Consider the following 57,671-nt stretch of genomic DNA (forward strand, 5'->3'; position numbering starts at 1 on the left):
TCTAGAGGGGGTAGGGGGAGGATTGATAATTAATATTCCTGCTAACCAGCTTCCAACCCCTTTTATTCCCCCGCGCGCGGGGGATACTGTACGCCTATCCACCCTTAGTAAATAATGTGTCTTTATCTCTGTTGCAATGCTTATCGTTGAGCATAGCCACTTTTAGAAGGTGCAGGTGATTGAATTAAACCCTAACCACCTTATCCCTCAACAAATGATCTGCTAATACCAAGGCAGCCATCGCTTCTACAATCGCAACGGCACGTGGAACCACACATGGATCATGGCGGCCTTTGCCTTGCACATTGGAGCTATTACCTGCCGAATCAAGGCTTGGCTGACTTTGCATGATGGTTGCAACCGGTTTAAAGGCTACACGGAAACTAATATCCATCCCATTGGAAATACCACCTTGAATACCACCCGAAAAATTTGTTAATGTTTTAAAGTTTTGAGCTTTTTGGCCTTCTGCTGGCGGAATAAAAAGATCGTTATGTTCTGATCCTCGCATTTCTGAACCATCAAAACCAGATCCATAATCAAAACCATGTACGGCATTGATGCTCAACATGGCTTTTCCTAAATCCGCATGAAGCTTATCAAAGACAGGCTCTCCGAGTCCTACGGGACAGTTTTTAACGATGCAAGATATCTTACCTCCAATCGTATCACCCTCCAATCTGATGTTATCAATTAGTTCGATCATTTGATTTGCCGTTGCCGGATCTGCACAACGTACAATATTGCTTTCGCGAATTTCAAGCAGTTCTGAAATTGAAATTTGTGCTAATTGGGGAGCATTGATAGTTCCAACAGCTGAAACATGACCAAATATTTCTATTCCATGATGTGCCAATAATAGCTTTGCAACTGCCCCTGCAGCCACTCTTGCGGCTGTTTCGCGTGCAGATGATCTTCCACCACCTCGATGATCACGGTGACCATATTTTGCATCATATGTGTAATCCGCATGCGAAGGACGGTAGGCATCTTTAATGTGGGCATAGTCCTTTGAACGTTGATCTTCATTCGGAATAAGCATCGCAATAGGGGTTCCTGTAGTTTTCCCTTCAAAAACTCCAGAAAGTATTTGAACAGTATCGCTTTCTTTTCTTTGAGTAGTAATTTTCGACTGACCTGGTTTGCGTTTATCTAATTCTGATTGAATGAAATCTAGGTCAAGCGTTAAATTTGAGGGGCAACCATCAATTATCACACCTATAGCGGTGCCATGTGATTCTCCAAATGTGGTGATGCGGAAAAGTTGTCCAAATGAATTGCCTGCCATTTTTTTATTAGTTGTCAGTTGTCAGTTGTCGGTTGTCAGAAACATAGGACATTGAACTCTCTGATGTTAATTTTATTATCAATTTATTTTCTAATGCTTTTATTAGTTCAATGTTTTATAAGCAAAGATGCATTTATTTATAATTTAATTATTGTGTTTGTCTTTTTCCTTCCTTTTCAGGGATTTATTCGATTATGGTATTAAAATCTAAATTAATAGCCCATCAATGAATATCAATCATCCAATATAAGTTTATTCATTAACTGACAACTCGTTTCAATTATAGATGTCGTTAGCCTGACAACTGACAACTGATAACCGACAACTGACAACTGATAACCAACAACTGATAACTTCCAACCGATAACTGCCAAAGCTAACTGCCAACTCCTATCCCCGCTATCTCCAAATGTTTCCAAAAATCTGGATATGATTTTTCAACTACTAAATGATCTTCAATTTCTAGTTCTGGTAATACCATTGCTAAAGGTGCAAATGCCATTGCCATGCGATGATCATCATAGGTGTTTACATATATTTTCTTGCTTAAATCTAATCCCGAACAATCTAATTTATAGGTCTGATTTTTCTCAATTAATTGTACTCCTATTTTAGAAAGCTCTGTCTGTAAGGCATTTACACGATCAGTCTCCTTTATTTTTAGTGTCTCTAGTCCAGTAAATAAAGCATTATGTCCTAATGCAGCACAACATACAATTACAGTCTGTGCCAAATCTGGACATTCTTTAAAATCGAAAATTTTACGTTCTAACTTTTTAGCCTCCTTAATCAAAAGCACACCACCATCTTTAAATTGAGATGTGATTCCGAAGTTGGCCATAATTTCGGTGATTTTACTATCACCCTGAAGGCTATAGCCATTTAATCCCGGAAGGAATATTTGCGCTTCTTCAGATAGAGCTGCTAGGGCATACCAATAGGATGCGGCACTCCAATCGGGTTCGACACTAATTTCTGCTTCCTTGAATGCTTGACTTTCAATAATTATCTCATTATCAATCCATTGGTGCCTAATTCCCGCTTGCTCCATCATCGCCAAAGTCATTTCAACATAAGGTTTTGATGTAAGTTCCCCCTCAATAATAAGCTTTAATCCCTGCTCTAATTTAGGGGCAATCAGCAATAGCGCCGAAATATATTGACTGCTGATATTTCCTTTAATCTTTACTTGATCGGTTTTTTGTTTTAGCGGACCACTAATCAATAGGGGAGGAAAGCCCTCATTTTCAGTGTATTGAATGTCGGCACCCAAGCTTTTTAATGCATCAACCAAAATCCCAATAGGACGTTGCTTCATACGTGCAGAACCTGTAAGCGTTATTGTCCCAGTTTGCAAAGAATAAAAAGCGGTTAAAAAGCGCATGGCAGTCCCTGCTGGACCAACATCAACAGTATTTGCCTGATTATTAGGTAATTGAAGGATATTTTTTAATGTTACTGTATCGGCAGCTTCAGAAATATTTAATACTTGAACTGCACCTTCGCTCAATGCTTCCATGATCAAAGCTCGGTTACTTTCGCTCTTTGATCCTGTAAGAGGGATGGTGCAATTCAATTGTTTTTGCCTAGTTGAAATAAGTATGCTTTTAGAACTCATGTTAATTAAGCACCTTTTTTATCATTCATAATCTCGGTTTGTTTACGGATAGACTCGCTATGAATTAATTCTAACAATTTACCAGTAAAGTTTAGGTCGAGTTTTAATGCACTAGCAAAGCTGCTACGTTTATTCATGATTTGATCCCAACGGTTAACCTGAAGAATGGTTACTCCATTATCGCGTTTGTACTCACCGATTTTTTGTACAACCTGCATTCTTTCAGCTAGTTTTTGGAGGATCTGATCATCAAGTTTATCAATATTTTCACGAAGATCAGCTAATTTATCAGTAAAATCTTTATCCTTTATTTCTGGCTTACGTAAAGTTAAAATATTCATTAAATCTGATAAAGCAGCAGGTGTAACTTGTTGTTTTGCGTCTGTCCATGCCACAGAAGGATCTAAATGTGATTCAATCATCAATCCTTGCATGTCTAAATCTAGTGCTTTTTGAGCTACATATTGAATCAATTCACGATTCCCACAAATGTGACTTGGGTCATTGATGATAGGAAGTTCAGGAGCTAACGTTTTTAATTGGATAGCTAATTCCCACATTGGTTCATTTCTGAAGGCTGTTTTTTCAAAAGATGAAAAACCTCTGTGTATAGCTCCAAGTTTGGTGATTCCTGCATTATTGATACGCTCCAATGCACCAATCCATAATTGAATATCAGGATTTACCGGATTTTTTACCAATACTGGAACATCAACACCTTTTAATGCATCCGCAATTTCTTGTACGGTAAATGGATTTACTGTAGAGCGTGCACCCACCCAAAGAATGTCAACGCCGGCAGCTAAAGCTTCTTCTACGTGCTTTGCATTGGCAACTTCCACCGCTGTAGGCAATCCAGTTTCCTCTTTTGCTCTTTTTAACCAAGTTAAACCGATGCTTCCAATTCCTTCAAACTCTCCCGGACGAGTACGTGGCTTCCAAATTCCTGCTCTCAGGACGGATACTTTGCCAGTTTTAGCCAATAAATGAGCTGTAGCTAATAATTGATCTTCTGTTTCGGCACTACATGGTCCCGAAATTAATAGAGGTTCATTTTTTGTGTCTAACCAAGTGTTTAATGGTTGTAATTTTAAGTTTAATTTCATCTTGATAATTTAATTTTCCTCGTTCCAATTCCGAGATTCAATTTTTTAATTTATTTGTTTTTTTTAATGGTTAGACTTTGTCATTTTTCAGATACTCTCCCATAATTGTAAAGTTGACCGTATGTTTCAAAACTTTACGGATGGCAAGGTCATAATCTGATTGGTTTTTCCACTCGATATCAACGTAAAAATTGTACTCATTACGTTTGCCTAAAACGGGCATCGACTGGATTTTACTGAGGTTGATTTTGTGTTCAGAGAAAATATTGAGCACTTCGGCCAACGACCCAACCGAGTTTCCTACTTGAAAGCTAAGTGATGCCTTATTTGACTCCGTGCTTCCAATAGGCTTATCTGCAAGGATTAAAAAGCGTGTAAAGTTTTTCTTGTTCGACTCAATTCTGCGCTCCATCACTTGTAAATCATATAATTTTGCAGCTAATTGATTGGCAATTGCTACGGTGTCAGTCAAGTTTTCTTCTCTGATTTTCTTGGCACACGCAGCTGTATCACTACTTTCAATGACTTGTAAATGAGGAAATTCATCAAAGAAATCACTGCATTGGCGAATAGCTATAGGATGTGATTGCACGTATTTAATATCTTTAAATTTTACTCCCGGTAGGGCAAGCAAATGCAGTTGGATGGCTAAATAAACTTCACCTACAATGGTAAAATTGTATTCCCTGAGAAGCGTATAATTGGGTAATAAACTTCCGGCGATAGAGTTTTCAATGGCCATAACCACAAAATCGGCCTTTTTATTTTTTAGTTCTTCGCAGGTTTGTTTGAAAGAATTGCATTCAACGGCTTCGATGTCTGTTCCGAAAAATTTAAATGCTGCCTCCTCATGGAATGAAGCACGTATACCTTGAATTGCTACTCTCTTTTTTTGCATTTTGTTGTTAAATAAAAAAGTCCCTGCGTTTTGGGCAGGGACTCTTTGCTAATTTCTATGTTAAGATTTATTGCATATTCTCCCCGCTCTTACTTTTAAAGTAAAAATACGCGTAGTAATATGTGTTTAATTTTGTCATCCTTGTTTTTTCAAATGTAATACAAAATTTAATTCTGTCAAAATTTAATTTTTAAAATTAGAATAAAAATCTAAACTCTCTATAATCTCCTCTTCGCTACAATAACTATCAAAATTGCAAGCTCCAATTTTACTTAATAATGAAAAGCTAATTTTACCTGCCGTATTCTTTTTATCATTCTTCATGAGCTCAAGCAAATCGCTGTAGCTTGATTTAGCAACCTTGTAGGCAGGAAAAACAGATCTAATGGCTTCAATAATCTCACGTAATTCTTCCTTAGATAATTTATTCTTCTTAGCAGAAAGATAGGCTTCACAGATAAATCCGATAGCAATGGCCTCCCCATGTAAAAGAGGTTTTTTATCATGCTGAAGTGAATAACTCTCTACCGCATGACCAATGGTATGCCCAAAATTTAAAATTTTACGAATTCCCTTTTCAAAAGGATCGGCTTTTACGACTTCGTTTTTAATCTCAACAGAGCGGTAAATAATATCGGAATTAAGTCCGGCGGGTTTGATAAACTTTAATTTTTCAAACAAATCGGCATCATAGATCAATCCGTGTTTAATGACCTCTGCATAGCCAGAACGTAGCTCTCGTGGATCTAGCGTGCTTAAAAAGGCATTGTGGATGAAAACCGCTTGAGGTTGAGTGAAAGTCCCGATGATATTTTTTACATTATCCATATCAATGCCCGTTTTTCCTCCTATAGAAGCATCTACTTGCGAAAGTAGGGTGGTAGGTACCTGCACAAAATCGATTCCGCGCTTAAAAGTAGAAGCTGCAAATCCGCCCATATCGGTAATTACTCCTCCGCCAAGGTTAATTAATATGCTATTTCTATCGGCACCAAAGTCGAGTAACATTTTCCAAACCCCAATGCAGAAATCAATATTTTTATTTTCCTCTCCGGGAGTAACTTCAATCACATCGAATTCAATATCGCCCAAAGCATCCTGTAAAAGGGGTAAACAATGGATTTCAGTATTGCTATCTACCAAAACAAAAACTTTGCTATATTTTTTTTCGAGAAGAAAATGTTTTAATTCTTGGAGACTGTTCTCAAAAAAAACAGAATAATTGATGCTTTCTATCGCTTTCATTTCACTTTTATTATTTGTCCGCGGCACTCCACCGTATCCCCAGATTTTACCTTTAAACGCTTGCGGAAATCTACTTCACCATTGTATTTAACTTCACCATCCGCAACCAGCATTTGCGCTTCGCCACCACTTTGTGCAATGTTTGCTGCTTTGAGCAACTGAATCATGTGGATGAATTCTCCTTCTAATGTAAAATCTAGCATAGGGCAAACTTACAAATTTTAGCTTTCGTATGTAAATGTCTCAATATTTCTAACTTTGCACATGCAAAAAATCGAGTTGAAGACTACAAATCTATCCTTTGATAATACAGAGAACGCTTTTGGCGGAAAAACAGACGCCGAACTTAAGCGTGCTTATTGGCTTTTTAAATTAATAAGCATCAATTTCTTGACTAAAATTGGTCCGCCGATAACCAATTTAGCCCTAAATATTGGCTTACCTATTAAATCTTTAATTAAAGCTACCATTTTCAAACATTTTTGTGGTGGTGAGAATATCAATGAATGTGAAGGTACAGTTAAGCAGCTTCATGAGGGAAGTGTAGGCTCCATTCTTGATTATTCGGTGGAAGGGGAGGAAGATGAGCCCGTTTTTGATGCAACTTGCCAAGAAATTATGAAGACTATCCAACATGCGGATGGTGATAATCGTATTCCTTTGACTGTTTTTAAGGCTACGGGACTCGGTAAATTTGCATTATTGGAGAAAATGGATGCCAAGCAAACTTTAGATGCGGAAGAAAGTGCAGCCTTTGAGCGATTCAAAAATAGAGTAGATCAAATTTGTAAGCTAGCACACGATTTAGATGTAAAAGTGATGATTGATGCCGAGGAAAGCTGGATTCAAGATACAATTGATGCGGTGGCTTTAGAGATGATGCGCAAATACAATCAGAAAAAGGCCATTGTTTATAATACCTACCAATTATATAGACATGATAAATTAGCTTCGCTTAAAGCGGATGCGGAAATTGCCAGCCAAGAAAAATTCTTAATGGGCGCTAAGTTAGTTAGGGGTGCCTACATGGAGAAAGAACGCAAACGTGCTCTGAGCATGAATTACCCATCTCCAATTCAAGCAGATAAAGAATCTAGCGATCGTGATTATAATCTTGCATTACAATTTTGCATTGATAAAATTGACTTGATTTCATTCGTTGCGGGTACGCATAATGAAGATAGCTGCCGTTTATTGGCCGAATTGCTTGATGAAAAGGCTATTCCTCATAACCATGAGCATGTTTATTTTTCACAGCTCTTGGGTATGAGTGATAATTTGAGCTTTAATTTATCTGCATTTGGCTATAATGTGGCTAAATATGTTCCCTACGGACCAGTAAAAGCGGTGATGCCTTATCTTTTCAGAAGGGCAGAAGAAAATACATCTGTTGCCGGACAAATGGGTAGAGAATTGCGTTTAATTGCGGTGGAGCTTAAGCGTAGGGGACTGAATTAGAATCGATTAGCTTAGAATTTTTCTTTCCCACTCAGGAGATCCCAAAACAAAATAAAGTCGGATGCAAGGCTATAAGCAGGGTATTTGAAGGTTGCGGGTTTGTTCTTCTCGAAGAAAAAATGTCCTACCCAAGCAAAACCATATCCCACAAAAGGGATGAGAATTAAAAGTCTTAAATCGTGGAAAAGTAGCGCAGCGGGAATGAGTAGAAGCACTAGCGAAGTGCCAATAAAATGTAAAATCCTACTTATAGAATTGCTATGTTCTTGAAGGTAAAGTGGATAAAATTCTTTTAATGAGCTGATTCTTTTGTTTTCCATGTCTTCTGTTTTAATCTTCATTACTTAGTAGTCCAGAGCCATATAAATAGCTTTCTAAACTCTCTTCAGGTAAAAGTAAATGCGTGTGCATACCGAGTGTGGCAGCAGTTTTTAGGTGCTGCGGACTATCATCAATAAAAAGTGTTTCGGCGGGGTTTAGTTGATGTTCTTTTAAAACAAATTCAAATATTTCTGGATTGGGTTTACGCATTTTCATGAGATGCGAATAGTAATCTTTCTCAAAAAAATGTTCGTTAGATTCCAAATTATGTTCCCTTTTTAGATAATCTATGATCCATTTATAATGTATTTCATTGTTATTGCTGAGGAGGAAAGTCCTGTATTTTTTCTTTGCTTTTAGCAGAAGATCGTGATTAGGCTCAGGCACGCCAATGAGGAGCGAGTTCCAGGCATGGTCAATTTCTGCATCAGTTAGGCTTGGGATACCAGCTACGGCGCGAATACCATCTCTAAATTCGGCAGGGGAGATAAAACCCTGTTCAAATTGATCGAAAATGGGACTGTGACCTTTATGTGCAAAGAAAGATTCTACGTTTTTGATGCCTAATTCGGAGAAACTTTGCTGTGCGCGATTAAAATCTATGGTGAAGATAACGTTACCGTAGTCGAAAATGATGTTTTTTATAGTATCCATAAACGATGCAATATATTCAATTTCTTTTTTTTGGGGATTGATTTGATGATTTTTTCTTGAATTCTGTATCAGAAAATAAGGCTTAATTTTTGTGGGATGCTTGTTTAGTCGAGAACAGGATATTTTTTACAAGTTTAAACCTTCTGTAAATCAAGCGCTTAATTTTATATTTTTTCATTTGATTTAATTCTGGAGTGATAAAAAATATCAGATGAAATAATATCCAAATTCAATTTCACATTTTGATTGAATTTGCCTAAATTTGCATTCTCAAATCTAAAACAAGATTTGAAGAGCGCCCATAGCTCAGTTGGTTAGAGTAGAAGACTCATAATCTTTTGGTCCCTGGTTCGAGCCCAGGTGGGCGCACAAAAAGCAAACTCAAAGAGTTTGCTTTTTTGCTTTTAGTCCATTTGGGCGAGATTTCATCGCCAAAAAAGTGGAGAAGCCAAGGAGGGCTCACGAAAAAAAGCAAAATGCTTTATTGATGAGAATTTAATTTGGATTTGGAGGAGTCTGGAGACTCCTGTTATTGATGAATCCGTAGAGGCGCGAAGGGCTAACTCTACAGTGGGGGCAAGCAGAATGTTTGGAATGCTCTCATAGTTATTAAATGCATTAACCACCTGTGTAAATCAATATTGCATCATAAAATCTAAAATAATCCACATTAGATTTTTTTATATTATTTAACAGAATGATAGGCATATTTGTTTCGTCAGATATACTCTTTAAATAGGAACCCACTACGATCTTGGTAGCTTTATTCTTTATGGAAAGTCCATCATTCTCGATTGGATTAGGAGTTTCATTTTTATACCTTGAAAGACAATTCACGTATTGTACCCCAATTAGTGAGGTATTGTTTTTAAAGTACTCTGACTTCTGCACTAAGGAGCTAAAGGAATTACCATCCTCTGGAAAAATATGTGCCTTTCCAAAACTTCCCATAAATATTGGCTCTTTTACCGTTCCTGTTTCTTGTAAAATTTGTACGGCATAGTTTAATGTACTTATCATATCCCCATCTCTTCTTCCAAATGGAATTTTATTTGGTGCATTAATAATTAGCATATAATCTAAGAATATATCCCCAAGTGCTTTTGCTATCTCACTTTTATATTTTTGGGTCTCCGTCAAAAGTTTTTCATTCTGCATAATTAGATATTTTACGTTACCAATATCGGATTGCTTTATCTCTTTAAGTATCTCTATAATAGACAATGGAAGTTTATCTTTTCCAAGCCTCATGAAATATTCCATTGCTACAACATACTCCCTGGTTCTATTCTTGTCTATTTCGAAATCAATACCTATGTAACGAATTCTATTATTTCTATCCTGTTTTATATTATATTGATATAAATTTTTAATTCTTTCATAAAATTTTGCCGTATCTACCATATTTGTCTGATCATATCCATCAAAATCTGCCAATATTTTAGTATCCCCGTATTTAAGAAATAGGTTCATTCCGAATGCAAATGAATGATTTAGTTCTATCAGAAAGCAGTTAACCTTCTTTTTTTGATGTAATGATCTAACTAAATCATTCCTGATAAGGTTGTTCATTTTTACCCAGTGAAGTTCATTCATTAGGTAGATTCTTTTTTGAGGCAAAAGATTGGCCAAAGAATTTATTAAGTCTGGTATCTCCTCTATTTTAGCGGAATTAACAATTACTGAATCTTCTTGTTTAATTAATTTACCTTGCGAATTTGCATTAGAAACAAAACTAAATATCGTTAAAAACACAACTGTAAGTATAGTAAAGTTAAATTTTAAAATACGAGCCATTTACTAAAGATTATGAATAAAGAATAAACAGGTCGGTTTCCTCCCCAGTTTTTAATTGCTAAAAAATTTCTTGATTTTCAGTATTGAAAATATGAACATTTAGAAACGGAAATCTATATTAACAAGAGCATACTAATATTAAATAAAGATATACAAAAAAAATGTATCTTAAAAGTTAAGAAACCTAAAATTGAAAGTTTCTTGACAATGATCTAAAATTCTAATTTGCAAAAAAATTAATTAGTTCGATTCTTGAAGGATCTTCATTAAATGAATCGATCAGATTCTTCAGCCCAGCCATGTTCATATAAACACTGGGCTACTCCGTCAGAATCACCTTGCCTTATAAGTCGTCAACAAGTATTAGCCAAACTACATTCGTGACCAATTGACAAAAAACCGGCATTAATCGATTGTTGTTTCTTTGGACTTAATTCAGAAATCTCAATTTTTTTAAGAGATAGTTTATTTTTTTTTCATACTATAAATTTTTAATTGTGATGAAAATTAAAAAAATATTTAATTCCAGTAGCGTCCGATAAAAAATAAACGTTTAGCCTAGACCACTCCGTTTATTCATACTTTTAAGTTACGACACTTTCAAGCATGAACAAATCTAAGAACTTTAGCGGTCTGGAGACTCCAATTATTTGCAAACCCTTAGTGACGCTGGCGCTGAACAAAAGGATAGTTGAGCCGATTATAATCTTTAATCGGCTCAATATTTTATTATATTTGAGCCGAATAATAAAATAATTGGCTCATGCAATATTTTTGGCAAGACAGTAAGTTTCCAGAATTCAAATTTAAGATAGAGGAATTCATTAGTAAAATACAAGAATTTGCTACCGGTTTAGGTGAGCTAAATGGCTTATTTGTGAATGTATCGGAAACCAATAAAAATGAAATTTTACTTCAAGTTATTTTGTCTGAAGCATTAAAAACTTCTGAAATTGAGGGTGAGTATTTTAGTAGAATAGATGTATTGTTTTCATTGCAAGCCCAATTGGGGCTAGTCAATATTATTAATCCCGCTAAAAATAAAGGAGCCAAGGCTATTTCAGAGTTGATGCTACAGGTTCGTAAGGACTATCAAAATCCTTTAACATTGCAAATGTTGAAAGATTGGCATATTACCCTGATGAAATCAGATAAAACTGTAAGGGAAGGAGAGTGGAGAAGTTCTACTGAGCCGATGCAAATCATTTCGGGTCGTGCAGGGAAAATTGAGGTTCATTTTGAAGCTCCACCATCAAAAGATTTGCCCCATTTATTAACAGATTTTGAAAGCTGGTATCAAAATTTTCCCTACCATGAAATAGGACAAATCGGTCGAGCTATGTTACGCTCAGCTTTAGCACATTTATACTTCGAGACATTACACCCTTTTGAGGATGGAAATGGCAGAATTGGTAGAGCGTTATCAGAAAAAGCCTTGGCAGAAACTTTAGAAAAACCAATAATTATTAGTCTATCGAAAAGAATAGAAGAAACAAAAAAACAATATTACCAAACATTAAAACTTAGTCAAAGAAGTCAAGACGTAACTGATTGGCTACATTATTTTTTCCAAATTATTATTGATGCACAAAAAGAGGTAAAGGAAACAGTATTATTTGTAATAGAAAAAGCGCAATATTTTGATCGTTTTAATAATCAATTAAATGATCGACAGCTCAAAGTCATCCAAAAAATGACAGATAAAGGTAAGGACAGTTTTGTGGGTGGGATGACTGCAAAAAAATACATGCTAATTTGTAAAACTTCAAAAGCAACTGCTACACGAGATTTACAACATCTGTTTGAAATAGGAGCAATTTGCAGAGAAGGCGAAGGGCGTAGTGTGAAATATCTTGTAAATTGGGGATAATTGGGATTTAGAGGAGTTTGGAGAACCTCGTTATTTGTTAATCTTTAGTGACGCTTGTGTTGAACAAGAGGACAATTGGGCTGAAAGTAAGGGGGTGGCTCGATTCTCCCTTTATTTGCTAATCCTGCTTTTTTGCTACTGCTATATTTTTTGTTTTAAGGATCTTTTCAATACGTTCCAATACGTTCCATAACGTAATTCACATACTTTTATTGTTATTTAATTAGTAACACGATTAGATTTGGTTTGAACAAATTCATTTATAGTTCAATCACATCTAATTTTTACACATGAAAACACCATTAACTAAATCCTTTTTTATGAAAGGATTACCTTGCACAGAAAAACTAAAACTTACTTTAGAGAGATCAGAAATTAAAAATGATGAAAATTCATTTTTAAAAGCTTTAGCACAGGGTGGATTTCAAGTAGAAGAATTAGCTAGAATGCATTATCCTGATGGAATTTTTATTGATACTAAACCTGGTCAATATGAAAAGGCAGCAAAATTAACTAAGGAAGCACTAGAAAATGAAAATGTAGTGTTATTTGAGGCTGCATTTTTGGTAGATGGATATTTTATCCGAACAGATATTTTAGAAAAGAGGGGTAATAAAATCAAAATCATTGAAGTTAAGTCTAAGGCTTACTCCCCTGATGATAAATTTTTAACTGCTGCTGGAACGATTAATGCAAAGTGGGAGGATAATTTATGGGATTTGGCTTTTCAAAGTTGGGTGCTTAAAAAGTTTTTATCTAGTGGTGATTATGAGATAGAATCAGTATTTCTATTCGTTGATAAAACTAAAAAGGCAAGTATTGATGGAATGAATCAATTATTCAGAGTCCCTGCTAATGGGAATCCAAGAACAGGAATAATCAGACGAGTGGAACAATTAAAAGATTTAGGTGAATCGATTTTAATTGAAGTAAAAGTTCCAGATGAAATTATTGAAGATATTCATGTAGGTAATCACTATCACAGCGTTGATGGTGCTATGATGTTTGCAAAAGCAAGAGACCTTAGAGACTATGTAAAGGGTAAGGATAAATGGTCTACGCCCGATCCAACTTATAAGAAGTGTAAAAGTTGTGAATTTAGAACTGAACTAGCTGAAGATGGTGAAGAGATTCTTTCAAAATGCTTTGCTACTGCTTTAAGAGTTCCAAAATTATATCCTGAATCTATTTTGAAACTTCCAACTATTTTTGAAATCTGGGATTACAGAAGTGGACCTTCTGGTCGTTTAAAGAGAGATAATTTGTTTTTAGAAGATCTAACTGCAGAGGATTTAAACGTATGCCCAGAACCAGGTAAAATATCACGTACTGATCGTCAATGGCTGCAGGTGCAAAAGTCAGTTAAGAAAGATAATTCGGTTTATTTTGAAGCTGAGGGATTGAAAAATGAGATGAAAAATTGGCAATTTCCTCTTCATTTTATCGATTTTGAAACTAGTGGTGCTGCTTTGCCTTTTATGAAGAATTTAAGTCCTTTTGAACAGGTGGCCTTTCAATTCTCACACCATGTTGTTTTGGAAGATGGTACCATAGAACATCAAACAGAATTCATTAGCAATACTCCTGGCGAATTCCCTAATTTTATTTTTGCTAGAGCGTTATACAGTGCTTTAAAAAATGATAAAGGAACTATTTTTAGGTTTCACAATCATGAAAATACCATTCTTAATGTTATTATTAAACAATTGCAGGATAGTAGTGAGCCCGATGCTGAGGAACTAATCAGTTTTCTCAAGACAATAACTGTATCATCTAAAAATAGCGCATCAGAATGGAATGGCGAAAGAGCAATGGTGGATCTTCATAGAGTGATTAAAGATTATTATTACAATCCTTCTACTAAAGGGTCTAACTCTATAAAAGATTTGTTGCCAGCTTGCTTAACTAGTAGCTCTGCTCTAAAGAATAAGTATAGTCAGACCATTGGTAATCTTAAACTGACTAGTAAAAACTTTGATCCAAATCATGTATGGCTAAAGTTTGATGGAGGAATAATAGAAAGTCCTTATAAAATGCTACCTCCTTTATTCGAAAATTGGGAGTCTATAGATATGGAAGATACAATTTCTGAAATGGATTATCTTGCAGACGGTGGTGCGGCACTAATTGCTTATGCCAAATTACAATATCAGGACATGAGTGACAAAGAACGAGACGAAATTACCAAAGGATTGCTAAAATATTGTGAATTAGATACTTTAGCAATGGTGATGATTTATGAACATTTGAGGGAGTTGGTCAATTAAAATATTGAATTATAAATATTGAATCTATTTTCAACAACATTTTGAATTAATATATAAAAATATGGATCAGCTAATAAAACTCGGTTTTACAGAATCGGCCCAAATAACATTTGAAACTGAATTTAAAATAAATTTTCTCAAAAATGAGGCCGCGACAAATATTCTATATGCTTTTGTCTTAGTAGATTCAGAGAATATTTCAGATTGGAAAGTGTTATATATTGGACATACACGAAAAACTTTCAAAAACCGAATGTATGGATATCAAAGAGGAAATGGGAATGGTGTAAATAACCGCCTGCATAATGTGGTTAAATCTTATTTGAAAATCCAAAACAAACAGGTTAAAATTTATTGTTTAACGGATCAATTAAACTTACTGGTTCAGAGTATAGAATTAGATTTGGCTGCTGGTTTAGAATATTCGTTGATAAGTTATTATGTTGACTATAATTCTGAACAAGGCTATCCTGAATTAATAAATATAGCAGGCAATAAAAATTACAAAAGCAGTAGCGTTAAAGAATTGGAAGAATTGGTTAAGTTAGAGAAGGAAGAGGAAGAAGAAAGTTATACCGCGCAAGATCAACCAGAACATACTTTAAAAAATAAAACTTTTTCTTATTGTTTGAATAAAACATATTGGGAAAGTCCTTTCCTAAATATTCCTTCTAATCTTTCTGAATATTTTGGAGATAATGGTGATACTGCTGTTTTTCATTTTTATAAAAATAAAAATTTGGTAAAATCAATACCTGTAATTATTAATCGGAATGCAGTCAAAAATGGTTCACCACGTTTTTACCTTAATGGGATAGATGGTAAGTGGTTTCAGGATTGGAAGCATCTAAATTTTGAAAAGGGCGAGAATACTAACGTAAGTATTATATCTAAAAATAACTTGGTATTTAATTATTAATATTAGAATTAAAAATAAATAGAGAAGCGGCTAATGAGATAAATTGATTTGCAGAGCGTCTTTTGCCTTGGATGGCAAGGGAATTAATTACAATGACACAGTTTATTTAACATACCAGAACCTTTTTGATTCAGTTTTTAAAAAGTAATAAGCTAATTATCTTTACTATTTCTGTATTCTTGTATCTCATCAAATATAGTTTTAATAATTGAGTAGACTATAGGGGCTAATAACGAGAATAAACAAATATAAGCCAGTATTGAGCTAACATTACTAGTGTCGCCACCATCCCAAATTGTAAACACATAAATAAATACGATAATACAAGCAAAGAAAAATACATGAAAAAAAACTATGATTCCAATTCCAGCTGAAGTTAAAATATTTATTGTTAGCCTCAATGGAACCACTATTAGTAATCTAGTTATAATCCATTTTCTACATATTTTTATTACGATATTTAATATATCCTCAAATATCTTAAAGGTAAATATTATACCTGCAAATAAAATTATTGACCAATAAATTAAAGCATAAATTAACATAAATAAAATTTCAGTTTATGATACCTTTAGATAATATTTTGCCTAATACTTAAAATCAATAAATATAATTGACGGTATTTTTTTAAAAAACTATGTATTTATCATCTTATTTTTCAACCAAATTCTCCAATAAATCATTGGCTTTTTGTCCCTTAAATCTAAATTTCGCAGTGAACTTTCTAGGATATGCCCATAATGGGTCTAAATCAGGGTTTTTGCTTTCACAGAAGACAAATTCAATTTTAAAGTAGTTTTTCAACTGTTTAATAGAGTAAATCTCTTGAATTGTCAAAGTTGGTTTATTGTTATAATTTTTGTCAAGACCAAATTTCCAAGGCGTATTGGATTCAGATTCTTTAAAATCAAATGGGATTTCTAAGTAATATGATTTATTCTCATGAATTAAATAAGTATTTATTGTTTGTTTATCTGTTGAATATGCTTTGAAATTTGAAATAGGATCAGAGTGATATTGAATGATACCAAATCCTTTTAAGCTATTGGGATCTTTCATAAAAACTACTAATAGTTATAATTCTAAGCTTTATTATTCCAGGAATGAATAAAGGTGTTTTTTGGGAATAGTTGATAGTTTCATAGGCTTAGGAGTTTTAATTATTGATAATAAAGTTATTTGGTTGATATTTTTAATTACTTTCAGTATTAATTATTGCGATATTGCCAATTATTTCAATTATCAATAATTATTAATGTTAATTTTTTGTTTAAAGAACACAGCGTCCATAAATACTTATCGATGGGTATATTGCAGCGTTACTACTGCCAATACCAAGCTCTTTCGAAGATGTAAATACGCTATTTAGATATACTTAACTATAACCAGTATGATGGAAATTTCCCGGTATTAGCAATTGGTAGTTAATAACGTAGAGCTCCTCACTCAAGGATGATTTAAGTGTTTAAGTAAACCCACCTGTATAATCTCTACTGATCGAACTAAATTTTTCAGCAATCTGTTTAGCCTCTGTACTTAATCAAAATCTTTAGGGCATGGATTATTTTATTTAATATATTACTTCCATGCCGAAAATTGTTGTCCTGAATTTTACCAAGCCAAGTGCTATCTAATTAACCCTGTGCATAGACTTTATTGAAGCCATCGGTAATTACCCAACTTTTTTTGTGTGGTCTCGCCCACTTGTCTAATTCTGCCATAGCTTCTGCTGGTGTTTTAAAATGTCCTTTGTAAAACCCGTTAATTGTTAATTTGTACATGATTTTGAATTTTAAATTACTCCTACTTATTAGGCTTTTCGGAATTTGCCCCGTTTTTTTAAGTGGTATCTGGACTCCACTTTTTATTGAAAGAATGTTAAAATGGAAAAAGATTTCCCCAGATGAAGACCATAAAAGTTAATTTTTGGATTGTTAATTTTTAGGAGAAAACTCAGGAAACAGATTACTCAATGCAGTAATCACTTCAGGAGCAGCTCCAGTTTTAATTCCATTATTTTCTTTAGTTAAAACTTCTTCAGCCATTTTTTTTGCTGCAGTTAACCCTTCCTCTTGTTTTTGGTTATCGCTGCTTTGAAGTAATTCAATTATGTCATTCAATTTTTGGGATATAATTCTACCTGCTTCTCGTCTTCTCTCCAACATCTGTGTAATTTCATCCAAGGCTTTATCTCCAGTGATTGAGGTGTTATCTTCTCCATATTTGAAATTGTGGTAATCAGATTGATTCCTATTAGCTCTTTTTTTTAAATTTAGAAATAAGAATAGGCCAATAATTATTAGAAGTCCGAAAAAATAAATCATATAATTTTATTTGAATATTGTCTTTAAAAAGTACTTAAACAGAATACAAGTTGTTATTAAATCATTTGTTTAGAATGATTCATAGCTGTGATTCAAATTTCTTGCAATCCCCCTAAACCCCACCAAACAATTACGTGAATTACGTTCCGTAACGCATCGGAACGGGTTTAACTTTTTTCGTTTGTTTTAATTTTATAGATTCATGGTTCTTATTTATATCTATGAATTATTACGGGGGCATATTTTTAATTGCAATTGTTTTTTTTGGGGCTAGTTTTTCATTTGCGCAAGAGCAATATTTTGAATGGGTGAACCCTAAAACCACTTTACGTGAGCGGATTGATATTAGGGATTATACCCATACAAAAGAAGATTCAAGTGGTAATTGGGTTACTGGAGATTTAATTAAAACATCTATTGCATCCCCAATTGGGCAGAAAATTGATTCTGACGAAAATAATTATTTCAATTTGAAAGATGGCAATCAAGTACTTTTTACAAGGAGTGGGACTCAGAATGTATTTATTTACGATACAAAGTTAAAATCACTTAGCCGTCTCGATAAAACAAGCTATGGTGGATATAATTTCTTCGCGACTCAATTTATTAGAAAGGATACTTTGTATAGTGCCGGTGGCTATGGATTTTGGAATTTCCACAATAAATTAACCTATTTTGATAAGTCAATGGGGGAGTGGGAAATGATTAGAACTTCAGGAACAGGCCCCAAAACAATAGTGAAAGGCTACCAAGGTTATGAAGCTGAGGAAGATGTGTTTTATTCTGGAGCTAGTGAAGACGAAGCCAGGGAAGTATCCATAGACAAGTTTTTCTACCCTTCCTTTTTTAAATATGATTTTAAAACGTCCACTTGGGAGGAGTTGGGTGAAATAAATTCAAAACTGCCATACAAAACAAATCGCGATATTTTCTGGACAGGCAAATATTTCCTTCAGGCAGACCAAGATAAATTATTTATTATCGATCCATCTGCCAATTCAGTTTTTTATTATTCAGATATAAAACAAATTCTACTGAGGGGAAATCATATTTTTATAAAAGGCGATTCCGTTTTTGTTTATTGGGATAGCAAAAAAAATATTCAAAAATTCTCAATTTCAGATGTATTGAGTAAGTCAAAAAGGATTGGTGATTTTTATTCTAAACCTAGTTATGTTCTTTATTCAGGTATTTCATTGATTTTATTATTGATTCTTACATCTATTTATTTTAATTGGAAAAAAGTTAGAAGATGGAGAGTGCAAGTAATTTTGGATCAGCAAGAGCTAGTTTTATTTGAAGCTCTTCTTAAGTTGGATGCAGGGTCTTATTTAAATGGAAATGAAGTTAATGATTTATTGGACTTGTATGGTAAAAGTTTAGAGAGTCAGCGGAAGGTGAGAATGAATGTTATTAATCAACTGAACTTAAAAATTAAACAGAAGTTTAACATCAATGATGCAGTCCAAAGAATTGATGATCCGAGCGATAAACGCTATAGACTCTATTTTTTAAACCCACGGTTCTTATCTATGCTAAAAAAATCGAGGTAAAGCTTTATTGATTTTAATATTTAGCTGCATTTGATTGTTCCTAATTTGATTATTGTGTAAGACGGACTTTCTTGCGTCAATTTGAGATGTTTTTTCTGCGTTATTCTGCGTAATTTGTGGGAGAAATTTTTTGAGTGTTTTGCAGGTATCTAGGCTTTGGAGTAAATAAAATTAATTTATCAGATGTTCCAAGCCTAAACGCAGAAATTGTCTGAACTGTGATTTATTTGATTGCGGAGATGCTGGTTTGTAAAAATAAATAACATGACTTCAAGAGCCGGGCTTCGAGAGCCTCAGCCACCGGGCTTCGAGTACCTCAGCCACCGGGCTTCGAGTACCTCAGCCACCGGGCTTCGAGAGCCTCAGCCACCGGTTGTATGATTTTTTGTCTCCCGCAGATGTTGCGGAATATCGCAGATTTGGAAATTTAAATTCTTAGAGATGTTTTTCTGGGAAGAGGAGTCTGGAGAACCTCACTATTTGTTAATCCTTAGTGGGGCTGGTTATGAATACAAAAGACAGTGCCGAGGTTTTTTAAAATCTCGATTTATCTTTTAAGTAAAATCAAATCAAAATACATTAATCTAGTAGGGAGATGAGCATCTAGGCTTATGCCAGTATATTCTTTCTCTTGTTCATCTGAACTAAATAAAGGAATAAATCCGTTTTCTGTATAATATTTTAGAGGTCCTAATTCGTTGTAGGAATCAACTACAATGAAGCGGCAACCTGTTTTATTTGCTCCATCTATGAACCAAGATTTGATGAAATCCATTAACTGTTTTCCAGTTCGCTCTTTTTCGCCCTCAATAATTCGATAGTTTTATTAACGCCCAATCTCCCGATTAATACTGCTGGGTAGGATTTTATCATCTTTTCTCTAGGGATTTCTTTAATTACCTTTTGTTTACGTGCATTGGGTAATAAAAAAGTCTTGATGCTATCATTTGAAATAGTAAAAGCACATACTATTACTTGTGGGTTTTTATCAAGTGTAAAGCAATATGTTTTGCCTAATAACTGCTCATGATAGTTTAAAGCATCATTGCGAAAAAAATCGTTTAAATCTGAGTTATCACAATCAAAGGGTTGGCATGCCTTTAAAAGATTACTATCGTAAACCTTAAAGGTGCACTTATTTAATAGAAAACCCAATTTGAATTATAATTTAGCTTTCGCTAGAATTTTTGATGCCACACTGGCTTGCTTGGAAAAATCAATCGTAGACTTGTTTGCATTATTTACACTTACTTTCTTGGTGAAAGTTTTTGCTACCTTATCTTTTAAAACAGGTATTGATTTAATTGCAATAGCCATAATGGTATTATTTAATTCACAAATATACATATTTTATAAAAATTATTGACCGTGTTATAATAAAGCATTATTCGTCATTTTTATAAATACGATAATCATTACCTTGTTTAGCAGAGAGTGTTTCCTCTATTTTTTTTGCGCCATAAAACTGAATCAACTCTTGTTTTTCTGATTCATTTCCACGGTCAAAAACTCTTCCAATTATTGCTTTATATTGCTTTTCCCAATCAATTAAATTGAAATCGGTATCCCAAAACAATGTCTTTCGGATTTGGGCTAAATTGGGAGATATTTTTTTTCTTTTCTGCTTCTCTTTTTTTATTTCATAATAAGCCTGTAAGATTAACATAGTACCCTCTTCTAGTCCGAGGGCTGAATCAATTTTTAAGGATAAAGAAGGTGTTAAGCCTCTTTTACCTTTTGTGATATCGTTTAATACTTGAGGATATTCTTGTAAAGAAAGCGCAAAAGGACCTTTTTTGAGATTGCGTTTCTTATTTCTCTCTCTAAAATTAATCCTGGATGGATGCCTTTATATTTGATAATCACCTTTTCCATATACAAATAATTGAATTAAAAACAGAAGAGGTTTAGAGGTGCTTGGATGCTCATCATTATTTACAAATCCTTTGTGACGATTAAGAAAAGGAAAGATGAATAATTAGTTATCCTTGTTATTTAAGAATTTGACTAATTAATTTTTTAGGATCTTGACGATTATCCCAAAAGGCCATAATAATTATTTGTTTGGCGTTAAATGTGTAATAATTACTGAAATGACCCATTGCAGATTCATGGATGTTTTTAATTTCAGATTCTTTAAATGCTTTGGGATTATTTAAAATTACGTCAGTATGTTTTTTTGTAATTTCTATTAGCTTTTCTGCGTATGCTGAACTTTTGTTTTTCTTTGTCCAATATTTTAATATTTCACGACGCTGTTTAGCCGCCGTTGAGGTCCAAACTATTTCCCTTTTAGCCATTCAAGATCGGATTTATCAAGATCGATTTGTGAAATTAATCGGCCGTTTTGAATATCATCCTCACTCATTTTAAGCATTAATTTTTGTTCCTCGGTTAATTCAATTTTTTGGTTTTGAGAGGTATTGCTATCCAGTAAATGCAATAATTCCAAAAGATAATCCTTGTCAGATATGGCTAATAACCTGTCAATAATACCATTCCGAATTAAATCAATTTGAGTCATTATTGTATATTTTCACTAAGTTAAAAAATCAGGCTTTCAATTGCAAATATCCCTAATTGCAGAATTAATATAGGTAATTTTTTCGTAATTTCAAAATTTGGCATTTGTGTATCCAAATTGGTGAAATTTAGAGTGGAATAATTTTTTTACAAAGTATTTTTTCTTTGTTGGCTTTTATTTCGATGTTTTGGCTTCGAGAGCCTCAGCCACCGGGCTTCGAGAGCCTGGCTTCGAGTACCTCAGTCACCGCGGGTAATTAATCTCTCTATCCTGACAACTGACAACTGATAACTGACAACTCCCTTGCTTCCCAATCCCAATTTTCTTACTTTCGACAATATTTCAAAATCCCAATATAATACCCAATCTACAATGAAAGTAATTATTGCCGAAAAGCCCTCTGTTGCCAGAGAAATTGCCAAAGTGTTTGGGGCTACAGGCAAAAAAGACGGATATATTGAAGGCAAAGGTTTTACGTTTACCTGGGCTTTCGGACATTTATTGCAACTCGCACCTCCTCAAGAATATGGTTTTTATGGCTGGAATGTGCATAATTTACCCATGCTACCAGCAAAGTTTAAACTTTCTATCCGAAAGGTAAAAACTAAGGACGGACTAGTGGAAGATCCGGGTGTGCGAAAGCAATTGGATATTATTCAGGCATTATTTGATGAGGCTACGGAAATTATCGTAGCAACGGATGCGGGACGTGAAGGGGAGCTGATTTTCCGCTATATTTATTATTATTTGAAATGCAAAAAGCCTTTTAAGCGCTTGTGGATATCATCCCAGACTGATGAGGCCATTAAAGAGGGTTTCCGGAATTTGAAGCCTGGGACTGATTATGACACTCTATTCAATTCGGCTCATTGTCGCTCGCAATCTGATTGGCTCGTAGGTATGAATGCCACACAGGCACTCAGCATCTCTTCAGGAACAAGATCAGTACTTAGTCTCGGTAGGGTGCAAACCCCCACTTTAGCCATGATTTGCTCTCGTTATCTGGAAAACAGAAATTTTGTTCCTCAGTTATTTTATCAGGTTAGTATTCAGGTAGATAAAGAGGGACAGGTTTTCAAAGCAATATCAACTGAAAATTTTAAAACTAAGGAAGAGGCACAGGTTTTACTCGATCAGGTGAAAGATGTAGCGGCTGGTTTTCCATTGGGCGCGCATATTTTATCCGTAGAGGCTAAACCACGCAAGGAGCCACCTCCATTATTACATGATTTGAGTAGTTTGCAGCAGGAGGCTAATAAAAAGCATGGTTTTACTGCCGATCAGACCTTAAACTTACTCCAAAACTTGTATGAAAGTAAGCTCATAACTTATCCCCGTACGGGAAGTAGATACATTGGTGATGATGTTTTTGCCGGAATTCCTGCTTTGCTTGATAAATTTAAAGATCATGAAGTATTTGGCAAGCAAGCCACTTATTTGATGGGTGTAAAATTGAATAAGCGTAGTGTGAATGTTAAAAAAGTGACTGATCACCATGCTGTTTTACCTACAGGTGAGACTCCTTATAATCTCCCAACAGATAAACAAGCCATTTTCGACCTTGTTTTAGGGCGTATGTTAGAGGCTTTTCATCAGGAATGTATCAAAGAAATCACTAAAATTACGGTGGAGTCGGGAGCGAAATATGTAGCTAGCGGGACCGTAATCAGCTCTGCAGGTTGGCGTTCGGTGTTTAATGATCCCGATGAGGAGAAAAAAGACGAAGAAAATGCTTCTTTGCCAAAAGTCAAGGAAGGGGAGGATCTAGCCATTGTTGACAAAGCCCTTTTAGAAAAACAAACCAAGCCGAAACCACTTTATAATGAAGCTAGTCTTTTGAAGGCTTTAGAGACTGCCGGTAAGGAGATTGATGATGAAGAGCTGCGTTATGCCATGAAGGACAGTGGTTTAGGTACTCCAGCCACTCGTGCGGCCATTATTGAGACGCTTTTAAAGCGCGATTATATTTCGAGAGAAAAGAAGAATTTAGTCCCAACCCCCACAGGATTAGCCGTTTACGAAGTTGTTAAAGACCATAAAATTGCTCAAGCAGAGTTAACCGGAAATTGGGAAAAGAGATTGGAAGAAATCCGTTCTGGAGCTTCTATAAGTGATTTTCAAGAAGAAATTAAGACTTATACACGTAGCATTACACAAGAATTATTGAAGGCTGGTGCAGGCATGAAGCTTAAACCTGTGGAGGCTGTTAAGTAAAATATTTGAAGATAAAAAAAGACCGATTGCATGTAAACAATCGGTCTTTTTTGTGTTCTCATAAATCTTATTTCACCACAATTTGATCGCAGTAAATCGAGAGTTTTTGTCCCGCACGAATATGCCAAGCGGGTGTTTTTAGCAGACTTTCGGCATGTACTTTGATGTAACGTGCTTTCGTGCCGACTTTCAACATCGCCTGAAAAGGCATAAGTGAAACTTTAATGATGTCTGGATTTTCATGCGGATTTGGATTATGCGGATTTACAATTGTTTGAACATCCGTATAATTTTCACCATCTGTGGAAATAGAATAACTCACTTCTTTTGGAAGGGCGAATAAATGCCAATCGGGTTGTGCTTGAGGGTTTAGGAAATCCATATTTACTGATTTTATTGGCATTACAGTTCCTAAATCAAGTACAAAATCCATGTGCTCACCGGTATAATAAACCCAATTTTTATCGGTTTCTTGCCAGGATTCATAAGAGCCAAAAATACCATCAGTGAGGCTTTCAACACTTTTAGATTTAGGGTTTGGATTAGTAATTGGAATAATCTTCTTACGGAAGGATTTTACCGTAGGCATAGCTTCCATATTATTGAAAATGCGGAGGTAAGATGCCCTAAAATGCTCTGGCGTGCCCGCTCTTTCTCTGATGAGCTTCACTTGGCTTATCTTGCATCCATCAGCAAATCGATTAACTAGAGCCTTCATTTCAGGTTTCGGTAGGAAATAACCAGTGCTTGCTTTCCTAAACATGGCTCTATTGGTGTCAATTTCGGTCCTTCCAATTTGGATTTCTGCATATTGAATTGGGAGTCGCGCAGTTTTAACACGCTGCAATAGTTTAGGGTTTGTTGCGACTGCTTTTTCGGCCTCATTAAACAATTGCTTGTATTGCAGCATCATTTCTTCCGATAAATAAGCGCTTTTTGCATGGATTGGATCACCAAAAATGCTAAGTACCATTCCGCTTTTTATCAAGGATTCCTGCATTTTTTCGATGTAAGATGCAATAAATGGAGCAGCAGCGCCAAAATATCCGCTAAGGAATTCGTTGATGATAACTTTATCATCCGCATCTGGATTCCACATTAATTTGCTGATGAGGTAGGAACGTAACAAAGCCATTTCGCCAGCTATCTCATTATTTGCCTGCATGAATAGTCCGCGGACCTGATTTTCCGTATAAAACTTAATATTTGGTTTTATGGTGTACAGATTTGGGAATGGTGAGATATAATTGGTGAACTGTACATTATAATCCCAAATTAAAATATCTTTTGATAATGCTCCCCAATCGCGTAAATCATTAGAAAATGCAGGGTCAGTCACAAATACAGGTGCCTGCCTAGAGCTCTCAATATTGCAGAGCATAATATTCACATTCGATTCAATTTCAATGTTTTTAGGGGCTTTGCGTGTGTACCAGTAGGCTAAAGTAGAAATGATTTTATTGGGAAACTCTTTAGCAACTTGATTCACGAAGTAAATAATGGATCCGCTTGGCACATTTCCATATTTCTCATTCAATGCTTTACATCCTTCACATTGGCAGTATCTATCGTTATCATCCTGACTTACAGACCAATAGGTAGCGCTTGGTTTTTCATCAATTTTAATTTTTAGGCTTTCAACAAGTACTTTTAAGACCTCGGGGTTCGACAAACAAAGCTGTGTTCCAGGATGACGTTTCCCATCAATAAAGGAATAATATTCAGGATTTGTTTTGGCGTATTTTTGTTGTGGAACGAGCGTATTGAAGGTATGAACGAATAGTCCCCAATCTGCCCTTGACGATAATTTATGCCAATTTGAATATTCCTGATCGGCCATATCACTATAGGATGTGGTTCGGTATTTTATGAGAGGCTCATAGCTATTTTCACCTTTTGGAATTTCGATTGATTTAGCTGTAGGATTGGCAGCATCCTCAGTAGCATATTTGCGAAAACCAAGTTCCTCTAATAAGTTAGAAACGCCAAAGATTAGTCCTTTTTTTGCTCCTCCAGCAATAATTAAATTGTTTTCAACGCTTTTCTGAATAAATCCAGCTTCTGGAAGTTGGTTGAAATTAATATCATTCGCTTTCGCAAATTCAGTCTCGCCAAGGTAAATACCATATTTAACAGTGCTTTTGCCTTCTTCAGCAATTGGGATGCTTTTAACAGCAAATTTTGATAAATATTTTTGAAGCTGTTGTGCCGCCTGTTTCTCTGTTGAGCTTATTAGGGCAGGAACAATAATCTGATAATCGATGATGTTTCCAGAGGCCAAACCTGTGCTTAATAAGCTGTCTCTAAGCCTAGAACTTACAAGTCCAGGTACAAAAGTTAATCCTGCAGCTACTATCCCAGTTTTTTTTAAGAAGTTGAGTCGAGAAATATTTCTATTTCTATCTGTGCTATTTGCCATTTTTAATATTATCTAAAAAATTAATTTAAGATAATATTTTTTGTTTGTTTAGGCCTTTTTTAAATAGAAAAAATGATTTTAATAGCTATCGATTTCTTGGGCTTTGTTATGAAATTCTGTCCTATAATTTTTCTATACTCGTGATTTTAGCTTCAAATTGAGGATTGTCGAGCACATTTTTAGAAAATTTATACTGGCTATAGCTATCGATATCAATAAAATCTCCTTTTTGTATAAAATTTCCGTTAATTTTAAGGTATTCATCAACTTTTAGCGATTTTAAAGCATCAATTATTTCCTTTTCGGATGATGGAACTATAGTTTTTATAATAATTGATTGATTTATTGCTCTAGATCTTGTGTCGTATGGGTCAAAAGCAATTCCTAATTTCAATTGAACAGAACCCGTATATAAATAATTATCTGTTTTTTCAATAAGCTTGACTTGCCAAGAATTAATTGATAAATCCAATGAATCTTTGATGTAAGATTTTACAGCCGGAATATTTTTTTCGAGTGCTGCATTTCTAAGATCTTTATCCATGTTAGTTGCATTAACAGCATCCCTCAGTAGTTTAACATAAGAAATAAATTTAACCTGATTATCAGATCTTTTATCTTCAAAGTTCTCTTTATTGCATGAAGAGAAAATTATTAAAATCAGGAACAGATAGCGTGTTTTCATAGTTTAAAAATGTAAAAAAAAACAACTAATTGCATAATAATTTCTAAAGTTTTCATGAATAATTATAGACAGAATTGATATAATTTATTCATTCAGATTCATGAAATTTCAATTAAGGAAAAGATGTAAAGCAATTCTGTTATTTTTTTTGCTAAAATGTAATTCAATAGGTTTATTATTCAATAATTTATTAACAGAAAGGTAATTGAATTTCGGTTAACTGGAAATGATTATAATCAATAATTTTATTGATAATAATCATAAATATTGGAGTCTTCACCAATTAGCTTTGTTTTAGTAGGGTTTTTATTGCCTTAATATTTCTGAATTGTTATTCCTGATTTTTGGATAATTAGGCAAAGCTGATCCCCAAAATGGCTTTGTAAATGGATGATTGTTTAATATAAAATTATTGTATTATGGAATTGCGTTATAATAATGAAGTAAGCATAGCAGTCGGTGAAATACGGCTAAAAGGCATTTTAAGTATTCCTGAGCATTGTTTGGGGATAATTGTATTCTCTCACGGAAGTGGAAGCAGTAGATTAAGCAAGCGCAATCAATTTGTAGCTGAGAGTCTGCAGAAAAGGGGCTTTGGAACCCTGCTTTTTGATCTTTTAACTCCCGAAGAAGATTTATACTATTTAAATCGTTTTGAAATTGATATGCTTCATGAGCGATTGATTGCTGCGACTAAATGGTTGCAAAAGCATCCATCTGCGCGAGATTTGGGTATTGCCTATTTTGGAGCAAGTACTGGCGCTGCCTCAGCTTTAATGGCGGCAGCTAAATTGCCCGAAGTATTTGCTGTGGTAAGTAGGGGTGGAAGACCTGATTTGGCAATGGATGCTCTAGCAGATATCAAGGTGCCATGTTTATTTATTGTGGGTAGTTTGGATAGTGAGGTGCTTAGCTTAAATCAGAAGGCTTTTGATAAGCTTTTTTGCGAAAAACATCTTGAAGTAGTGGAAGGCGCGAGTCATTTGTTTGAGGAGGAAGGAAAATTGCAACAAGTAGCTGAATTGGCTTCTAATTGGTTTAAAAACCATATTCCCGCACTAGTGGTTTGATTTTAAAAAATATTGCATCATGTTTAAGGATAGGATAGAGGCGGGAAATTTACTAGCTGCACAGCTCAGTGCGTATAAATCAGACCAAGGTTTGGTGTTTGCTATACCAAAGGGTGGAGTGCCGCTAGCTTATGTTGTGGCCAAGGAGCTGGGTTTTCCGATGGAAATTGTTTTCACAAAAAAAATTGGTCATCCGAACAATAAAGAATATGCCATCGGTGCTGCAAGTCTGAATGATTATTTCGTAATTCCTCATTACGATGTTTCGGAAGAATATATTCAAGAGGAATTAAAGGTGGTTAGAGAAAAGTTGCGGCATATGCAGGATAAATTTATAGATGATCATAAGCCTGAAAGCCTTAATGGAAAGACGGTGATTATTGTGGATGATGGTATGGCTACGGGAAATACAGTTATAAGCACTATCAACTTAATAAAAAAGAAAAATCCTGCTAAAATTATTATAGCCGTACCAGTGGCTTCACAAAGTGCGGTACAAATGGTATCTAAAGAAGCTGATGAAGTGATTGTACTGAAAACGCCACCAGATTTTAGTGGTGTAGGCGTTTACTATGAAAATTTTAATGATGTGACTGAGCAAGAAGTGCTTCTCTATTTGGAAAAATTGCGGGAGCTTAAAATGCTACATTAAAATAGATCAGGAGCAGTGTTATTTTGCTCCTGATCTAAATCGAGATTTATTTAAAGCTATCTACTTCTCTATAGGCTTTAATGAGTGCAAGCTCGCCTTCTTTACCCGGAAGGGAATTGCCATGCTCCATGCCCAAAATGCCTTTATATCCTTTGCTATCGATATATTTAAATACATTTCGATAATTGATTTCGCCGGTTGTAGGTTCTCTTCTTCCAGGATTATCACCAATTTGAATATAGGCTATTTCATCCCAGCATTTTTCCATGGTAGGAATAAGATTACCCTCATTTTTCTGCATGTGATAAATATCATAGAGAATTTTGCATGAAGGGCTGTTTACTCCTTTGCAAATTAGATGAGTTTGATCTGTATTGCGCAGGAATAGGTTTGGCGTGTCGCTCAGCGGTTCGAGAACCATAATTAATCCATGAGGCTCCAAGATTTCTGCGCCTCGTCTGAGGGCTTCAATTACATTGCCTGTTTGAATTCCGATAGGAAGATTTCTTTCAAAATCACCTGGGACTACGGTAACCCATTTAGCATTGACGCGTTTTGCCACATCAACAGCTTGGCGGCACCCTTTCAGGAAAATATCGATGTATTCTTGCTTGCCTGCTGCCAAGGTATTTGCTCCATTTCCGCCTTTATCCACCACAAAAACGCCCATGGTCATTCCCAATTTAGCTAGGGTATTTCCAATTTCTTCTTGCATGGCTATCGGGCGACCCATCATGCCATTGTCTTCAATACTTCTAAAGCCCTGATCATGCATAAATTTGATCTGGTCGATAAAATTATTTCCAGCATGAGCTGCAAACATTCCAGCATGCGGGGCATAATCTAAATTGAATGTCTTTTCAGCTTTTCCAGGACCTTTGTTGTTAGAGGCCTGTGCCGAAAATCCCGCAGCAAGTGAAAGTCCTAAAAGTCCGGAGCTTTTAATGAATTCGCTTCTATTCATGGTTCCTATTTTTATGCTTTACAGCAGATTAAATAACTTTTGTTACTCCCGGAATAGCATAAGGATAGTTTCCTGATGCATCTGGTAGTACTTTTGGCAATGCATCCCATGCTAAACGCTCCGGCATAAGGTCGATTTGTGAATTTAGTGCATCATCCCATTTAATTACATCGCCTGAATACGTTGCATAGCGTCCCATAATTGCTGTCATAGTACTTTTGGCTGCATTTTCGGCATCAGCAAACTTATATTCATTGGCAGAAATTGCAGCAAATAGCTCATCATGCTCTGTTTGATATGGGTTTGCATCATTTTTGCCATAGTAATCAACAAGTACATTGCCCTTGTGATCCCAAATTTTACCTCTGTTGTTAGAATCGAAATAAACTTTTCCTTTAGTACCCTGGAAAGTCTCGTCAACTCTATTGCCACCACCGGTAAAGTGGCGACACTGACTTGAAATTACCGATCCATCGTCATAAACGAATTCAACTGAGTGATTATCATAGATTTCGCCATAGTCTTTTCCGGTGCGTAAAAAGCGGCCACCAGCACCGTATGCCGATACTGGGTATTTATTTTTTGCCCAGTTAGCTACATCAATATTATGAACATGCTGCTCTACGATATGATCTCCACAAAGCCAGTTAAAATAATACCAATTTCTCATTTGGTATTCCATTTCAGTCTCATTTGGCTTCCGCGGATTTACCCAAACACCTCCAGAATTCCAATATACTTGACCGGCAATTACATCACCAATTTCACCTTGGTGTACGCGATCCATTAATTCTCTATAATTTTTCTGATAGTGACGTTGAAGTCCCACAACAACATTCAATTTCTTGCGCTTAGCTTCTTCGGCAGTGGCAAGCACACTACGTATGCCTGGGGAGTCTGTAGCCACCGGTTTTTCCATGAATATTTGCTTGTTCTGTTTTACAGCTTCTGCAAAATGTGCAGGCCTGAATCCGGGAGGGGTAGCTAATAAAACTACATCAGCAAGAGCAATAGCTTGTTTATAGCCATCAAAACCAACAAACTTTTTATCATTCGGAACATTTACTTTTTCAGCACCATATTTTCCAACTAATGCTTTGTAACAAGTGTCAATTTTATCAGAAAAGGCATCGGCCATAGCCACCAATTGAATATTGTACTTGGTACTCAATGCTTGAAATGCAGCACCGGTACCGCGACCACCACAGCCAATTAAGGCAATTTTAATGGTATCTGATCCGCTTGCATAAGCTCCAGCAAGTGGAATACCGCTTAACAATGCTCCTCCAGTGAGAATGGCTGAAGTTTTTAAAAAATCTCTTCTGTCTTTAGTAACTGAAAATTCGTTTTTCATTTTTATAAAATTTGTTATTAATAATCTGCTATGGGTGCTTGGTTATAGTATGCTTCAATTTCTTCTTTTGATGGTGTTTTTAATGGTCGTACAATTCGGATGCCCACAAATGTGCCACCAGTTAACCACCAATTGCTTTTTGGTATTTGTGGGTCAATTTGTTTCCATGCTGCTTCCGATCCTCTGCGACTTGCAGAACGTAAATCATTGGGAGAGTCTTCATAAGATCCACCTCTAACTGAATGAGGGTAAAGGCTTTCAACAGGAACTACAGGATCTAACGCTGTGCCATTAGTAAATTTGCTGTAAGCATCCTCTTTGTATTGATCTATGGTCCACTCCGCAACATTGCCATGCATATCATGAATTCCCCAAGCATTTGGCTTTTTACTGCCTACAGCTTGTGTTTTGGCATTGCTATTCTTTGCGTACCAAGCATAATCATCGATATTTGAGCCTTCTGGGAAGGAGTAGGGGCCTTTTGTTTGCGCGCGACAAGCATATTCCCATTCGGCTTCTGTGGGCAGTCTGTAGAATAGCCCAGTTCTAGTATACAGCCATTTACAGAATTGAACGGCTGAATAATGGGTCATCCCAATAGCTGGAAAACCTTCTTTACCCATGCCCCAAGTCATGTCGACATATGGACGTGTAGGGCGGGTAAGAGCATCTACTTCCTGACTTAAAGGAACGGTGCTGCGTTTAATTTCCTGATTTTTATAAACGAAGGGTTCGTAAAGATCCCATGTTATTTCATGTTTACCAATCCAAAAGGGACTGATTTTTACTGGGTGTTGCGGACCTTCATCTGGGCGTCGGCCTGGCTCATTTTCTGGACTGCCCATTAGAAATTCACCACCTGGAATTGCGAGCATATCAAATTTTAGATCTGTACCGCTAAGTTCTTGGGTATAGGGACTGAAATTCTTAACCTGTGAAAATAGTACAAAAGGGAATAATAGGAGTGTAAAAAGACTTGATAATTGGGGAAAGTATGTTCTCATTCTATGGTTTCGAAATTGCTTTTAGCTTTTTCGTTTGTTATTTAAGATATATAATTTAATAATTAAATATCATCTTTTTTTGACAAAAGAATATGTGTTTTTTAAAATTATTCAAAAAAAAGCAGGAATTGATATAAAACCAATGCCTGCTAATAATTTTTATTATTTATTAATGGCTTATTTGCCTATTCTATACAATCTACCTTCATCTGTCACGGCATACAAAGCGCCATCTTTTCCTTCAACTACTGCTCTAAAACGCTGGTTTTCAGTAGTTAGTAGTCTTTCTTCACCAATAACCTTATTATTTTTAAGTTCAAGACGAAGTATGTGTTTTCCACTTAGACTTCCAATAAAAAGATTGTTTTTCCATTCGGGAATGATGTTACTGCTATAGAAAGTCATGCCACTTGGCGAAATGGAAGGATCCCAATAATAAACTGGTTGCTCCATTCCTTCTTTTTGCTGAATTGCATCACCAACCTTGGCTCCACTATATTCAATTCCATAAGTGATGGTTGGCCAGCCATAATTTTTGCCTGCTTTGATAAGGTTTAACTCATCGCCACCTCTAGGTCCAAATTCGGCAGTCCAAATATCTCCTGTTTGAGGATGAAATGCCAAACTTTGAACGTTACGGTGACCGTATGAATAGATTTCAGGAAGCGCGTCAGCTTGGTTTAAAAATGGATTTCCAGCACTTGCTTTTCCATCTTTAGTGATGCGCATTACTTTTCCATTGGCAGAATTTAAAAATTGCGCCTGTGGTCTTGTTTCTAAAGTTGAACGTTCGCCAGTAGTAATTATCAAATCGCCTTTTTTATCAAAAAGAAGTCGGCCTCCATAATGCAGAGTGCTTGAATGCGCCGGATTTGCACGATAGATAACTGTTGCATTCTCGATCTTCTTTTCATCATCAGAAAGTTTACCTTTTGCAATAGCAGTTAGGTTTCCTTGCTCTGATTTCTCTGAAAAGGACCAATAAACCATTCTGTTTTTTGTAAATTCAGGATCGATTGTAAGTCCCAATAAACCACCTTGACCAGCAGCATTAACAGCCGGTAATCCTGTTATTGCCTCGCTTACTTCTCCCTTAATACTCGCAATTTTCATAACACCAGCTTTCTCGCTAATTAAAAGTCTACCATCAGGTAAAACTGCAATACCCCATGGTCTTTTTAATCCGCTAGCAATTGCCTTAGCCTGTATTGCTTCTTGCGTTTTTATTCCGGCAATTCTTGTTTGTCCTTTAAATGCAGATGGGTAGGTACTGTTAGGAGCGAGTTTCTCTACAGGATCTGTATTTTGTGCAAATGTATTGTTGCCAAAGCTGCTGATTATTAGCACAATAGCACTTAGGGAAATTGATATTTTTTTTATCATATATTATTATGAATTATAAAAGATTGAATATTAATTTAAAATTAAATTATTTAACTCAAAGTACTCATATCTATCACAAAGCGATAATGAACATCTCCGGCAAGTGTTCTTTCATATGCTTCATTAATTTGGCTCATTTTGATGAGTTCAATATCAGAGCTAATATTATGTTCAGCACAGTAATCGAGCATTTCTTGGGTTTCTTTAATTCCTCCAACTAAGGAGCCAACTAAACTTCTGCGTCCTAAGATGAGTGGGAATGCAGAAACTTCTGATGGCTGAGGTGGAGCACCTAAAATAACCATGACTCCGCTTGTTTTTAATAGCGCAAGATATTGATTATAGTCGTGTTGTGCAGAAACGGTATCAATAATAAAATCAAATGTAGAAGCCAAGCTGTTCATAGTTTCGGCATCACTTGTAATTTTAAAATGTTTTGCACCAAGGCGCTCAGCATCTTTTTCTTTGTCTTTCGAGCGACTTAACACGGTGACTTCGGCGCCCATTGATGAGGCAAGTTTAACGGCCATGTGTCCTAATCCGCCTAAACCTACAACCGCCAATTTATCTCCTTTTTTAACGTTCCAATGTTTTAGAGGAGAGTATGTGGTGATACCTGCGCAAAGTAGAGGTGCTACATTTGCTAGCGGTAATTTATCAGAAACATGGAGTACGAAATGTTCAGTTACAACAATATGACTCGAGTATCCTCCTAGTGTGATGGTTTTTTTATCTTGTGATGGTGAATTATAGGTCTGAGTATGTCCATTTTCACAATATTGCTCTAAATCATCATTGCAGTTATTACAATGCCTACATGAATCAACAAAGCATCCTACTCCAACTGTATCGCCAATTTTGAATTTGCTAACTGCCTCACCTATGCGAGTTACTTTCCCAACAATCTCATGTCCTGGAACGGCTGGGTAAACGGTTCCACCCCATTCATTTCTGGCGGTATGGATATCTGAATGGCATACACCACTAAATAGAATTTCAATTTCTACATCTTCTGGTCCTGGTTCACGGCGATCAATTTGCCATGGTTCAAGTGGTTTTTCGGCGCTAAGAGCGGCATATGCTTTTACTGATTTCATCTTTTTTATTTTATCTATGTTATTCCAAATTTAACCAATTTTAATGAATGTTAATTGTTTAAATGTCAATTAATCGATTTCATGACCGTAAACTAATTTTTTGGAAGAAATGATTTCAAAACTCAATTTTTATCCTAATTTTAGTTTTGAAAAATGAATATAAAAATGAATTTGAAAAAAATAATCGGTTTTTATGTGTTGATGTTCATATCATCAACCTTATTTGCACAGGCTGAGAGGTATCATTTATTGGTTGGGACTTATACATCCCCAGGAAAAAGTGAAGGTATTTACGTGTATGAGTTCAATACCGAAAATGGAGAAATTGCTTATAAATCAAAAGTTATACTTGAAAGTCCCTCATACTTTGCTGTCTCTCCCGATCGGAAATTTGTGTATTCAGTTAGTGAAAGTAAGGAAAGTAAGATTAATGCGCTTTCATTTGATGCGAAAAGTGGTGAATTAAAATTGATTAATAGTCGCCCTTCTGGCAGTGCTGGTCCGACTCATATTTCTGTTGATGCACAAAGAAAATATGTGTTTGCCGCGAATTATGGTGGAGGATCATTAACAGCCTTAGCAATTGAAGAAGATGGGAGTCTGGGGGACGATATTCAAGATATAAAACATGAGGGAAGTAGCATAGTAATGAAAAAGCCTTATGTACATTCGGCGGTAGTTTCGCCAGATAATAAATATGTTTTGGCGGCAGATTTAGGAACAGATAAAATTAACATTTATCGATTTAAGTCCCAAAATAGGCCTTTAGCACTTGTTTCGGCGGTACAGCCTTTTGCTTTGTTGGATCCGGGCGCGGGACCGAGGCACAGCGCCTTTCATCCAAATAAAAAATATTTTTATTCAGTTACAGAATTAAACTCTAAAGTTTATGCTTTTGAGTATAAAAATGGGCGATTAAAACAGATTCAATCTATTTCTATGATTCCTGAAGGTTTTACTGGTCCCGGACACGGTGCTGATATTCAAGTTTCAGCGGATGGTAAATTTCTATATGCTAATACGAGAAGTACCGTTAATGAAATCGCTATTTTCTCAATTAATCAATCGGATGGGAAATTAAGCCTAATTGATAAGCAGCCTTCTTTGGGTAAAAGTTCTCGTACTTTCGCGATTGATCCGAGTGGAAATTGGGTAATTTCAACAAGTCAGGGGACCAATGAATTAATCCTTTTTAAGCGTAATCAGGAAACTGGTAAATTGACAGTTACGGGTCAGAAAATCAGTATTGACAAACCATCTTTGGTGAAATTTGTTAAGATGGATTAAGAGTGATGTTATTATTTTTAATAAATAGGCCAGATTTGATTGCCATTATTGGATTTATTTAACTTCATTATCAATGGATTACGTACATTAATAAATTATTTGTTTAGATTCAGAGAATAATTAGGAAGATTTTGAAGCAGTATTTGGGGATATTTTATGTGATTTTGGGACTGATTTTGGGTCTTTCAAATTATGCTCATGCGCAAGGGACTTCCAATAAGGGGACGGATTTTTGGGTGGCCTATGCAGGTCATATTGATGGTAAAATATCAAAAATGACTCTGTTTTTATCATCAGATGTAAATACAAGCTATAAAGTAGAGGCAAATGGTGGAGTTGTTGAATCGGGTACTATAACAGCGAATACAATAAAAACTGTTTTTATTGATCCCAATGTCGTAGATGTTTATATTGGAAGTTCGAATGTTATTGAAAATAATAAGGGAATTCACATAACTTCAGGCAATCCAATTTCAGTTTATGCTATTATTTCTCATAACGCCAGAACTGGTGGAAGTTTAATATTACCTACAAGAGCACTTGGCAAAGAATATTATGCATTTTCTTTTCGTAACGAAGGTGGATCTCAATCTAACAGAGCACGTTCCGAATTTACTATTGTGGCCGTTGAAGATGAAACTGATGTTGAAATTACGCCAACAGTAACTTCAATTGATGGATCTAGAGTTGCAGGAGTTCCATTTAAACTACCTTTTCAATTAAATAAGGGAGATGTTTATCAGTATCAATCTGCTAATGATGTTTCTGGGACTTTAATAAAGACTTTGGGTAGCTGTAAACCTTTAGCAGTTTTTTCGGGGAGCACTTGGACTGCTTTTTGTGATTTTGGCAATATTAATCCAAATATTCCAAGTGGAGGGGATAATTTATTTCAACAGCTTTTTCCAGTTTCTGCTTGGGGAAAGAATTTTGTCACTGCACCTTTTTATAACACTGAAAATGGGAATATTGATGCGATTAGAATCATAGTCTCTGAGGATAATACCAATATTACAGTCAATGGAAGTGCTACAAACGCGTCTGGAACAACTCTTTCTAATCCTTATAATAAAGGAAGTATAATCACATATTTTACGAACAGTCCGAGTATTGTTAAATCTGATAAACCTATTGGAGTGGCTCAGTATCAATCTGCACAGAATTGTAATCCAGCGAATAGACCTACTGTTACTTTTCCTGGAGATCCTGAAATGACAATCTTGAATCCAATTGAACAAACTTTAAGTGACATCACTGTTTTTTCCAGACTCAATAGTGTTCCTGGAGTAAATACTTATATCACCAAATATTTCCTTAATATTATTATTAAAACTGCTGATGCACCAAGTCTCAGAGTTGATGGCGCCGCTGTATCAGGCTTTAAAACTATTGATTCGGAGTATTCTTATGTAATTATTGATGTAACTAGTTCATCCGATCAACACCGAATTGTTGCTAAAGGAGGTTTCGTTGCTATTGCCTATGGTTATGGTACTTTTGAATCCTACGCTTACCTCGCAGGGGCTGATGTAAAAAACTTATTTCAAAATATTACTGTTAATGATAAAGCCAATAATGTTTTGTCTAGTGGTTGTGTTTCTCAACCCTCTAAATTTGTACTTAAATTACCTTATCAAACAACCAATATTGTTTGGGATTTAGATGATGGTACCGGCCCTTTTACAGATTCAGCACCTACACATACAACAACTTTAATTGATGGTAAAGTTGTTTATATTTATGCTTATCCGAAGGTAGATCCAATTTATACTACTGCTAAAAAATATAAAATTACTGCTGTAGTTGTTAATCCAAGTCCCTCAGGATGTAGTAATTTAGAAACAATAGATTTAGATTTTGAGGTTTTTGATCCCCCAACAGCCTCATTTACAAGTCTAACAGAGGTCTGCACCAATGCTCCAATCTCATTTACTGATGCTAGTATTGGTAATGGAAAGGCTCTTAAGGGTTGGAAATGGGATTTTGGAGATGGTAATATTTCAATCCTTAAAAATCCAAGCCATACTTTTTTGGTAGCTGGCGATTATGAAGTTAAATTAATTGTTGAAGGCGAAACGGGATGTTTTTCGGATGTTTTTTCTCAGACAATACATGTTATTGAATTACCTAAGGTTGATTTTAAATATAGTAATCCTACTTGTGTTGGTCAGGATATCACTTTTACTGATTTATCTACTACAGCTGAAGGTAGCATCAATAAATGGATTTGGAACTTTGGGGATGGCGCACCTGATGAAATACGTTATGATGCAAGTCCATTTGTTCATCAATACACTGCAGTAGGAAGTTATAAGGTTACATTAAAGGTTTTTACGGATAAAACTTGTGAAAGTATGGTATTTGAGAAGGATGTTGAAGTTTATCCATTGCCAGTGGTAGATTTTGAGCTTCCTGAAATTTGTTTAAAGGATAGTTTTGCTCAATTTAATGATTTATCTACAATTTCAGACGGATCTGCTTTAACCTATTTATGGGATTTTGGTAATCCAAGTGCAGGAGCCCTAAATTTCTCGAACCTAAAAAATCCGACACACACTTATACTGTATCAGGAATATATCAAGTAAAATTAACTGTTACAACATCTAATGGATGTTCAGCGATTATGGAAAAGTCTTTTACTGTGAGTGGTGCGGTTCCTGAAGCTAAATTTTCAGTTTTAAATGCTACAGATCTTTGTAGCAATAAAGAAGTAGTTTTTAAGAATTTGTCTTCGGTTGATTTTGGTAATATTGCTAAAGTTGAATGGTTTTTCGATGATGGAGGGGATATGTCTTTTACCTTGATTGATGAAGATCCTGTTTTTGATAAAGAATATAAAATAAACTATCCCGTTTTCAGCTCTCCAGCTACAAAGTTATTTAAAGTCAGGATGTTGGCTTATTCAGGCGGTGTATGTTTTGATGAACAAATTCAATTTATTACGCTTAAAGCTGCACCTGAGGTTGTTTTTACTGCCTTGTCTGATATTTGCGAGGAGGCTACACCATTTTTGTTGACTCAAGCAAGCGAAAAAAGTGCTCAAGCGGGAGTTGGTGTTTATTCTGGAAATGGAGTAAAGGCTAATGGTTTCTTTGATCCAGCACTTGCTGGTCCGGGTAAACATACCATTAGTTACGTATTTACTGCGACTAATGGTTGTTCAGATTCATCATCTCAAGAGATTTTAGTTATGCCCACTCCAACACTTTCTGCTGGCCAAGATACTGTTCTTTTAGAAGGTGGTTCAATTAAACTAGAAGCCATTGCTTCAGGAAGTAATCTAACTTACAAATGGTTGCCTTCCATAGGCTTAAGTAGGGATGATATCCCAGATCCAATTGCAAGTCCTGTAGATGATGTAACTTATATTCTAATGGTAAAATCTGATCAAGGTTGTGTGGAAATAGATGAAATTAAGGTTAAAGTGCTAAAATTTCCTGTCGTTCCAAACGCATTCAGCCCTAATGGGGATGGTGTAAACGATATCTGGAATATAAAGTATTTAGAAAGTTATGCCAATGCTACGGTGACAGTTTTTAGCAGGTATGGTTCAATAGTTTATTATAGTTCGAAAGGGTATTCTCAACCATGGTCGGGGCAGTCGAATGGCTCGGATTTACCAATGGGTACTTATTACTATATCATTGATCCTAAAACAGTAGGTCGGAAGCCTATAGCTGGAAATGTGACTATTATTAGGTAGTTTCTTAGGGCTATAAAAAAAGAGAATCTGTTTAGATTCTCTTTTTTTATAAGCTAAAATCTGGCCCAAAAATCTACATTTTATTTTGATGGGGGAGGTAAAAGCACTCCATCTATCACATGTACAACGCCATTTGATGCGTTTATAGATGTGAGCACAGTTGCTCCATTGATCATTACTTTGCCGTTTTTGACACTCATTTTGACGTCATTGCCATTTATCTGGCCAATAATTTGACCATCAATAAAATCATTTGCCTTTAAAAGTCCCAATGATACATGGTACTTCAGAATATTTGCTAAGTCTCCCTTATTTGCGGGCTTTAATAAATTATCTAAGGTGCCTGTAGGTAATTTATTAAATGCTTCATTTGTTGGTGCAAAAACTGTAAAAGGCCCATCCTTACTTAAAGCATCAACAAGATCTGCAGCTTTTAATGCCGTAACAAGTGTGGTATGATCTTTACTATCGATAGCCACTTGGACGACGTTTCCTTTTGGCATTACATCATTCATGTTCGAATGAATGGTTGAGTCTGTTTTTTCAATTATAGTCGTTTCATCTGTCTTTTTTGTATTGGTTTGACAGCTCATTAATAATGAAAAACAGACCATTGAGGTAGCTAATAACATCTTTCTCATAATTTTATATTTTAGTTAATAATTGTACAAATTATCTCAATTGTTAAAAATCGCCTATGATTTTAATCATAGAGGGATATGTTTTTGCTACCTCCATTTAACTTATTATATCATTTTCAAATTTTGATAGTTACAAAAAAGCCGGACATCAAAAAATGAATGTCCGGCTTTTAATGAATTTTAATTTTCTAGACCCCTTGACTTATTATTGGGCTCAAGTGTTGTAATTGTTCTTCAATTTCTTCGATTTCAAGGAGCATTTTCTTCCTGTAAACTTCGGTTTGGTCGGTAATTTTTGGGACTAACTGTTTATAATAATCAATTCCTATTTGAAGTTGTTCTTTAAATTTGGAAACATATTTCGCTTTTTTATCGCTCATGTCTTGCAAATGTTTGCTGATGTCTTTCTTTAAATAGTCGACATATAGATTTAACTCATTTACAAAGAGATTCGGACGGTCAACATCATTCAATAAGTTGAGTTTTCCATAAATATGGTTTACCATCTCATCAAGAGAGAACTTACCACTGAAATAGGCAATATTTGGTCCCGGGCAAATTGTAACTGCAGTGCTTTCTTTAGGCTTGATAATTCCGTTTTTAAGGTAAGCAGGAGTCGCTAGTCCCTCACAAAGGCATACTTTTTCAGTTATTTCATTAAATTTTGATTGAAATTCTTCTGGATTTAATCCTTCAGCTTCCAATTGTTTAATCTTTAAATTTTGATATTCTCTGGATGCTGTGCAGATAGCTTGTTCAGTAAATTCAGTATTGGTTGATAAGTATTTTTTAACACAAGGACTTCCCGGTCTTCCTTTTTCTATACGTTCCAATCTTTGTTTTTCACCCGTGCTTTTTTTGAAATTATTGAAAGGTATCCCTAATGGTGAAGAAGCACTCACGTAAAAATCATCTTTTTCTGCGGTTGAAAGAAGCTCTAAAGTTTCTTCATCAACATTTGTTGCTTCTGGAACTAATAAAAACGGACTTCCCCATCCAGTTGCATCTAGCTGATAGTGCTTTAATAGAAATTCATTCTCATCTGCTGTACCAATCCCACCCTGAACACTAATTTTCATGATTGGAGCATGGTTTAACTGAATTTCTTTTTCAAGAATTGCCTTGTTATACATCTCAAAAAGCTCATCAATCATTTCTTGCTTTTTCGATTTAAATTCTTCCAAAATCGGACCTAAAAGATAGCCATCTGTTGCAAAAGCATGACCCCCGCAATTTAATCCCGATTCAATTCTAAATTCTGATACCCACAATCCTTTCTTAGCTAAAAATTTAGCCTGGATTAATGCAGATCTGAAATCGCTCACTTTTAGAATAATTGACTTTTTGAAATTGCCATTTTGATCCGGAAAGAAGTCTTTAAAATTTTCGAGATAGCTGTAAAGACGTGGGTTCATCCCTGCAGAAAGAACAAGGGCGGAGTTAACTTGACTTTCAGCAAATCCCTTGAGCGCTGTAAGTGAATCAGATAATTGCTCACCATTGGTGTCTGGATTCATCCGGTCAACCTTTGCCATGATATTTACTTGTATCTCGCCTTTTTGCATTTCATCACGCAATTCTTGCTCCAAGGCAGAAGCTACAATGCTATCTTGCTTGGAAAGCATTTGCTGATACTTGCTTTTTAGGGGAGAAGAATTAGGTAATAACTCAAAATATCTAACAATATCAGAACCCTTCTCGAAGGCTTGTTTTTTAAGTTCTTCAAACTGCTCATCTACAATTTTTTTGATCAGATTAAGATAAGCTGTGATGCGTTTGCTTCTAAAATCAATCTCCTTAAGATCAATTGGAATAAAGGTTTCATTACGTTTTTCAGTATAAAATTGACGCATACGTTCAATCAATATATCGTCAACAATCGAAACCACAGAACTAATCCCATAACGGGCAACTTTAACGGGCGTATCTACTGAGTAGGCTAGCCCTAGGACAGGAATATGAAAGGTATGACTCATGAAAAATTAAAAATGGTTAAATTCACGAATACAAATAAGAGGATTTCGTAGCTCTTAAAATATGACAGAGGTCACATATTTGCGAATTTTCAAAATAATTATTCAATTTCGAGCTTTTTGATTAATTCGGCACTCTGCGCTCGCCCTTGTTCAAGTCGGCCAGCGAAAAATGTTTTTACTTGTTCAAAATGTTCTTTATAACCTTTCATGTCGCCATAGCCAATTATCGACGACCATTCACGTACTGCCGAATGGAATTCCAAATCGTCGCCACGGATGGTTTTATCGAACAAGGCCGTTTCAATAGACTCCTCTAAGAGTTCTTCATTTTTAAAGAGGTATTCAGCAATTCCCAATCTGAGTCGGAAGGGTGGTGTTTGGCAAATTAAATTATCGTATGGATTTATTCCTAAATGGTACCAAGCATCCACCATGCTTAGCAGGCTTAGATGGGAATTAGGCTTCCGATTTTCAGATCCAGCAGAAAGTGAGAATTCCTGCATCACCTTTTCATTTAACATGAGTGGTTTATGATCTTGCCCGAAAATAAAATCTCTAGCCTTATAAAGTCTTTTTCTAAAAATATCAGCCTCTTCCTTAATCATTAGCTTAAATAACTCAGATTCCGACTCAGCATAACGTTTTATTTGATGCCTTGCATAGGGGTTTAGGATGGCTAAACCACCATAAATATGTGCTTTATAACTAAAAATACGAAGGGTAATTAGGATTTTAACATTATCAATTCCACCTAAATATGAAGCATTTTCCCATGGAAAAAATCCGGCTTCCTTCCATGCAGTCCCCATACTTTCAAATCCCATGTGTGTAACAGCTTGTGTATCAGCTACTATCTTATCATGCTCATGGTAATCAGCAATTTCATTCAATACAGAGCCAAGTGATGAAAGAATATCTGTCATGCGTTGATAGGCTTCCTTAGTGGTTCTGTGTGGAATCACAATCATTTTTTGTCCCTTAGGATCAAAACCTGGTCCGTGAAGTGAATGACAGGTAATAATATGTGAATCTTTAGGCAGATATTTTTCAAATGCCTCAATTTCAGGGTGTTTCACAGAAGTCTGGCCTGCAACAATGGCGCCGTATTTGGTATGAGGTCCATATTGACTCAGGACTTCCGCAATGCGTTCGGCTTCAACAGAATAGAAGATTACATCGGAAATACGTGAAACTTCTTTCCCATCTGCTAAAATTTCAATGCCATAGGGATTGAGTTCGGCTTCAAGATGATCTCTGCGATGCGGTAAGTCGCATCCATAAACTCTGTAACCAGCTTTTACCAGCGATTTAGCATAAACGCAGCCCATATCACCAAGGCCAATAATTCCTATGTTCATTATTGAATATTTATTTTGATGCTGATAAGTTAATCTACAATAGTAACGGTTACGCCCATGCTTTGAAGCTGATTTACAGTATGTTCGGAAATGCCACTATCAGTGATGATATGATCAATTTCATCAATATTGCAAATTTTCCCGAAGCCTCTTTTGCCAAATTTTGTAGAATCTGTTAAGACTATGGTTTTTTGGGAGACACTTATCATTTGTCTGTTCAAATGAGCTTCCATCATATTGGTAGTAGTTAAACCAAATTCTAAATCAATACCATCTACGCCTATAAATAATTTGCTGCAGAAAAAATCATTGAGAATTGCCTCAGAATAGGGCCCCATAACAGATGATGAGCTCTTTCTAAGGATTCCGCCTAACTGCATTACTTCTGTATTTGGATGATGAGATAATTCGAGTGCAACATTTAATGCAGAAGTTATGACTGTGAGGGGCAAGTTTAATGGAATACATTTTGCAAAGGCTAATACTGAAGTTCCTGATGCAATAATAATAGAATCGTTTTCAGTTACGAGCTTTGCAGCTGCTTGTCCGATGTTCAACTTTTCGTCAGATTGCAATTGCTCCTTTTCATTCACAGAGCGATCTACAGTATATGGATTAGTTAATGTTGCACCACCATGTATTTTAAAAAGCAAACTTTTATCTTCAAGAAGTTTTAAATCCTTTCGAATTGTTACAGATGAGACTTTTAATTCATTACATAAATCTACTACATTTATGTACTGTTCTTTTTGTAGTTTTTTTATAATAAATTGATGTCTTTCAGCTAAACTGATCATTTTTTGGTACTTTAACGTATTTGCAAAATAATGAAAATATTCCAGAAAAACCTACATTTTAATAAGATATTCATTTTTATTATTTTGATTTATAATTAAAAGCTTTCGAAATGATTTCTTATAATTGCGTATTATTTCGTATTATTACTTTTATGCAATATTCTAAACAAGACCGCAGTGTTTTAGAGGAAAAATTTGAGTGGGATTTAATCGTGATTGGGGGTGGAGCAACCGGCCTTGGAACAGCACTTGATTCTGCTGCACGTGGATTTAAAACACTTTTGGTGGAGCAGTCTGATTTTGCAAAAGGTACATCTAGTAGAAGCACTAAACTTATTCATGGAGGGGTTAGATACCTTGCTCAAGGCGATATTTCATTAGTTTACCAGGCTTTAAAGGAGCGTGGGCGACTTCAAATTAATGCCGCACATCTGGTTTCGAAAGAAGAATTTATTATTCCTTGTTACGATTGGTTCTCTGTTATTAAATATTTAACTGGTTTAAAAATTTACGATTGGTTAGCAGGTAAATATAGTTTTGGGAAATCAAGGTTTTTGTCTCGGGCAGAGGTGCAGGAAAAAATTCCAGGATTAGTTGATAAATCGCTCACTGGAGCAATAAGCTACTTTGATGGTAAATTTGATGATTCCCGTCTCGCGGTTAATATTGCCCAAACTTGTATTGAAAATGGTGGGAATGTATTGAATTATGTTCAGGTAATTAAGCTCCTGAAAAATGTTGAAGGTAAAGTTAATGGTGTTGAGGTCATTGATTTATTGACTAATACTTCTCATTTAGTCTATGCTAAAGTTGTTATTAATGCAACGGGTGTTTTTGTTGATGATATTTTGAAAATGAACACACCGGGTGCTGAAAAAATGGTTCGGCCAAGTCAAGGTGTTCATTTAGTTATTGATAGCAATTTTCTTGGGAGTAATTCTGCATTGATGATTCCAAAAACATCGGATAATCGTGTTCTTTTTGCGGTTCCATGGCATTCTAAATTATTAGTCGGAACCACTGATACTCCAATTCAGGAACATAGTCTTGAGCCGCGCGCGCTCGAAGAAGAGGTTAATTTCATTCTTGATACGGCATCAAAGTATTTTAAAAGAAAAATTGATAAGAAGGATGTTTTAAGTGTTTTCGCAGGTTTGAGGCCCCTTGCAGCACCTAGTAAAAATGATAGTAATGCTACTAAAGAGATTTCTAGAGATCATAAATTATTGGTTGAAAAATCAGGTTTAATTACTATTACAGGGGGTAAATGGACTACTTATAGAAAAATGTCGGAGGAAACTGTTGATACTGCCATTCAAACGAGTAAATTAGAGGATAGAAAATGTGTAACTAAAGATTTGAAAATTCACGCTAGTACTTCATTGCAGTTGTCTGGTCATTTAGCCATTTATGGTACCGACATGGATGAAATTATTAAACTGACATATGAAATCCCCAATGGAGCTGATCAGATACACCCTTTTTATCCCAATATTAATGCCGAGGTGATTTGGGCTGTACGTAATGAAATGGCATATACTGTGGAGGATGTTTTAGCAAGAAGAATGAGAATGCTTTTCATTGATGCAAAGGCTGCAATTGAAATGTGCCCTATGGTAGCTCAATTAATGGCTCAAGAAATGCAAAAGAGTCCGATTTGGATTGAACAACAAATCCTTGAATTTACGCAAATTGCAAGCGAATATTTATTAGAATCTTTCCATAAAAAGGAAGAAGTTATCATAATATAAGAAAAAAATGGGGGATTATATTTTATCACTTGATCAAGGTACAACGAGCTCTAGAGCCATTTTATTTGATCATGAAGGCAGTATTGTTGCAGTATCGCAGAAGGAATTTGAGCAAATTTATCCTGTTCCTGGTTGGGTTGAGCATAATCCATTGGAAATTTGGTCGACTCAAGTATCTGTAGCTACCGAGGTTTTAGCAAAATCGGGTTTGAACTCTATTGATATCCATGCAATAGGTATCACAAACCAAAGGGAAACAACAGTTGTTTGGGATAAAGAGACTGGAGCCCCAATTTATAATGCTATTGTTTGGCAGGATCGTCGTACTTCCGATTATTGCGATTCGATTAGAACGGACTATGGAGATATGATTCGCAAGAAAACCGGACTTATCATCGACTCTTATTTTTCAGCTACAAAGGTTCGTTGGATTCTGGAAAATGTTCCCGGAGCACGCCAAAAAGCCGAGGAGGGAAAATTACTCTTTGGCACAATTGATTCTTGGTTAATTTGGAAACTTTCGGGTGGTGTTACACATGTTACTGATGTGAGTAATGCATCTAGAACGATGCTTTTCGATATAAATACGCTTGAATGGGATAAACAATTGCTTCAATTATTTAATATCCCAGCTTCGATGCTTCCTGAGGTTAAATCTTCAAGTGAAGTTTTTGGGCACACTGCAGGAAATATTCTTGCAACAAAAATTCCAATTGCTGGAATTGCTGGTGATCAACAAGCGGCACTTTTCGGACAAATGTGTATCAAAGTAGGCATGGTAAAAAACACCTATGGAACGGGTTGTTTTATGTTGATGAATATCGGAAGTAAACCGGCTTTGTCGGCAAATAATCTCCTTACAACCATTGCTTGGAAAATTAATGGTGAGGTAACTTATGCACTAGAAGGTGGAATATTTATTGGTGGAGCAATTGTTCAATGGTTGAGAGATGAACTTGGTTTAATTAAGTCATCTGCTGAGGTTGAAGAATTGGCTGCAAAAGTAAATGATAATGGAGGCGTTTATATTGTGCCAGCATTTGCAGGGCTTGGCGCACCTCATTGGGATCAACATGCAAGAGGAACAATCACCGGTATTACACGCGGAACAAATTCAAGTCATTTTGCTCGTGCTGCGCTAGAAAGTATTGCCTACCAAACAATGGATGTTTTAAAATCTATGGAAGCTGACGCGGGAACGCCAATCAGTGAATTAAGGGTTGATGGTGGTGCAACGGCAAATAATATTTTGATGCAGTTTCAGGCAGATATCATGAAATGTAGAGTTATTCGTCCGGAAGTTACCGAAGTTACAGCGCTCGGTGCTGCCTACCTTGCGGGCTTGGCAACAGGTTTTTGGAAAGATGTAGCAGAGATTTCTGCTCAGTGGAAAGTAGAACGCAATTTTGAACCCCAAATTATTGAAAATCATACCGAATTAATTAATGGTTGGGAGCGCGCCGTTAAGGCCGCAAAAGCGAATGTAAGTTTATAAATTATTCATATCTTCAATTATGAATCCATTTTTAGCAGAATTTATAGGAACAGCATTAATGATCCTATTAGGCAACGGCGTAGTTGCTAACGTAGTTTTAACCGGAACAAAAGGGAATGGGGGAGGCTGGATTGTAATTACCACAGCCTGGGCTCTAGCAGTTTTTGTGGCAGTTGTTGTTGCTGCTCCTTATAGTGGGGCGCATCTCAACCCAGCTGTAACCATTGCATTAGCTATTTCAGGTAAATTTGATTGGGTTCAAGTACCCATTTATATGATTGCTCAAATGCTTGGCGCAATGCTTGGCGCATTTTTGGTTTGGATTAAATACAAGGATCACTTTGCTGCCACAGATGATCAAGGACTTAAGTTAGCTGCGTTTTCTACTGGACCTGCCATTAGAAATACAATCTCTAATTTAAGCAGTGAAATAATTGGCGCTTTTGTATTGCTTTTTGTAATATTCTATTTTACAAATGCAGAAATTATAGAAACTAAGGCACCTGTGGGTTTGGGGTCTTTAGGGGCAATTCCGGTTATGTTTTTGGTTTGGGCTATCGGACTTTCACTTGGAGGTACAACAGGATATGCAATTAATCCAGTTCGTGATTTGGGACCTAGGTTGATGCATTCTATACTTCCAGTGGCTGGCAAGGGACCAAGTGATTGGGCTTATTCTTGGATACCTGTGATTGGGCCATTAATTGGGGCTAGTCTTGCAGCATTACTTTATCTTGCCCTGAACCCTTAATATACACATTTTTTTTGGTTTTAACAAAAAAAGGTTGATGATCATTAATCCATCAACCTTTTTTAATAATAAAATTCAGTTTTTTATAAATTTCTTTCGAACTGTGTTTTTCTTAAATCTAAATCAGTGCCATTTAATGGAAATACATTATTGTCATTTGCCCACTTGGTCCACATATCCTCCAATTCCTTAACTTTTTTGGGATATTTTGTTGCCAAATCTATTAATTCAGTTTTGTCATTTTTAAGATTATAGAGCTCCCATTTTCCAATATATGGGGCTATTTCTGTGCTTTTTGATACTAATTTCCAATCTTGGTAGCGGATGGCTCTATTGGCTTGATGTTCCCAATAAAGTGCGCGTTCTGGCATTTTCTCGCCTTTAAAGACTGAGAGAAGGCTTTGTCCGTTAAAGGGATTAATTTTATATCCCTTATAAGTTTCAGGATATTTGGCGCCTGCAGCTGCAAGAAAAGTAGGCATTAAATCGATGATATGTGCAGGTTCATTATCAATTACAGACCCATTTTTAGCTGTATGGCCCGGCCAACTCACAATAAATGGGGTATGTATACCACCCTCATGTACCCTTGTTTTATATAGCCTAAATGGAGTGTTACTCAAGTTAGCCCAATTACCTCGGTAGCTTTCAAAGCTTTCATCTGAGCCCAGTTTATCGATGCTTTTATCCATAGTGCTTTTATACTCAGCACAGCCCCCATTATCGGACATGAATACAATCATGGTGTTTTGAGTCAGATTGTTTTTATCAAGTGTTGCCGTAATTCTTCCAATTCCTTGATCCATACAATCAATTTGTGCGGCATAAGTAGCCATTCTTTTAATCCAAATGGCCCTTTCACTTTTTGGAATTGAGTTCCATGCTGGGACTGAATCCTCTCGGTTACTCAATTTGTAATTCTTGTCAATTACCCCAAGTTCTAATTGCTTTTTATAACGATCTTTTCGTAATTCCTCCCAGCCTTTTTCGTATACTTTCATATACTTTTTAATATCTTCTTCTTTTGCATGTAGAGGCCAATGTGGTGCTGTATAGGCAACATAAAGAAAGAATGGGTTTTTATCTTTTTTGCCAATATGGTCATTTATAAAGGTAGTTGCCGAGTCTGAAATGGCATCTGTATAGTAAAAATCTTTTTCAGCTTTAATCAGTTTGTTACCAGTAGTTAATGTTTTTGGGGTAAAGAAGCTTCCTGATCCATTCAAGGTTCCGAAATATCTTTCAAATCCTCTTTGTAATGGCCAATTTTCTTGAGTACCCTTCGGACGAACATTCGAACAAACGTGCCATTTTCCACACATAAAACTGTCATAGCCCGCGTGTTTTAACGCTTCAGCTATGGTTACATTATTTTTATTTAAATCGCCTTTATATCCTGGAACTCCTTGGTCAAAACCAGTCATGTATCCCATTCCAGCATTATGTGAGTACTGCCCAGTCAGTAATGAAGCTCTTGTAGGGCAACAGCGACCTGTATTATAGAATTGCTTTAATCTTACCCCTTTTTCTGCAAGTTTATCAATATTGGGAGTTTTAATTTCTGAACCATAACTTCCAATATCCGAAAAACCCATATCATCGGCCATGATGAAGATGATATTAGGTTTACTCTGCTGTGCCTTAATAAAAAAAGGAATAATTAAAAAGAGTGCAATTAGTTTTAGCCTTTTCATGGTATAAAAATTAAAATATCAATTTATTATTTTAGATAGTTTCCTTCAAGTAATAATTTAGCCCAAACCTGATAGCCTGCTGCAGTTAGGTGTAGTCCGTCATGTGTTAATTCTGCCTTCATTCGTTTATTTTCATCCAAAAAGTGTGGATAAAGATCAATTACATAAATCATTTTCAGATCAGCCATTTTTCTAATTGCCTCATTCACAAGAAGAATATGCTCGTCTTTGCCATAATGATTTTTGAATTTTTCGAAGGTGTGATTGACTGGCATAAGGGTATGAAGGTAGATTTTAGTATTTGGGCTTTCCGTTCTAATTCCACTAACTATTTTCCGATAGTTTGTAAGAATTTGTTTGTCTGGGATATTTCTCGAAATATCATTAATTCCAATTAACAGGAATATTTTGGCGGGTTTAGTATCAGTAATGTCTTTTAATCGTTCCAATATACCAAAAGTGATATCACCCGATATACCTCGATTTTTTACATTTTCTGATTGTAAAAGTTCTTGCCAATCAGTATTGGCTGTAATGCTGTTCCCCAAGAAAACGATATCTTTTATAGAGCTTTTATAGCTTTTAAATTGTTCTCTTTTTATTGAGAATGTAGCTGGACGAAAAGTACTATCCCATACGGAAGTTTGAGCATTAGATGCAAATCCTGAACAAATTAATAATGCAATAAGAAATAATTTAACGATTTTCATTGTGGTCATTTTGTAAACGAAGATTAACAATTTCTCGATTCCAAGTAAAAGCTGTGAATATAATTGACAGAGTACAAGCTAAGATTATGACAATGAATCCACCATCCCATCCCCATTGATCAACAACAAATCCCATAGCAATATTTGCGAATAGGGCACCACCAAGATATCCAAAAAGGCCTGTTAAGCCGGCAGCAGTACCGGCAGCTTTCTTCGGTACTAAATCTAAGGCTTGAACGCCGATGAGCATAACGGGACCATAAATAAGAAATCCAATGGTAACTAAGGCCAAATTATCTACCAATATATTTCCTGGAGGGTTTTGCCAATAAACTAATACGGCGATTAATACTAAAATCATGTAAATGATTGTTGCTGGTGCTCTTCTTCCTTTAAACACTTTATCGCTTATCCAGCCGCATAAAAGTGTTCCAGGAATACCGGCATATTCGTAGGCAAAATAAGCCCAACCTGTTTCTTTAACACTAAATCCTTTGGCTTCTTCCAAATAAGTTGGCGACCAATCTAAAATGCCATATCTAACTAAGTAAACAAAGGCGTTGGCTATGGCAATGTACCAAAGCATTCGGTTGTTAAAAACATAATTGAAGAAGATTTCTTTTGCACTAAACTCTTTTTCATGTGCTTTTGAATAATTCAATGGATAGTCATTTTTGTACTCTTCGATAGGTGGTAATCCGCAAGATTGTGGAGTATCTCGAATTAAAATATATGCAATTAAGGCAACAAAAAGTGCCACCATACCAGGGAAATAAAGCTTACTTTCCCAATCTGAAAAAAGAGCAATGGCGATTATGGCTGCCGGACCAATTAATCCGCCACCCACATTATGCGCAACATTCCATATTGACATTTTTGTTCCTCTTTCCTTTGTAGAGAACCAGTGAACCATAACCCTTCCGCTTGCAGGCCATCCCATTCCTTGAAACCATCCATTGATAAATAATAGGATGAACATGAACGTAATGGATGATGTTGCGAAGGGAACTAATCCCATAAAAATCATGGTGAAAGCTGATAAAACCAATCCTGCAGTTAGGAAATTTCTCGCATTACTTCGGTCTGAGATATTTCCCATTAAAAATTTACTGAGTCCGTAAGCAATTGAAACCCCAGATAGTGCAAATCCTAATTGGGTTTTTGTATACCCTTGATCTATTAAATCGGGCATTACTAGCGAGAAGTTTTTTCTTACTAAATAATATCCAGCGTATCCGATAAATATTCCTAGAAAGACCTTTAAACGCAGTTTTTTATATTCTGGATCCCTGCGATTCAATGGAATAACCTCTTTGTGTTTTGCGGGTTGAAAAATGTTAAAATTCATGGAATATTAATTTGTTAATAGATTTGGGTAGTCTGATATAATTCCATCAACACCCATGGCTTTGAATTTATTTATTTCTGCTTTTGTGTTTACAGTCCAAACAATAACTTTCATGCCTTGTTCCTTGCATTTTTTCAAGTAGTCAGGATTTACAAGTTTGTAATTTGGACTGATGATAAAGGGTTTAAATCCAAGGTTTTGCATGTTTTCCTCTAAGCTTTTTTTGTTTTCTATTAAGAATGAAGTTTTGATATAAGGATATTTTTTATTTATGACTTGGAGGGTTCTTACGTCAAATGATTGAATGACAACATATGGGATTATTTTTTTACTTTCTAATACCTCAACGAGTAGGTCAACGAATTTCTCCGGATTTGGGTGAAAAATATTGTCCCCATCAGCCGCACTTTTTGTTTCGATATTATAAAATACCTGCTTTTTGCCATTAAACTTAATATGAGTCTGTACTGAGTCAATAAGTTCGGATAGGAGGGGCATATATGTTTTAATCTTTATTTGCTCAGGAAATTTGGCGTTAATTTTTGATCCAGCATCATATTTTTTAATCGTGGAATACTCCATTTGATAAAATGGATATTTTTTATTGTCCGATTCCGGAATTTCTTGACCTTCAGAATCAAGAATGAAACTTGGATTTACATGATGATCATGTGATAAAAATACTTGGCCATCCTTACTGATGTGCGTATCCATTTCAAGAGTAGTTACTCCGAGGTCAATTGCCGATTTCATCGCAGGAATAGTGTTTTCTGGCATTAAACCTCTTCCGCCACGATGAGCTTCAATTGAAAAATTAGGAAATGAAATAGATTCATTTACTAATTTTTTGGTTTTGCAGCCTCCAAATAAAACTAGTGCAAAACTGATTGTTAAACTTATTTTTTTCATAATTTAAAAAGATGATGATGCTTCATATTTTCTTCCAAAGCGATCTGTTGCAACAACTTTAACTTTATTGATTTCCGGACCAAATTGACTCACAAACATATGCATATTTAGTTTCGGTTCTGCAAATCCACGACTTGCAGGCATATCTTTTCCTTTATAAAGTTTTACAGCAGTTGGGTCATAGGCCTTTTGATTTTCAAGCAATCCCATGTATTTATCGTCGAGAAAATATTCAACTTTCCATTGTGGATCCCAATTCCATACATTTACAATTAAGCGTTTTTGATTATTTAAAGTATCTAAATTGAGACTCATTTGGTGTGAAGAAGGGAATCCGGTTGATTTATAGTGCCATTTAAGCTCTGTGCCATCAACTTCATATATTCCATAACCTCTAGGTGCACCATCCTCACAGATTGGGCCAGTCCACCATGCCCCACAAACAGTTCCATGGGTGTGTTCATAAACTCCATTTTTCTCAGTATTGGTATTGTTATGGGTATGGCCAGTCATGATATGGACATTTTTGAATTCACTGATCAGATTGTAAAGTTCAATGTTGTTTTTTACTGAATTATGAATAGGAATATGGGCAGAAATAATTATTAAACTATCCTTAGAGATATTTTTAAGGTCGTTTTTAACCCAATTTAATTGCTCTTGAGAAATATACCCATCATAGAGTCGATCTTTACCTAAGTATCTTACATCATCAAGAACAATGTAATGCGCTTTGCCACGGTTAAATGAATAATATGTAGGCCCATAAATCTCTTTGAATGTTTGATCAGATGTTTCATCTCCACCAAGTTTATAATTCATGTCATGGTTGCCAAGTACTTGATGAAAGGGGATGCCCATTTCATTAACCGCTTCACTATAGTCTTTAAAAAAGCTCAGATCGTCCCAAACTAAGTCGCCTACCGATATTCCATGGATTAATGCTCCTTTTGGAAGACTTGCAAGGTATTGCTTTACATCTGGGACAGATGTAGTCATCATTTGGGTAACGTCACTTTTGTTTTTTACTTGAGGATCTGCCCAAATGATAAATTGATGCTTCGAATCATTTTTATTTAGTTTTTCCAAATTGAAATCGTAGTTTTCTTTCGATTCCAGCTTTTGAAAGGATGTTACTAAATTATTTTTGGTTAAAAATTTATAGCCTGCAGGTGTGCTGATATAAACAAATTTAGCATCAGGATGTGATGTAAAAGAGTAATTTCCATCATGATCTGTGAGTATAATTGTGTAACCATCAGTAACCGCAACTCCTGATAATCCTTTATTTCCGTTCTTTACACAACCTGAAATTTTTTGAGTTATTTTAAGTTTAAATGGATAAGCATCAAAGCTAATTGCTAGCCAGCCCGTAAGCAGGCCAAGTTTGGTAACAAAGGATCTTCTATTCATAAAACAATTATATACAATAAAGGATACCTTTTGGGTATCCTTTATTGCTAATTTAAATTTTTAACTATTTTTCCCACCAAACTTTGGTGTTGATATCATCTCCCCCCATGTTATTAACTGCTTTAAGGTAGTTTGCATTATTATTAGTTACAACAGTTGTTGGATATCTAAATCTTACAGGCATAATTTGGTTATTTAGTTGTCCTGCTCCCTTTGGTAATACAGGGAATCCGGTTCTTCGGTATTCAAACCATTGTTGATAGTCATTGAAGAATAATGCATAATATTTTTGTAACATAATTCTTTCTAAAGTTCCATTGTAGGCAGCTTTAGCATTTGTAAAATAATTAGCTGGTAGTACGGCACCCCACTGTTCAACTGATGCTTTTACTCCATTTTGATAAAAAGTAGCAGCTGATCCGCTTATCTTACCCATTTGAGCCAATTCAGCTTTAATAAATTCAACTTCAGCATAACTCATTATAACATTTACCATTGGAGCTGTAACTAAAGCTACATTGAAATTAGATGGTAGGTATGTGAACTGTGATTCAGGACCGCTGTATCCACTCGGAATACCCTTGTAACCAATATTAGTTTTCCCATCTGATGTTCGAGCTTGAGAGTTCCACCTTACGAGACGTGGATCTACAAAATCATTTAAATTGTCGATAAAAAATCCACCAGTAGCTCTAAATGTAGTAAAATCGATTGCTCTTCCCCATGGTGAAACATTCGGAATAACACCAGTAATTTTAAGAATTGCTGCATCCGTATTACTTGTAAACACTGGATTTGTTGTTGGGTTAGCAATGATATCGGCCATTTTCCCGAATGCATCAATTTCTGTTCTTTTTGATACACGTAATAATAACCTTAGTCGTAATGAGTTGCTAAACTTTCTCCAGTTGCTTACATTGTTAGCATATAAAATGTCGGTGCCAAAAATCATTGGTCTAGCAGTATTATAAAGGGTATTTGCCTTTTCAAGATCTGCTATTATCGTTTTGTAAATATCCTCTTGCTTATCAAATTTTGGCTGATAAACCCCCAAATCTCCTTGTACTGCCTCACTCATTGGCACATCACCGAAAGAATCGCTTAGTAATGAATATAACCAAGCATTTAAAGTCAATGAAATCGCTTCATAATTTGGATCTTGCGCTGCAATAGCTGCAGCACGCATTTCCTTAACATTGTTTATCCAGCGATAATAAGTGTTCCATGTAGAGTTTCCAGCAGATTCGCTAATATCATATCTATGAACTCCACCTGCCACACTAGGGAAAGGTAAAGCAACTTGCATAATGTCGAATGTAAATGCATCAGCGCGAAGGGTATTGAAGCTACTTACCTCATAAATAATGGGATTTAATAGTGTTCCAGGACTGATTTTCTCAATCTTGTTCGGGTCGGTATTGACTTCTTGGAAGTCTTTTGTACATGCAAAGCTTAATGAAGCGAGAAGTACAACAGAAAATATATTTTTAAAATTTTTCATCTTTATTTTTTTAGCAGTTTAAACTACTGCAGTAAATAATTAAATTTTTAAAACTTTACAGTTAAGTTCATTCCAAATGTACGTGTAGAAGGCATTTGCCCCATTTCTACTCCTGGTAGTATAGTTGACCCATTTAATGTTGCAGTTTCTGGATCAAACATTGGGAAGTCGGAAATTATTGCTAAGTCTCTTCCGTACAGTGCTAAAGAAGCATTATTTAGCTTTAACTTTCTACTAAGTTTAGCTGGGATACCGTATTCTAATCTAACTTCGCGTAACTTAATAAATGAAGCATCAAAACTATTAGACTCAACATTTGCACGTCTGTAGTAATCGCCGTAGAATGCCGCGGGAGCCACTTGTTTTGTATTAGGAGTATAAGTACCCCCAGTGCCAGCAACCACTCCCTCACCAACAATAAATCCTTCTTCACGTCCTTTTAAAGTGTGTTTTAATTTGCCCTGTTCCGACATTTTGTGATGAGTTTGTGAATAAATCATACCGCCGTATTGGCCATCAATAAGAAAACTAAATCTATAATTTTTGTATTGAAACTCATTACTTAATCCACCTCTCCAGTCAGCATAAGCCTTACCTATATATTGAATCTGACTTGGTCTTGCAGGTAATCCCGAAGTATTGTAAACGATTTGTCCATCAGGCGCTCTTACAAATCCAAAACCATAAATATCGCCAGTGGTACCCCCAACTCGAGCCTGGATAGTAGCATTCCCACCATAACCTATATCTTGTTTATCGGTGAGCCCTTCAGCTAATTCAAGTACTTCATTATCGTTTTTAGACCAGTTTACAGTTGTTGTCCAAGTAAAATTTTGGTTTTTAATTGGTTTAACACCTACCAAAAGTTCGATACCATTATTTTGTACAACTCCTGCATTTAATACAGCTCTTGAATACCCTGTTGTAGGATCAAGTGGAACGTCAAGAATTTGATTCTTTGTTGTATTTCTATAGAAAGTAAGATCCATTGTAAAGCGAGATTTGAATAAATTATATTCTAACCCAGCCTCATAACTTGTGGTAATTTCTGGCTTAAATGTAGCATTATGTAAGGTTGTTGGAACGGATGCAGATGCTGGGAAATCACTTATTCCGTAATATTTACTTGTTTTATAAGGATCAGTATCATTACCTACCTGAGCTGCAGATAAACGTAATTTGGCATATGTGATAGCGGTTGGTAGTTTGAAGAGTTCATTAAGAATGAAACTAGAGCTAACCGAAGGGTAGAAGAATGAATTGTTTTGTATAGGTAAGGTGCTCGACCAATCGTTACGACCTGTCACATCCAAAAATATTTTATCCTTCCATGCTAATGAGGCAAATCCATAAACACTATGAACTTTTTTGTTTGAGTAGTTTGTATTCATCAGCGGATTACTTTGTCCGTTGCTTAATTTATAAACAGCTGGGATAATTAGACCTTCAACCGTACCATTAACCCCAGTGTAACGTCTGTTTAATGCATTGGCTCCTCCAGAAAAACTAGCATCAAAATCTTTATTTAATTTCGTTTTATAGGTTAAAAGCACATCTGTATTTAACTCAAAATTAAAAATATTTTGTTGTTTATAGTACCCTTTCTGGAAATTTGCAGTGCTAAATGGCCTGCGTTGATCGCGATCTTCATT

At 35.6% G+C, this 57,671-nt stretch carries 49 protein-coding genes and 1 tRNA gene (1 of these 50 running past the window's edge); 14 read left to right on the forward strand and 36 right to left on the reverse strand.

Annotated elements, in window-relative coordinates:
- Window positions 1–184 precede the first annotated feature (184 nt).
- The 6 genes from aroC to QZ136_RS05165 all read right to left on the reverse strand — a co-directional run bounded on the left by aroC (window position 185) and on the right by QZ136_RS05165 (window position 6,358).
- Entirely contained in the window at window positions 185–1,288 is a 1,104-nt protein-coding gene (gene aroC, locus QZ136_RS05140) for a chorismate synthase (protein WP_291401062.1), read from the reverse strand.
- Between the two features lie 376 nt (window positions 1,289–1,664).
- Complete coding sequence (locus QZ136_RS05145) at window positions 1,665–2,906, reverse strand: 3-phosphoshikimate 1-carboxyvinyltransferase (RefSeq protein WP_291401065.1); 1,242 nt, start codon at window positions 2,904–2,906, stop codon at window positions 1,665–1,667.
- A gap of 5 nt (window positions 2,907–2,911) precedes the next feature.
- Window positions 2,912–4,012 carry a chorismate mutase gene (locus tag QZ136_RS05150; RefSeq protein WP_291401067.1) on the reverse strand — a complete coding sequence of 367 codons (1,101 nt, stop codon included), beginning with the start codon at window positions 4,010–4,012 and terminating at the stop codon, window positions 2,912–2,914.
- A gap of 70 nt (window positions 4,013–4,082) precedes the next feature.
- Entirely contained in the window at window positions 4,083–4,910 is an 828-nt protein-coding gene (locus QZ136_RS05155) for a prephenate dehydratase (protein WP_291401069.1), read from the reverse strand.
- 183 nt (window positions 4,911–5,093) lie between these two features.
- Window positions 5,094–6,155, reverse strand: coding sequence for a 3-dehydroquinate synthase (gene aroB, locus QZ136_RS05160; protein WP_291401071.1), 1,062 nt, complete (start codon window positions 6,153–6,155; stop codon window positions 5,094–5,096).
- Window positions 6,152–6,358 carry an RNA-binding S4 domain-containing protein gene (locus tag QZ136_RS05165; protein ID WP_291401073.1) on the reverse strand — a complete coding sequence of 69 codons (207 nt, stop codon included), beginning with the start codon at window positions 6,356–6,358 and terminating at the stop codon, window positions 6,152–6,154. Before QZ136_RS05165 ends, aroB begins: the two co-directional genes overlap by 4 nt.
- Before the next feature lie 61 nt (window positions 6,359–6,419).
- On the opposite strand from QZ136_RS05165, the gene QZ136_RS05170 reads away from it, so the two are divergent.
- Window positions 6,420–7,613, forward strand: a complete 1,194-nt coding sequence (locus tag QZ136_RS05170; protein WP_291401075.1) for a proline dehydrogenase family protein — start codon at window positions 6,420–6,422, stop codon at window positions 7,611–7,613.
- A gap of 11 nt (window positions 7,614–7,624) precedes the next feature.
- Here QZ136_RS05170 and QZ136_RS05175 read toward each other — a convergent pair whose 3' ends face one another.
- Together QZ136_RS05175 and QZ136_RS05180 are read right to left on the reverse strand one after the other, a co-directional pair.
- On the reverse strand, window positions 7,625–7,954 hold the full coding sequence (locus tag QZ136_RS05175) for a DUF962 domain-containing protein (RefSeq protein ID WP_291401077.1): 330 nt from the start codon (window positions 7,952–7,954) through the stop codon (window positions 7,625–7,627).
- Window positions 7,944–8,588 (reverse strand): HAD family phosphatase, encoded by a 645-nt coding sequence (locus QZ136_RS05180; protein ID WP_291401079.1) that lies wholly within the window; start codon window positions 8,586–8,588, stop codon window positions 7,944–7,946. Before QZ136_RS05180 ends, QZ136_RS05175 begins: the two co-directional genes overlap by 11 nt.
- Window positions 8,589–8,883: 295 nt before the next feature.
- Here QZ136_RS05180 and QZ136_RS05185 point away from each other — a divergent pair.
- Window positions 8,884–8,957 (forward strand) — tRNA-Ile (locus QZ136_RS05185).
- Window positions 8,958–9,206: 249 nt separating this feature from the next.
- On the opposite strand, the gene QZ136_RS05190 is transcribed toward QZ136_RS05185, so the two are convergent.
- Window positions 9,207–10,385, reverse strand: a complete 1,179-nt coding sequence (locus tag QZ136_RS05190; protein WP_291401081.1) for a hypothetical protein — start codon at window positions 10,383–10,385, stop codon at window positions 9,207–9,209.
- 763 nt (window positions 10,386–11,148) lie between these two features.
- On the opposite strand from QZ136_RS05190, the gene QZ136_RS05195 reads away from it, so the two are divergent.
- From QZ136_RS05195 to QZ136_RS05205, 3 genes are all read left to right on the forward strand, one after another.
- Window positions 11,149–12,255: a DUF4172 domain-containing protein gene (locus QZ136_RS05195; protein ID WP_291401084.1), complete on the forward strand. Its 1,107-nt coding sequence runs from the start codon at window positions 11,149–11,151 to the stop codon at window positions 12,253–12,255.
- 290 nt (window positions 12,256–12,545) lie between these two features.
- Entirely contained in the window at window positions 12,546–14,522 is a 1,977-nt protein-coding gene (locus tag QZ136_RS05200) for a DUF2779 domain-containing protein (protein ID WP_291401086.1), read from the forward strand.
- Window positions 14,523–14,583: 61 nt separating this feature from the next.
- Window positions 14,584–15,441, forward strand: a complete 858-nt coding sequence (locus QZ136_RS05205; RefSeq protein ID WP_291401089.1) for a hypothetical protein — start codon at window positions 14,584–14,586, stop codon at window positions 15,439–15,441.
- 651 nt (window positions 15,442–16,092) lie between these two features.
- On the opposite strand, the gene QZ136_RS05210 is transcribed toward QZ136_RS05205, so the two are convergent.
- The 3 genes from QZ136_RS05210 to QZ136_RS05220 form a co-directional block, all read right to left on the reverse strand.
- On the reverse strand, window positions 16,093–16,500 hold the full coding sequence (locus tag QZ136_RS05210) for a hypothetical protein (RefSeq protein WP_291401090.1): 408 nt from the start codon (window positions 16,498–16,500) through the stop codon (window positions 16,093–16,095).
- A 575-nt stretch (window positions 16,501–17,075) separates the two neighbouring features.
- The gene (locus QZ136_RS05215) at window positions 17,076–17,222 is read right to left on the reverse strand and encodes a hypothetical protein (RefSeq protein WP_291401093.1); all 147 of its coding nucleotides are present in this window, start codon (window positions 17,220–17,222) and stop codon (window positions 17,076–17,078) included.
- Between the two features lie 153 nt (window positions 17,223–17,375).
- The gene (locus QZ136_RS05220; protein ID WP_291401095.1) at window positions 17,376–17,765 is read right to left on the reverse strand and encodes a hypothetical protein; all 390 of its coding nucleotides are present in this window, start codon (window positions 17,763–17,765) and stop codon (window positions 17,376–17,378) included.
- A gap of 221 nt (window positions 17,766–17,986) precedes the next feature.
- Here QZ136_RS05220 and QZ136_RS05225 point away from each other — a divergent pair, with 221 nt between their 5' ends.
- Entirely contained in the window at window positions 17,987–19,318 is a 1,332-nt protein-coding gene (locus QZ136_RS05225; RefSeq protein WP_291401096.1) for a hypothetical protein, read from the forward strand.
- Window positions 19,319–19,865: 547 nt separating this feature from the next.
- On the opposite strand, the gene QZ136_RS05230 is transcribed toward QZ136_RS05225, so the two are convergent.
- The 6 genes from QZ136_RS05230 to QZ136_RS05255 all read right to left on the reverse strand — a co-directional run bounded on the left by QZ136_RS05230 (window position 19,866) and on the right by QZ136_RS05255 (window position 21,842).
- Window positions 19,866–20,093: a hypothetical protein gene (locus tag QZ136_RS05230; protein ID WP_291401098.1), complete on the reverse strand. Its 228-nt coding sequence runs from the start codon at window positions 20,091–20,093 to the stop codon at window positions 19,866–19,868.
- Window positions 20,093–20,473, reverse strand: a complete 381-nt coding sequence (locus QZ136_RS05235; protein ID WP_291401100.1) for a hypothetical protein — start codon at window positions 20,471–20,473, stop codon at window positions 20,093–20,095. The genes QZ136_RS05230 and QZ136_RS05235 overlap by 1 nt, the downstream gene beginning before the upstream one ends.
- A 6-nt stretch (window positions 20,474–20,479) precedes the next feature.
- Entirely contained in the window at window positions 20,480–20,635 is a 156-nt protein-coding gene (locus tag QZ136_RS05240; RefSeq protein ID WP_291401101.1) for a hypothetical protein, read from the reverse strand.
- 67 nt (window positions 20,636–20,702) lie between these two features.
- Window positions 20,703–20,984: a hypothetical protein gene (locus tag QZ136_RS05245; protein WP_291401103.1), complete on the reverse strand. Its 282-nt coding sequence runs from the start codon at window positions 20,982–20,984 to the stop codon at window positions 20,703–20,705.
- Window positions 20,985–21,309: 325 nt separating this feature from the next.
- On the reverse strand, window positions 21,310–21,618 hold the full coding sequence (locus tag QZ136_RS05250; RefSeq protein WP_291401105.1) for a type II toxin-antitoxin system RelE/ParE family toxin: 309 nt from the start codon (window positions 21,616–21,618) through the stop codon (window positions 21,310–21,312).
- The gene (locus tag QZ136_RS05255) at window positions 21,600–21,842 is read right to left on the reverse strand and encodes a hypothetical protein (protein ID WP_291401107.1); all 243 of its coding nucleotides are present in this window, start codon (window positions 21,840–21,842) and stop codon (window positions 21,600–21,602) included. Before QZ136_RS05255 ends, QZ136_RS05250 begins: the two co-directional genes overlap by 19 nt.
- Window positions 21,843–22,214: 372 nt before the next feature.
- Here QZ136_RS05255 and topB point away from each other — a divergent pair, with 372 nt between their 5' ends.
- The gene (topB, locus tag QZ136_RS05260; RefSeq protein WP_291401110.1) at window positions 22,215–24,056 is read left to right on the forward strand and encodes a DNA topoisomerase III; all 1,842 of its coding nucleotides are present in this window, start codon (window positions 22,215–22,217) and stop codon (window positions 24,054–24,056) included.
- Between the two features lie 67 nt (window positions 24,057–24,123).
- Here topB and QZ136_RS05265 read toward each other — a convergent pair whose 3' ends face one another.
- Window positions 24,124–26,475: a DUF4838 domain-containing protein gene (locus tag QZ136_RS05265; RefSeq protein ID WP_291401112.1), complete on the reverse strand. Its 2,352-nt coding sequence runs from the start codon at window positions 26,473–26,475 to the stop codon at window positions 24,124–24,126.
- 121 nt (window positions 26,476–26,596) lie between these two features.
- Window positions 26,597–27,160, reverse strand: a complete 564-nt coding sequence (locus tag QZ136_RS05270) for a hypothetical protein (RefSeq protein WP_291401114.1) — start codon at window positions 27,158–27,160, stop codon at window positions 26,597–26,599.
- A 419-nt stretch (window positions 27,161–27,579) separates the two neighbouring features.
- On the opposite strand from QZ136_RS05270, the gene QZ136_RS05275 reads away from it, so the two are divergent.
- Both QZ136_RS05275 and QZ136_RS05280 read left to right on the forward strand, forming a co-directional pair.
- Window positions 27,580–28,230, forward strand: a complete 651-nt coding sequence (locus QZ136_RS05275; protein WP_291401116.1) for an alpha/beta hydrolase — start codon at window positions 27,580–27,582, stop codon at window positions 28,228–28,230.
- 19 nt (window positions 28,231–28,249) lie between these two features.
- On the forward strand, window positions 28,250–28,882 hold the full coding sequence (locus QZ136_RS05280) for a phosphoribosyltransferase family protein (RefSeq protein ID WP_291401118.1): 633 nt from the start codon (window positions 28,250–28,252) through the stop codon (window positions 28,880–28,882).
- Window positions 28,883–28,928: 46 nt separating this feature from the next.
- Here QZ136_RS05280 and QZ136_RS05285 read toward each other — a convergent pair whose 3' ends face one another.
- From QZ136_RS05285 to QZ136_RS05305, 5 genes are all read right to left on the reverse strand, one after another.
- A complete protein-coding gene (locus QZ136_RS05285; protein WP_291401120.1) occupies window positions 28,929–29,846 on the reverse strand; it encodes a TIM barrel protein in 918 nt (305 codons plus the stop codon).
- A gap of 28 nt (window positions 29,847–29,874) precedes the next feature.
- Window positions 29,875–31,200 carry a Gfo/Idh/MocA family oxidoreductase gene (locus QZ136_RS05290; protein ID WP_291401122.1) on the reverse strand — a complete coding sequence of 442 codons (1,326 nt, stop codon included), beginning with the start codon at window positions 31,198–31,200 and terminating at the stop codon, window positions 29,875–29,877.
- A gap of 17 nt (window positions 31,201–31,217) precedes the next feature.
- The gene (locus QZ136_RS05295; protein WP_291401124.1) at window positions 31,218–32,204 is read right to left on the reverse strand and encodes an SUMF1/EgtB/PvdO family nonheme iron enzyme; all 987 of its coding nucleotides are present in this window, start codon (window positions 32,202–32,204) and stop codon (window positions 31,218–31,220) included.
- A gap of 177 nt (window positions 32,205–32,381) precedes the next feature.
- Window positions 32,382–33,587 carry a PQQ-dependent sugar dehydrogenase gene (locus tag QZ136_RS05300; protein WP_291401126.1) on the reverse strand — a complete coding sequence of 402 codons (1,206 nt, stop codon included), beginning with the start codon at window positions 33,585–33,587 and terminating at the stop codon, window positions 32,382–32,384.
- Window positions 33,588–33,637: 50 nt separating this feature from the next.
- On the reverse strand, window positions 33,638–34,684 hold the full coding sequence (locus QZ136_RS05305) for an NAD(P)-dependent alcohol dehydrogenase (RefSeq protein ID WP_291401128.1): 1,047 nt from the start codon (window positions 34,682–34,684) through the stop codon (window positions 33,638–33,640).
- 165 nt (window positions 34,685–34,849) lie between these two features.
- Between QZ136_RS05305 and QZ136_RS05310 the strand changes: the two genes are divergently transcribed.
- Together QZ136_RS05310 and QZ136_RS05315 are read left to right on the forward strand one after the other, a co-directional pair.
- Window positions 34,850–35,971, forward strand: coding sequence for a lactonase family protein (locus tag QZ136_RS05310; RefSeq protein WP_291401130.1), 1,122 nt, complete (start codon window positions 34,850–34,852; stop codon window positions 35,969–35,971).
- 131 nt (window positions 35,972–36,102) lie between these two features.
- Window positions 36,103–39,675, forward strand: coding sequence for a PKD domain-containing protein (locus QZ136_RS05315; protein WP_291401132.1), 3,573 nt, complete (start codon window positions 36,103–36,105; stop codon window positions 39,673–39,675).
- 80 nt (window positions 39,676–39,755) lie between these two features.
- Here QZ136_RS05315 and QZ136_RS05320 read toward each other — a convergent pair whose 3' ends face one another.
- From QZ136_RS05320 to QZ136_RS05335, 4 genes are all read right to left on the reverse strand, one after another.
- Entirely contained in the window at window positions 39,756–40,316 is a 561-nt protein-coding gene (locus QZ136_RS05320; protein ID WP_291401134.1) for a fasciclin domain-containing protein, read from the reverse strand.
- A 188-nt stretch (window positions 40,317–40,504) separates the two neighbouring features.
- Window positions 40,505–42,292, reverse strand: a complete 1,788-nt coding sequence (locus QZ136_RS05325; protein WP_291401139.1) for a hypothetical protein — start codon at window positions 42,290–42,292, stop codon at window positions 40,505–40,507.
- A gap of 98 nt (window positions 42,293–42,390) precedes the next feature.
- Window positions 42,391–43,650 carry a prephenate dehydrogenase gene (locus tag QZ136_RS05330; RefSeq protein ID WP_291401140.1) on the reverse strand — a complete coding sequence of 420 codons (1,260 nt, stop codon included), beginning with the start codon at window positions 43,648–43,650 and terminating at the stop codon, window positions 42,391–42,393.
- 29 nt (window positions 43,651–43,679) lie between these two features.
- The gene (locus QZ136_RS05335; RefSeq protein ID WP_291401142.1) at window positions 43,680–44,447 is read right to left on the reverse strand and encodes a DeoR/GlpR family DNA-binding transcription regulator; all 768 of its coding nucleotides are present in this window, start codon (window positions 44,445–44,447) and stop codon (window positions 43,680–43,682) included.
- A 152-nt stretch (window positions 44,448–44,599) separates the two neighbouring features.
- Here QZ136_RS05335 and QZ136_RS05340 point away from each other — a divergent pair, with 152 nt between their 5' ends.
- Genes QZ136_RS05340 through QZ136_RS05350 form a run of 3 tightly spaced genes read left to right on the forward strand, consistent with a single transcriptional unit; the run spans window position 44,600 to window position 48,444 of the window.
- Complete coding sequence (locus QZ136_RS05340) at window positions 44,600–46,198, forward strand: glycerol-3-phosphate dehydrogenase/oxidase (protein WP_291401145.1); 1,599 nt, start codon at window positions 44,600–44,602, stop codon at window positions 46,196–46,198.
- A gap of 7 nt (window positions 46,199–46,205) precedes the next feature.
- Window positions 46,206–47,693, forward strand: coding sequence for a glycerol kinase GlpK (glpK, locus tag QZ136_RS05345; RefSeq protein WP_291401147.1), 1,488 nt, complete (start codon window positions 46,206–46,208; stop codon window positions 47,691–47,693).
- A gap of 19 nt (window positions 47,694–47,712) precedes the next feature.
- Window positions 47,713–48,444: an MIP/aquaporin family protein gene (locus QZ136_RS05350; protein ID WP_291401149.1), complete on the forward strand. Its 732-nt coding sequence runs from the start codon at window positions 47,713–47,715 to the stop codon at window positions 48,442–48,444.
- Window positions 48,445–48,527: 83 nt separating this feature from the next.
- On the opposite strand, the gene QZ136_RS05355 is transcribed toward QZ136_RS05350, so the two are convergent.
- The 7 genes from QZ136_RS05355 to QZ136_RS05385 form a co-directional block, all read right to left on the reverse strand.
- Window positions 48,528–50,138 (reverse strand): arylsulfatase, encoded by a 1,611-nt coding sequence (locus QZ136_RS05355; protein WP_291401150.1) that lies wholly within the window; start codon window positions 50,136–50,138, stop codon window positions 48,528–48,530.
- Between the two features lie 26 nt (window positions 50,139–50,164).
- Window positions 50,165–50,848, reverse strand: a complete 684-nt coding sequence (locus tag QZ136_RS05360; RefSeq protein ID WP_291401152.1) for a GDSL-type esterase/lipase family protein — start codon at window positions 50,846–50,848, stop codon at window positions 50,165–50,167.
- Complete coding sequence (gene glpT, locus QZ136_RS05365; RefSeq protein ID WP_291401154.1) at window positions 50,835–52,196, reverse strand: glycerol-3-phosphate transporter; 1,362 nt, start codon at window positions 52,194–52,196, stop codon at window positions 50,835–50,837. Before glpT ends, QZ136_RS05360 begins: the two co-directional genes overlap by 14 nt.
- A 6-nt stretch (window positions 52,197–52,202) precedes the next feature.
- A complete protein-coding gene (locus QZ136_RS05370; RefSeq protein ID WP_291401155.1) occupies window positions 52,203–53,105 on the reverse strand; it encodes a glycerophosphodiester phosphodiesterase family protein in 903 nt (300 codons plus the stop codon).
- 3 nt (window positions 53,106–53,108) lie between these two features.
- On the reverse strand, window positions 53,109–54,518 hold the full coding sequence (locus QZ136_RS05375; protein WP_291401157.1) for a calcineurin-like phosphoesterase family protein: 1,410 nt from the start codon (window positions 54,516–54,518) through the stop codon (window positions 53,109–53,111).
- A 64-nt stretch (window positions 54,519–54,582) separates the two neighbouring features.
- Entirely contained in the window at window positions 54,583–56,019 is a 1,437-nt protein-coding gene (locus tag QZ136_RS05380) for a SusD/RagB family nutrient-binding outer membrane lipoprotein (protein WP_291401159.1), read from the reverse strand.
- A gap of 47 nt (window positions 56,020–56,066) precedes the next feature.
- A protein-coding gene (locus QZ136_RS05385) for a SusC/RagA family TonB-linked outer membrane protein (protein WP_291401161.1) crosses the window boundary here: on the reverse strand, window positions 56,067–57,671 show its end. 1,686 nt of this gene lie beyond the right edge of the window; the window shows 1,605 of its 3,291 coding nt (coding positions 1,687–3,291); its start codon lies beyond the right edge, outside the window; it ends in the stop codon at window positions 56,067–56,069.

Origin of the sequence: Daejeonella sp. (assembly GCF_017495225.1) — a bacterium.
In the GTDB taxonomy this organism is placed as follows: domain Bacteria; phylum Bacteroidota; class Bacteroidia; order Sphingobacteriales; family Sphingobacteriaceae; genus Daejeonella.

Coding starts and splice junctions, on each gene's coding strand:
- QZ136_RS05145 (WP_291401065.1), bottom strand. CDS start 2,906: ATGAGTTCTAAAAGCATACTTATTTCAACTAGGCAAAAACAATTGAAT.
- QZ136_RS05220 (WP_291401095.1), bottom strand. CDS start 17,765: ATGATTTATTTTTTCGGACTTCTAATAATTATTGGCCTATTCTTATTT.
- QZ136_RS05350 (WP_291401149.1), top strand. CDS start 47,713: ATGAATCCATTTTTAGCAGAATTTATAGGAACAGCATTAATGATCCTA.
- QZ136_RS05295 (WP_291401124.1), bottom strand. CDS start 32,204: ATGAGAACATACTTTCCCCAATTATCAAGTCTTTTTACACTCCTATTA.
- QZ136_RS05200 (WP_291401086.1), top strand. CDS start 12,546: ATGAAAACACCATTAACTAAATCCTTTTTTATGAAAGGATTACCTTGC.
- QZ136_RS05150 (WP_291401067.1), bottom strand. CDS start 4,012: ATGAAATTAAACTTAAAATTACAACCATTAAACACTTGGTTAGACACA.
- QZ136_RS05195 (WP_291401084.1), top strand. CDS start 11,149: ATGCAATATTTTTGGCAAGACAGTAAGTTTCCAGAATTCAAATTTAAG.
- QZ136_RS05180 (WP_291401079.1), bottom strand. CDS start 8,588: ATGGATACTATAAAAAACATCATTTTCGACTACGGTAACGTTATCTTC.
- QZ136_RS05355 (WP_291401150.1), bottom strand. CDS start 50,138: ATGAAAAGGCTAAAACTAATTGCACTCTTTTTAATTATTCCTTTTTTT.
- QZ136_RS05360 (WP_291401152.1), bottom strand. CDS start 50,848: ATGAAAATCGTTAAATTATTTCTTATTGCATTATTAATTTGTTCAGGA.
- QZ136_RS05325 (WP_291401139.1), bottom strand. CDS start 42,292: ATGAGTCATACCTTTCATATTCCTGTCCTAGGGCTAGCCTACTCAGTA.
- QZ136_RS05230 (WP_291401098.1), bottom strand. CDS start 20,093: ATGGATTTCATCAAATCTTGGTTCATAGATGGAGCAAATAAAACAGGT.
- glpT (WP_291401154.1), bottom strand. CDS start 52,196: ATGAATTTTAACATTTTTCAACCCGCAAAACACAAAGAGGTTATTCCA.
- QZ136_RS05320 (WP_291401134.1), bottom strand. CDS start 40,316: ATGAGAAAGATGTTATTAGCTACCTCAATGGTCTGTTTTTCATTATTA.
- QZ136_RS05380 (WP_291401159.1), bottom strand. CDS start 56,019: ATGAAAAATTTTAAAAATATATTTTCTGTTGTACTTCTCGCTTCATTA.
- glpK (WP_291401147.1), top strand. CDS start 46,206: ATGGGGGATTATATTTTATCACTTGATCAAGGTACAACGAGCTCTAGA.
- QZ136_RS05250 (WP_291401105.1), bottom strand. CDS start 21,618: ATGGCTAAAAGGGAAATAGTTTGGACCTCAACGGCGGCTAAACAGCGT.
- QZ136_RS05370 (WP_291401155.1), bottom strand. CDS start 53,105: ATGAAAAAAATAAGTTTAACAATCAGTTTTGCACTAGTTTTATTTGGA.
- QZ136_RS05340 (WP_291401145.1), top strand. CDS start 44,600: ATGCAATATTCTAAACAAGACCGCAGTGTTTTAGAGGAAAAATTTGAG.
- QZ136_RS05265 (WP_291401112.1), bottom strand. CDS start 26,475: ATGGCAAATAGCACAGATAGAAATAGAAATATTTCTCGACTCAACTTC.
- QZ136_RS05285 (WP_291401120.1), bottom strand. CDS start 29,846: ATGAATAGAAGCGAATTCATTAAAAGCTCCGGACTTTTAGGACTTTCA.
- QZ136_RS05255 (WP_291401107.1), bottom strand. CDS start 21,842: ATGACTCAAATTGATTTAATTCGGAATGGTATTATTGACAGGTTATTA.
- QZ136_RS05225 (WP_291401096.1), top strand. CDS start 17,987: ATGAATTATTACGGGGGCATATTTTTAATTGCAATTGTTTTTTTTGGG.
- QZ136_RS05215 (WP_291401093.1), bottom strand. CDS start 17,222: ATGTACAAATTAACAATTAACGGGTTTTACAAAGGACATTTTAAAACA.
- QZ136_RS05165 (WP_291401073.1), bottom strand. CDS start 6,358: ATGCTAGATTTTACATTAGAAGGAGAATTCATCCACATGATTCAGTTG.
- topB (WP_291401110.1), top strand. CDS start 22,215: ATGAAAGTAATTATTGCCGAAAAGCCCTCTGTTGCCAGAGAAATTGCC.
- QZ136_RS05270 (WP_291401114.1), bottom strand. CDS start 27,160: ATGAAAACACGCTATCTGTTCCTGATTTTAATAATTTTCTCTTCATGC.
- QZ136_RS05205 (WP_291401089.1), top strand. CDS start 14,584: ATGGATCAGCTAATAAAACTCGGTTTTACAGAATCGGCCCAAATAACA.
- QZ136_RS05155 (WP_291401069.1), bottom strand. CDS start 4,910: ATGCAAAAAAAGAGAGTAGCAATTCAAGGTATACGTGCTTCATTCCAT.
- aroB (WP_291401071.1), bottom strand. CDS start 6,155: ATGAAAGCGATAGAAAGCATCAATTATTCTGTTTTTTTTGAGAACAGT.
- QZ136_RS05240 (WP_291401101.1), bottom strand. CDS start 20,635: ATGGCTATTGCAATTAAATCAATACCTGTTTTAAAAGATAAGGTAGCA.
- QZ136_RS05190 (WP_291401081.1), bottom strand. CDS start 10,385: ATGGCTCGTATTTTAAAATTTAACTTTACTATACTTACAGTTGTGTTT.
- QZ136_RS05275 (WP_291401116.1), top strand. CDS start 27,580: ATGGAATTGCGTTATAATAATGAAGTAAGCATAGCAGTCGGTGAAATA.
- QZ136_RS05300 (WP_291401126.1), bottom strand. CDS start 33,587: ATGATAAAAAAAATATCAATTTCCCTAAGTGCTATTGTGCTAATAATC.
- QZ136_RS05305 (WP_291401128.1), bottom strand. CDS start 34,684: ATGAAATCAGTAAAAGCATATGCCGCTCTTAGCGCCGAAAAACCACTT.
- QZ136_RS05375 (WP_291401157.1), bottom strand. CDS start 54,518: ATGAATAGAAGATCCTTTGTTACCAAACTTGGCCTGCTTACGGGCTGG.
- aroC (WP_291401062.1), bottom strand. CDS start 1,288: ATGGCAGGCAATTCATTTGGACAACTTTTCCGCATCACCACATTTGGA.
- QZ136_RS05175 (WP_291401077.1), bottom strand. CDS start 7,954: ATGAAGATTAAAACAGAAGACATGGAAAACAAAAGAATCAGCTCATTA.
- QZ136_RS05330 (WP_291401140.1), bottom strand. CDS start 43,650: ATGAACATAGGAATTATTGGCCTTGGTGATATGGGCTGCGTTTATGCT.
- QZ136_RS05170 (WP_291401075.1), top strand. CDS start 6,420: ATGCAAAAAATCGAGTTGAAGACTACAAATCTATCCTTTGATAATACA.
- QZ136_RS05280 (WP_291401118.1), top strand. CDS start 28,250: ATGTTTAAGGATAGGATAGAGGCGGGAAATTTACTAGCTGCACAGCTC.
- QZ136_RS05335 (WP_291401142.1), bottom strand. CDS start 44,447: ATGATCAGTTTAGCTGAAAGACATCAATTTATTATAAAAAAACTACAA.
- QZ136_RS05245 (WP_291401103.1), bottom strand. CDS start 20,984: ATGTTAATCTTACAGGCTTATTATGAAATAAAAAAAGAGAAGCAGAAA.
- QZ136_RS05310 (WP_291401130.1), top strand. CDS start 34,850: ATGAATTTGAAAAAAATAATCGGTTTTTATGTGTTGATGTTCATATCA.
- QZ136_RS05210 (WP_291401090.1), bottom strand. CDS start 16,500: ATGAAAGATCCCAATAGCTTAAAAGGATTTGGTATCATTCAATATCAC.
- QZ136_RS05290 (WP_291401122.1), bottom strand. CDS start 31,200: ATGAAAAACGAATTTTCAGTTACTAAAGACAGAAGAGATTTTTTAAAA.